Annotated in this window: 44 protein-coding genes and 1 pseudogene; 22 read left to right on the forward strand and 23 right to left on the reverse strand. The window is 40.6% G+C overall.

Going from position 1 to position 57,671, the window contains the following annotated elements; all coding sequences use genetic code 11:
• Window positions 1–19 precede the first annotated feature (19 nt).
• The 15 genes and pseudogenes from AC6H44_RS17950 to AC6H44_RS18020 all read left to right on the forward strand — a co-directional run bounded on the left by AC6H44_RS17950 (window position 20) and on the right by AC6H44_RS18020 (window position 24,493).
• Window positions 20–1,246 carry a threonine/serine exporter family protein gene (locus AC6H44_RS17950; protein WP_500738584.1) on the forward strand — a complete coding sequence of 409 codons (1,227 nt, stop codon included), beginning with the start codon at window positions 20–22 and terminating at the stop codon, window positions 1,244–1,246.
• Between the two features lie 145 nt (window positions 1,247–1,391).
• Complete coding sequence (locus AC6H44_RS17955; RefSeq protein WP_500738586.1) at window positions 1,392–3,440, forward strand: S9 family peptidase; 2,049 nt, start codon at window positions 1,392–1,394, stop codon at window positions 3,438–3,440.
• Window positions 3,441–3,797: 357 nt separating this feature from the next.
• Window positions 3,798–5,015: a TonB-dependent receptor plug domain-containing protein gene (locus tag AC6H44_RS17960; RefSeq protein ID WP_500738587.1), complete on the forward strand. Its 1,218-nt coding sequence runs from the start codon at window positions 3,798–3,800 to the stop codon at window positions 5,013–5,015.
• 74 nt (window positions 5,016–5,089) lie between these two features.
• Complete coding sequence (locus AC6H44_RS17965) at window positions 5,090–6,133, forward strand: TonB-dependent receptor domain-containing protein (protein WP_500738588.1); 1,044 nt, start codon at window positions 5,090–5,092, stop codon at window positions 6,131–6,133.
• Window positions 6,134–6,234: 101 nt separating this feature from the next.
• A complete protein-coding gene (locus AC6H44_RS17970) occupies window positions 6,235–7,908 on the forward strand; it encodes an RluA family pseudouridine synthase (protein ID WP_500738589.1) in 1,674 nt (557 codons plus the stop codon).
• Window positions 7,909–8,108: 200 nt separating this feature from the next.
• Window positions 8,109–10,460 carry a TonB-dependent receptor gene (locus AC6H44_RS17975; protein WP_500738590.1) on the forward strand — a complete coding sequence of 784 codons (2,352 nt, stop codon included), beginning with the start codon at window positions 8,109–8,111 and terminating at the stop codon, window positions 10,458–10,460.
• 17 nt (window positions 10,461–10,477) lie between these two features.
• Complete coding sequence (locus AC6H44_RS17980) at window positions 10,478–12,631, forward strand: dihydrolipoyl dehydrogenase family protein (protein WP_500738591.1); 2,154 nt, start codon at window positions 10,478–10,480, stop codon at window positions 12,629–12,631.
• Window positions 12,632–12,635: 4 nt separating this feature from the next.
• Window positions 12,636–13,448: a DUF547 domain-containing protein gene (locus AC6H44_RS17985; RefSeq protein WP_500738592.1), complete on the forward strand. Its 813-nt coding sequence runs from the start codon at window positions 12,636–12,638 to the stop codon at window positions 13,446–13,448.
• 43 nt (window positions 13,449–13,491) lie between these two features.
• Window positions 13,492–14,696, forward strand: a pseudogene (locus tag AC6H44_RS17990) (ABC transporter substrate-binding protein).
• Complete coding sequence (locus AC6H44_RS17995; protein ID WP_500738594.1) at window positions 14,693–16,411, forward strand: ABC transporter permease; 1,719 nt, start codon at window positions 14,693–14,695, stop codon at window positions 16,409–16,411. Before AC6H44_RS17990 ends, AC6H44_RS17995 begins: the two are co-directional and overlap by 4 nt.
• 24 nt (window positions 16,412–16,435) lie before the next feature.
• A complete protein-coding gene (locus AC6H44_RS18000) occupies window positions 16,436–17,080 on the forward strand; it encodes an ATP-binding cassette domain-containing protein (protein WP_500738596.1) in 645 nt (214 codons plus the stop codon).
• Entirely contained in the window at window positions 17,080–17,727 is a 648-nt protein-coding gene (locus AC6H44_RS18005) for a CDP-alcohol phosphatidyltransferase family protein (protein ID WP_500738597.1), read from the forward strand. Before AC6H44_RS18000 ends, AC6H44_RS18005 begins: the two co-directional genes overlap by 1 nt.
• Window positions 17,717–18,505: a sterol desaturase family protein gene (locus AC6H44_RS18010; RefSeq protein WP_500738599.1), complete on the forward strand. Its 789-nt coding sequence runs from the start codon at window positions 17,717–17,719 to the stop codon at window positions 18,503–18,505. The genes AC6H44_RS18005 and AC6H44_RS18010 overlap by 11 nt, the downstream gene beginning before the upstream one ends.
• A 262-nt stretch (window positions 18,506–18,767) precedes the next feature.
• On the forward strand, window positions 18,768–21,425 hold the full coding sequence (locus AC6H44_RS18015; RefSeq protein WP_500738601.1) for a family 16 glycosylhydrolase: 2,658 nt from the start codon (window positions 18,768–18,770) through the stop codon (window positions 21,423–21,425).
• A 74-nt stretch (window positions 21,426–21,499) separates the two neighbouring features.
• Window positions 21,500–24,493: a TonB-dependent receptor gene (locus AC6H44_RS18020; protein WP_500738602.1), complete on the forward strand. Its 2,994-nt coding sequence runs from the start codon at window positions 21,500–21,502 to the stop codon at window positions 24,491–24,493.
• Window positions 24,494–24,766: 273 nt separating this feature from the next.
• On the opposite strand, the gene AC6H44_RS18025 is transcribed toward AC6H44_RS18020, so the two are convergent.
• Entirely contained in the window at window positions 24,767–25,765 is a 999-nt protein-coding gene (locus AC6H44_RS18025; protein WP_500738604.1) for a patatin-like phospholipase family protein, read from the reverse strand.
• A gap of 403 nt (window positions 25,766–26,168) precedes the next feature.
• On the opposite strand from AC6H44_RS18025, the gene AC6H44_RS18030 reads away from it, so the two are divergent.
• Together AC6H44_RS18030 and AC6H44_RS18035 are read left to right on the forward strand one after the other, a co-directional pair.
• Window positions 26,169–26,582 (forward strand): LexA family protein, encoded by a 414-nt coding sequence (locus AC6H44_RS18030; protein ID WP_500738605.1) that lies wholly within the window; start codon window positions 26,169–26,171, stop codon window positions 26,580–26,582.
• Entirely contained in the window at window positions 26,570–27,826 is a 1,257-nt protein-coding gene (locus AC6H44_RS18035) for a Y-family DNA polymerase (protein ID WP_500738606.1), read from the forward strand. Before AC6H44_RS18030 ends, AC6H44_RS18035 begins: the two co-directional genes overlap by 13 nt.
• Here AC6H44_RS18035 and AC6H44_RS18040 read toward each other — a convergent pair.
• The 5 genes from AC6H44_RS18040 to AC6H44_RS18060 form a co-directional block, all read right to left on the reverse strand.
• Window positions 27,823–28,272 (reverse strand): hypothetical protein, encoded by a 450-nt coding sequence (locus tag AC6H44_RS18040; RefSeq protein ID WP_500738607.1) that lies wholly within the window; start codon window positions 28,270–28,272, stop codon window positions 27,823–27,825. The genes AC6H44_RS18035 and AC6H44_RS18040 overlap by 4 nt on opposite strands.
• A gap of 241 nt (window positions 28,273–28,513) precedes the next feature.
• Window positions 28,514–29,032: a DUF4240 domain-containing protein gene (locus tag AC6H44_RS18045; RefSeq protein WP_500738608.1), complete on the reverse strand. Its 519-nt coding sequence runs from the start codon at window positions 29,030–29,032 to the stop codon at window positions 28,514–28,516.
• Window positions 29,029–29,223, reverse strand: coding sequence for a YwbE family protein (locus AC6H44_RS18050; protein WP_500738610.1), 195 nt, complete (start codon window positions 29,221–29,223; stop codon window positions 29,029–29,031). The genes AC6H44_RS18045 and AC6H44_RS18050 overlap by 4 nt, the downstream gene beginning before the upstream one ends.
• A gap of 121 nt (window positions 29,224–29,344) precedes the next feature.
• Window positions 29,345–29,644 carry a hypothetical protein gene (locus AC6H44_RS18055; protein WP_500738611.1) on the reverse strand — a complete coding sequence of 100 codons (300 nt, stop codon included), beginning with the start codon at window positions 29,642–29,644 and terminating at the stop codon, window positions 29,345–29,347.
• 3 nt (window positions 29,645–29,647) lie between these two features.
• Complete coding sequence (locus AC6H44_RS18060) at window positions 29,648–29,857, reverse strand: hypothetical protein (RefSeq protein ID WP_500738613.1); 210 nt, start codon at window positions 29,855–29,857, stop codon at window positions 29,648–29,650.
• Window positions 29,858–29,956: 99 nt separating this feature from the next.
• Between AC6H44_RS18060 and AC6H44_RS18065 the strand changes: the two genes are divergently transcribed.
• Complete coding sequence (locus AC6H44_RS18065) at window positions 29,957–30,757, forward strand: ion transporter (protein WP_500739140.1); 801 nt, start codon at window positions 29,957–29,959, stop codon at window positions 30,755–30,757.
• Window positions 30,758–30,795: 38 nt separating this feature from the next.
• Here AC6H44_RS18065 and AC6H44_RS18070 read toward each other — a convergent pair whose 3' ends face one another.
• Window positions 30,796–32,754, reverse strand: a complete 1,959-nt coding sequence (locus AC6H44_RS18070; protein ID WP_500738614.1) for a methyl-accepting chemotaxis protein — start codon at window positions 32,752–32,754, stop codon at window positions 30,796–30,798.
• Between the two features lie 168 nt (window positions 32,755–32,922).
• Between AC6H44_RS18070 and AC6H44_RS18075 the strand changes: the two genes are divergently transcribed.
• Complete coding sequence (locus AC6H44_RS18075) at window positions 32,923–33,591, forward strand: class I SAM-dependent methyltransferase (RefSeq protein WP_500738615.1); 669 nt, start codon at window positions 32,923–32,925, stop codon at window positions 33,589–33,591.
• Window positions 33,592–33,600: 9 nt separating this feature from the next.
• Here AC6H44_RS18075 and AC6H44_RS18080 read toward each other — a convergent pair whose 3' ends face one another.
• Both AC6H44_RS18080 and asd read right to left on the reverse strand, forming a co-directional pair.
• On the reverse strand, window positions 33,601–34,506 hold the full coding sequence (locus tag AC6H44_RS18080; RefSeq protein ID WP_500738617.1) for a GGDEF domain-containing protein: 906 nt from the start codon (window positions 34,504–34,506) through the stop codon (window positions 33,601–33,603).
• A 171-nt stretch (window positions 34,507–34,677) separates the two neighbouring features.
• The gene (gene asd, locus AC6H44_RS18085) at window positions 34,678–35,817 is read right to left on the reverse strand and encodes an aspartate-semialdehyde dehydrogenase (RefSeq protein WP_500738619.1); all 1,140 of its coding nucleotides are present in this window, start codon (window positions 35,815–35,817) and stop codon (window positions 34,678–34,680) included.
• Between the two features lie 267 nt (window positions 35,818–36,084).
• On the opposite strand from asd, the gene AC6H44_RS18090 reads away from it, so the two are divergent.
• Window positions 36,085–36,501: a hypothetical protein gene (locus AC6H44_RS18090; protein WP_500738621.1), complete on the forward strand. Its 417-nt coding sequence runs from the start codon at window positions 36,085–36,087 to the stop codon at window positions 36,499–36,501.
• A 239-nt stretch (window positions 36,502–36,740) separates the two neighbouring features.
• On the opposite strand, the gene AC6H44_RS18095 is transcribed toward AC6H44_RS18090, so the two are convergent.
• The 13 genes from AC6H44_RS18095 to AC6H44_RS18155 all read right to left on the reverse strand — a co-directional run bounded on the left by AC6H44_RS18095 (window position 36,741) and on the right by AC6H44_RS18155 (window position 52,951).
• Complete coding sequence (locus tag AC6H44_RS18095) at window positions 36,741–39,422, reverse strand: TonB-dependent receptor plug domain-containing protein (protein WP_500738622.1); 2,682 nt, start codon at window positions 39,420–39,422, stop codon at window positions 36,741–36,743.
• 88 nt (window positions 39,423–39,510) lie between these two features.
• On the reverse strand, window positions 39,511–41,130 hold the full coding sequence (locus AC6H44_RS18100) for a beta-helix domain-containing protein (RefSeq protein ID WP_500738624.1): 1,620 nt from the start codon (window positions 41,128–41,130) through the stop codon (window positions 39,511–39,513).
• A gap of 326 nt (window positions 41,131–41,456) precedes the next feature.
• Window positions 41,457–42,785 carry a tetratricopeptide repeat protein gene (locus tag AC6H44_RS18105; protein WP_500738625.1) on the reverse strand — a complete coding sequence of 443 codons (1,329 nt, stop codon included), beginning with the start codon at window positions 42,783–42,785 and terminating at the stop codon, window positions 41,457–41,459.
• 32 nt (window positions 42,786–42,817) lie between these two features.
• Window positions 42,818–43,423 carry an energy transducer TonB gene (locus AC6H44_RS18110; protein ID WP_500738626.1) on the reverse strand — a complete coding sequence of 202 codons (606 nt, stop codon included), beginning with the start codon at window positions 43,421–43,423 and terminating at the stop codon, window positions 42,818–42,820.
• 5 nt (window positions 43,424–43,428) lie between these two features.
• Entirely contained in the window at window positions 43,429–43,839 is a 411-nt protein-coding gene (locus AC6H44_RS18115) for an ExbD/TolR family protein (protein WP_500738628.1), read from the reverse strand.
• Between the two features lie 52 nt (window positions 43,840–43,891).
• A complete protein-coding gene (locus tag AC6H44_RS18120) occupies window positions 43,892–44,419 on the reverse strand; it encodes a MotA/TolQ/ExbB proton channel family protein (RefSeq protein WP_500738630.1) in 528 nt (175 codons plus the stop codon).
• 3 nt (window positions 44,420–44,422) lie between these two features.
• Window positions 44,423–45,790: a MotA/TolQ/ExbB proton channel family protein gene (locus AC6H44_RS18125; RefSeq protein WP_500738631.1), complete on the reverse strand. Its 1,368-nt coding sequence runs from the start codon at window positions 45,788–45,790 to the stop codon at window positions 44,423–44,425.
• 10 nt (window positions 45,791–45,800) lie between these two features.
• A complete protein-coding gene (locus AC6H44_RS18130; RefSeq protein WP_500738632.1) occupies window positions 45,801–46,553 on the reverse strand; it encodes a DUF3450 domain-containing protein in 753 nt (250 codons plus the stop codon).
• Between the two features lie 291 nt (window positions 46,554–46,844).
• Window positions 46,845–47,951: a GGDEF domain-containing protein gene (locus tag AC6H44_RS18135; protein WP_500738633.1), complete on the reverse strand. Its 1,107-nt coding sequence runs from the start codon at window positions 47,949–47,951 to the stop codon at window positions 46,845–46,847.
• Complete coding sequence (locus AC6H44_RS18140; protein ID WP_500738634.1) at window positions 47,948–49,837, reverse strand: methyl-accepting chemotaxis protein; 1,890 nt, start codon at window positions 49,835–49,837, stop codon at window positions 47,948–47,950. The genes AC6H44_RS18135 and AC6H44_RS18140 overlap by 4 nt, the downstream gene beginning before the upstream one ends.
• A gap of 178 nt (window positions 49,838–50,015) precedes the next feature.
• Window positions 50,016–50,525: an RNA methyltransferase gene (locus AC6H44_RS18145; protein WP_500738635.1), complete on the reverse strand. Its 510-nt coding sequence runs from the start codon at window positions 50,523–50,525 to the stop codon at window positions 50,016–50,018.
• Complete coding sequence (locus tag AC6H44_RS18150) at window positions 50,522–51,037, reverse strand: YcgN family cysteine cluster protein (RefSeq protein WP_500738637.1); 516 nt, start codon at window positions 51,035–51,037, stop codon at window positions 50,522–50,524. The genes AC6H44_RS18145 and AC6H44_RS18150 overlap by 4 nt, the downstream gene beginning before the upstream one ends.
• A gap of 96 nt (window positions 51,038–51,133) precedes the next feature.
• Complete coding sequence (locus AC6H44_RS18155; protein WP_500738638.1) at window positions 51,134–52,951, reverse strand: DUF885 domain-containing protein; 1,818 nt, start codon at window positions 52,949–52,951, stop codon at window positions 51,134–51,136.
• A 394-nt stretch (window positions 52,952–53,345) separates the two neighbouring features.
• Here AC6H44_RS18155 and AC6H44_RS18160 point away from each other — a divergent pair, with 394 nt between their 5' ends.
• The gene (locus AC6H44_RS18160; protein ID WP_500738639.1) at window positions 53,346–55,763 is read left to right on the forward strand and encodes a TonB-dependent receptor; all 2,418 of its coding nucleotides are present in this window, start codon (window positions 53,346–53,348) and stop codon (window positions 55,761–55,763) included.
• 70 nt (window positions 55,764–55,833) lie between these two features.
• Here the strand turns inward: AC6H44_RS18160 and adhP are convergent, their stop codons facing one another.
• Window positions 55,834–56,844: an alcohol dehydrogenase AdhP gene (adhP, locus tag AC6H44_RS18165; RefSeq protein ID WP_500738641.1), complete on the reverse strand. Its 1,011-nt coding sequence runs from the start codon at window positions 56,842–56,844 to the stop codon at window positions 55,834–55,836.
• Between the two features lie 215 nt (window positions 56,845–57,059).
• Between adhP and AC6H44_RS18170 the strand changes: the two genes are divergently transcribed.
• On the forward strand, window positions 57,060–57,605 hold the full coding sequence (locus AC6H44_RS18170; protein ID WP_500738642.1) for a GbsR/MarR family transcriptional regulator: 546 nt from the start codon (window positions 57,060–57,062) through the stop codon (window positions 57,603–57,605).
• The last annotated feature ends 66 nt before the right edge of the window (window positions 57,606–57,671 follow it).

Raw genomic sequence — 57,671 nt, forward strand, 5'->3', positions numbered from 1 at the left:
ATTTTGGTTCAATACACATTTGAAAACCGCAACCTTTACAGAAAAGCGCAAATTTATCGTTAAACTGGGCAAAATGCTTCATAAATACGGCACCCCTGCCTATCGCCTAGAAGCCCACTTAATGGAGGTGGCCACATACCTTGGTCTAAAATCATCGTTTGTTATGTCACCTACATCGGTCACCTTTGTTATTTGGACCGATGGTCATGAAGATGAATACACGCACGTTGCCCGCGTTGACCCGGGCGATCATGACTTAGGTTCGCTTGCAGATACCGATGATTTAGTGAATAAAATGCTTAATGATGAATTAACATTGCAAGACGTGGACCAGCAACTTGATATTATTTTTGACGCACCTAACCCTTATAACAAGATCATAACGGGCCTTGCTTTTGCCACGTCGGGGGGTGCATTTGCAATGCTCATGGGCACCAGCTGGAACGACGTTCTTTGGTCCGCTTTATTAACCTTTATTGTATACTTGTTTGTACTGTGGTCTAGCCTTTCTAGGCGTGTTGCTCACATGCTCGAGCCACTGGTAGCGATTGTATCAGCTATTCTAGCATGCGGTATTAGCGTTTACTTAGACGCGCATATTAATATTCGATTAATTGTTCTCTCTGCTATTATTGTATTTATACCCGGTTTAGCCTTAGCACTTGGCTTAGCCGAATTAGCAGCAAGGCATTTAGTCTCAGGCACAGCACGCGTAATGGACTCTTTTATGTTGCTGTTTAAACTCTACTTTGGCGCATTTATTGGTATTGCTATTGGTTTTGCACTATTCGGCCAAGCCGACTTTGTACAACCTGAGCCTTTACCAAAATGGACCGCATGGTTAGCCATATTTTTACTTTGTAGTAGCTTAATTGTGATTTTTAGAACCAAACTAAAACATGCTACTTGGTCAATTGCCTCTGGATTTATTGCTTATGGCACCAGCATTGGCTCGGCAATGTATTTAGATTACACACTCGGCACTTTTGTAGGCGCATTTTTGGTGGGTGTATTTAGTAACTTATTTAATCGAATAGCGAACGCACCCGCTTCTATTGTGGCTATGCAAGGTTTGATTGTATTAGTCCCTGGTAGCAAAACCTATATTGGTTTAAATTCGTTAATAGAAGGGCAAGACTTTGTGTATGCCGAGCACATTGGTCAACAAACATTCCTAATATTTATGTCACTGGTGGCTGGGTTAATCTTCGCCAACGTCGCACTACCACCGAAAAAGAGTTTATAAATGGATACGCGCTGAGCATGGCGCGTAACCATCACTGCTGTAACTGCTTCATTAAACGCCCTCTTTTGAGGATTAATCGCATTTTTTAGTAAATTGAGTGCACCTTGCTATAATGACCAAAATCTAATAAAGCAAAGGAAAAATCATGCTAAAAACTAGCTTAGCACTGGCTATTGGGCTTTCAAGTTCATTGGCATTTGCGCAATCGGCCATAACCGTTGAAGATATCCCAAAAATCCAATCTGTGATCCAAACCAGCGTTAGTCCAGATGGCGACAACATCGCGTTTACACGATCGTTACCGCGCACATTATATGTTGATGAAAACGGCAGTAATTACAGTGAACTTTATGTTGTAGATGATAAAGGCGTTGAGCGCCCTTTTATCACTGGTTCAGTCAATATTAAAAGCATACAATGGTCAAACGACAGTAAAACAATTTATTTTTTAGCCAAGCTAAAAGACGATAAGTTTACCGCGTTATATCAAATTCCTGTTGATGGCGGTCAAGCACAACATGTTCTTGCTTTAAAAGACACTTCAATTTCAAGCTATAAATTAAGCCCAAACAACAAACAAGTGGCTATTTTAGCCATGCCTGCGGCAGAAAAGTCAGAAAAAGAACTTAAAAAGCTTGGCTTTCAAGCAGAAGTTTATGAGCAAGGCTTAAAAAACAAACAGCTGTTTATTGTTGATTTAGCCAAAGCAGATAAACCACTTACACCAACGCCATTGAATATTGACCACTATGTAAGCGATGTAAATTGGTCAGCTCAAGGGGATAAATTACTGGTTAAAACTCAGCCAAGTGCATTAATTGACGATAAGTACATGAAATCGCAATGGCATTTGTTTGATATTACAAGTAACAAAGTCACTTTATCGTTTAACACCGAAGGGAAGCTTGGCGATGCAGAGCTGTCTCATGATGGTAAATACATTGCTATTTTAGGCGCAGAAGATAAGCATGACCCTGCGACGGGTCGGTTATTTATTGCCGACACTAAAACGGCAGAAATCACTGAATGGTTACCTAACTTTATGGGCCACGTTGCTGATTTTGAATGGTCGCATAAGCGTAATACGCTTAATTTTATTGCCAATGTGGGCACGCAAAGTTTTGTAGCGAGCATTAAAGCAGGCTCTAATAAATACAAAAAAATAGTTAACGAAGGCAAATTCATTGCTTCACAGTTAAGTGTGTCAAACTCAGACAAAACACTTGCAATTCGCGGTAATACAGCAACGCATCCAAACGAAGTATTTATTATACGTAGCAATAAATCGACACGTTTAACTGATTCCAATAGCTGGTTAAACGACAAGCGTTTTGCCAAACAAGAAACAATTACCCTAAAAGCACGCGATGGGGTAGAAATTGATGGCATACTAGTTTACCCGCTTGACTATAAGAAAGGCATACGCTACCCGCTAATTATGTCGGTTCATGGCGGCCCTGAAAGCCATGATAAAGACGGTTGGCTGACTAACTATTCACGCCCTGGTCAAATGGGCGCCGCACGTGGTTATGCGGTATTTTACCCTAACTACCGGGGTTCAACGGGTAAAGGCGTCGATTATTCAAAATTAGGCCAAAACGATTATGCAGGTAAAGAGTTTGACGACTTAATTGACTTTAAACAGCATCTCGTTGATATGGGCCTAGTTGATGCAAAACGTGTAGGTATTACAGGCGGCTCTTACGGCGGTTATGCATCAGCCTGGGGGGCAACAAAATTAACCGAGCACTTTGCAGCAAGTGTTATGTTTGTTGGAATAAGCAACCAACTTTCAAAATTTGGCACCACTGACATTTCAAACGAAATGAACCTAGTTCATGCCCGTTCATACCCATGGGATAAATGGCAATGGTATTTAGAGCGCAGTCCTATTTTTTGGGCCGGTCAATCTAAAACACCGCTGCTTATTATGCACGGTAAAGACGATCCACGTGTTCACCCAGCCCAATCAATGGAGTTATACCGTTACATGAAAGTACAAGGTAAAGATGTACGCCTTGTATACTACCCAGGTGAAGGACATGGTAACCGTAAAGTAGCTGCGCAATACGATTACAGCTTACGCTTAATGCGCTGGATGGATAATTACTTAATAGAAGGTAAAAAAGCCATGCCTGAATTTGAAATTAACCATGCAGAAAAATTAAAAGCGATAAAAGACGCTAATAAATAAAGCACTCATAAACAAACACATTAACTATGAGGCGATCACTTGCCTCATAGTTAAACACATATCACAACGGTGGTGTTTGTATTTGAAGCATAGAGCATTTTGCTTTCACAATGACTTAATTTAAGTAATTTAAAATAACGTTTAAAAACACGCCTCCCTATTTTGCTTACAAAAATAAATGATTCTCTCTTTATTTATGCGTTTAACACCAACTTGCGCATCCATTTAACGAATTAGTACCCTCTGCTGTATAAAAATTACATTAAGCAGACATTAATAATTGTAAATGCAATTGATAATGATTACTATAAGCACCTCTTTAAGTATTACATATAATAGCATTCTAAAGGAAGTAAAATGAAATCACGTCCACTGTATTTGGCTACATTAATCAGCGCAGTTTTGTCGGCTCCATACGTTTTAGCAGACGACGATAATACCACTGCAAATATGGAAGTAATGGTTGTAACCGCCTCTGGGTACGAACAAAAATTAATTGATGCCCCAGCCAGTGTGTCGGTTATTTCACGCGATGAATTAAAAAACAAACCATTTACCAGCCTAGCAGACGCTTTAAGAGATATTGAAGGGATTGACGTAGGCGCAGGACAAGATAAAAACGGCAACATTAGCATTACTATGCGCGGTTTACCGGCAAGTTATACCTTGGTACTTATTGATGGCCGTCGTCAAAGCGACGTTGGTAATATAGGACCAAATAACTTTGGCAACAGCCAGTTTATGTATATGCCGCCACTTGAAGCCATTGACCGTATTGAGGTTGTTCGTGGGCCAATGTCTACTTTATACGGTGCAGATGCCATTGGTGGTGTGATTAACATTATTACCCGTAAAAATCTTGATACGCTTCATGGCAGCGCGACCGTAAGCAGTAATATTCAAACTGATTCACAATACGGTGATGATAATAAGGTCGATTTATATTTAACGGGACCAAGCAGCATAGATAACCTTACTTATGCTTTACGCGGTAGCTTTTATGACCGTGACGAAAGCAAGCCAACCTACAGCGAAAGCCGCGAACTTCCAGATGGTACTATGTGGGTAGATGATGGCAGTTTTGGCGATAAAAAAATTGTTGCCGCACGTAATTACAATGTCGGTGGTACGTTAAACTACCAAGTAAATAAACAAAACGAGTTGAGCTTTGAATACGATGTTGCTAAGCAACGCTATGACAACACAGAAGGTCAAACAGGCACGCTTGATAGCCCTAACAGTCTATGGCGTGCTCGCGGCGGCATAGTGCAGCCACGCGTAGGGTATACGCCTTATCAACGTGTTGAGCGTGAACAGTTTGTCCTCGCCCATGTTGGCCGCTATGACGCTGGCACGCTTACCAGCAGCATTACTCAAAGCAGCAGTGAAAACTTTGGTCGTTCATTGCCTTTAAATGTACAAGAGCGTTTAGGTGTGCAAGCTATTTGGGACCAAGCGGTACAAGAACAAGGCACCGACAAGCCAGAACTAACGGATGCAATTTACGCTCAACTTGATGAGACTTTTTTACCGCGCCCCATGCGTACATTAAAACTTGATAACTTAATAACTTAATTATTAATACTAAGTTTGAATCAAATATAGATAACCACTATTTTGTAGTAGGCGGACAATATTTTGATGCCGAAATGGAAGATGGTGTATTTGGTATGTACGGGGATGGTTTCCGTGAAGGTACGACTCAAAGCCACCGCCAAACCGCTATTTTTGCAGAAGATAATTGGGAATTAACCACAGATATAACTGCAACTTTCGGCGCCCGTTATGATCACCATAATATTTTTGGCTCACAAGTCAGTCCGCGTGCTTATTTAGCGTATTCTCCGACAGATGAATGGACCTTGAAAGGGGGGATCAGTACTGGTTATAAAACACCAGAGCCAAATCAATTATTCCCAGGCATTACCGGCTTTGGTGGCCAAGGTACTCGCCCTTTCGTTGGCACACCTGACTTACAACCTGAGACCAGTGTAAACTACGAAATGGCCGCTTACTTTAATGGTAGTGATGATTTTAGTGGTAACGTAACGGTGTTTTACAATGATTTTAAAGATAAGATCATTAATCAAGATAATTTACCAAATTGTGAAGTTGCCCCAGCAGGTGCGCCATGTGTTGAAATAGGCGATGGTTGGGCCGCTATAGGCATCACTCAGTTTTCACAAGCTGCTAATGTTGATGAATCATCAACACGTGGCCTCGAGTTAGCTGCAAATTGGCACATAACGAATACTTTAACACTAAGAGGTAATTACACGTACACCGACAGTGAAGTTAAAAGTGGCCGCGATGAAGGGTTACCGCTGGTAAATACGCCTAAAGATATGACAAACGTAACCCTTGATTGGCAAGCAATGGAAGATTTAACGGTATCACTCGTTTCTGAAATTCGTAGTGACCGTTTTCGTGGTACTGCCAATGTATCTGGTCCGCAAGGCCCACAAACACAAAAACTTTATTATAAGCCTTATGAGCTGTTTCACTTAGCCGCTAAATATAAAATAAACGACAACTTAGTCCTCAATGCGCGAGTAAACAATTTACTCGATGATGATTTATCTAGCCGAAGCTGTTTGCTCGCTGCATCAGAAGATGAATTTGAATGTACCTCTGATTACAACACCACGCAAAAAGCACGCAGTGTTTGGTTATCAATGAGCTACAGCTTCTAAGGTATTTTATGTAGCTAAAGGCGTGCATTAATGCACGCCTTTAGCTTGTCTATGGTATGATCTGCGACAATTACTTTTTTGTTGTTTTAAGCGCTACTGTTATGCATAACTCTGCTGTGTGTTTTACCCCTTTTAATGAAAATATCAATACGATAGCCCTACCTGAACAGTTTACGTTTCCGTTTTATTATAAGCCTCATCCGCTGGCTGTTATTGCTACTAAGCAATTACAGCAACAGCTTAATACGGCAATACCTTATCAACAAAATGAAACTGTAAGCGATGAGACAATAGGGAAAATGTTTGGCGTACTGATTGTAAAAAATAAAGCCGATCAAATAGGGTTTTTAGCCGCGTATTCAGGACAACACAAGGCGTTGAACACATCAATCTCATTTGTACCTGCCGTGTCAGATATGCAATTGAATGACCCTGTATTTTTAACACAAAATAAAGTCATCAATGAAATCAATAGTGAAATACACATATTAGAAAACAGCAGTGCATACAAAGAAACCAAACAGCAATTAGCCGTTGCGTTAGCATGTTATGAGCAACAGCTTTTAGCTAAACAACAAGCAATGCAATTAACCCGTAAGGAGCGTAAAAAACAACGACAAATGGCCAGCGATCAACTTAACGCCCACGACGTTGAAAAGCTAAAAGCTAAACTTGCAGGACAAAGCATTGCTGAAAAAAAGCAGCTACACGCATTAAAGCAAACGTGGCAAATTAAAATAGCGCAACTTGAGCAATTACTTACGCAACATACTGACCGAGTAAAACAATTAAAAAAGCGGCGTAAAACACTGTCTAAAAACTTACAAAAAAAATTATTTGCCCAATACCAGTTTTTAAATGCAAACGGCGAAGTTACTGACTTAAATGCTATTTTTGCAAAATCACCAGAACATACGCCGCCAGCCGGCGCCGGTGATTGCGCTGCACCTAAATTATTACAATATGCTTACACTCATCATTTAAAGCCACTGGCTATGGCTGAATTTTGGTGGGGCGCCCCCCCTAAATCAGCAATTAGGCACCACTTACATTATTACCCATCGTGTTATAGCAAATGCCAGCCTATTTTGGGGCACATGCTAAAAGGCTTAAATGTTGAAGAAAATCCGTTACTGAACAACCCTGCTAAAGGCAAAGACTTAACTATTATCTATCAAGACGATGATCTATTAGTCGTGAATAAACCCGCTGAATTTTTATCAGTACCGGGGATCAACATTGACGATTCAGTGTATATGCGCATCAAAACACAATTCCCACAAGCCTCAGGCCCGCTTATTGTGCACCGATTAGATATGTCGACCTCAGGGTTATTAATGATTGCATTGAATAAACGTGCGCACAAATCACTACAAAAACAATTTATCGAGCGCAGTGTAGAAAAGCGTTACGTTGCTTTAGTGACTGGCACTATTAGCGAAGATAAAGGCACTGTAGAGCTCCCTTTAACGCTCGATTTTAATGATAAACCACGGCAAATGGTGTGCTATAAAACAGGTAAACCCTCACTGACAACGTGGCAAGTACTGGAGCGTAAAAATAACACCACTCGCTTGGCGCTCTATCCTAAAACAGGCCGTACCCATCAGTTACGCGTTCATTGTGCTCACCACTTAGGATTAAACACGCCTATCGTTGGCGACACCCATTACGGTGAAGAAGCAGAGCGATTACATTTACACGCCGAGTATTTAGCCTTTAGCCACCCTATTACACAAACCCGATTAGAGTTTGAGGTCGCCGCTGATTTTTAAAACTAAACTAAAAATCAATTAAAGTCGTATAGAATGCGCTGTTATCCAGAATAAATTGCACTATAAATCAATTATTTTTTAAATATGCACTACTATTTGCAAGATGACTAAAAGTATAAAAATTTACAATTGACTGAAAGATATTTGTCCCTTTCTTGGTCTGTTGTACTCATCAAACCATAAAAATAGAGAAACACGATTTGAAATACACGTATTTGGCTTTAACACTCGCGCCCCTTTTACACTTGCCTTTAGCTGCTCAAGCTAATGATACAATCGATACTGAAACTATGGAGCGAATTGAGGTGGCAGGCCAAGCGCTTAAATCTAAAAATCTCTCTATAAAAAATACCACAATAAATGGTCCCTTTGGCGACAATCTTAATTTGCAAGATATTGCCCGCTCAATTACGCCAATTTCTAAAGACCTTATTGAACAACTTAACATTACCACCTTGCATGATGTGCTTGCTGTAAGTCCAAATACATATGCAGCCAGTGGCTTTGGGGCTCCCAGCTTACCAACCATACGTGGCCAATTGGGCGAGCTATTTCAAGATGGTACACGCCGCCAAGCCGGTAATAATGGCTTTGGTGTACCCCTGTCGTTTAACGCCATAGCGCAAATCGATGTAGTTAAGGGCGCGCCACCAGTATTGTTTGGTTCAAGCCAACGTAACGGTGGCTTTGTCAACTTACACTCTAAAACAGCGTCAACCGATGAGCGAAAAGGCAATGTAAAACTTGCTGCTGGTAGCTGGGATCAATACACAGCACAGCTTGATTACACCGCCCCCATTGTTGATGATAAAGTAGGCCTACGCATTAGCTACGAACATCTTGACCACGGCAGTTATTATGACTACACAGCCACAAAAAGTGATAGCTTATTTGCAGCATTACGGGTTTTACCGGATGATAAGAGCAGTTGGGATATTAATTTTGAATTATATCAAACAAAATTTACTGATAACGCAGGGATAAATCGCCCCACGCAAGCGCTTATAGATCATAGCCTCTATATTACCGGCCAAGGTGTACAAGCAAATGGCAGCACGATTCCAAGCGCGGGCTCAATTATATCGCCTACAGGGCAAGTGAAAATTAATACCAGCCGCGTACTGACCGATCCAGATAATCTAAACCAAGCCACTACTTACCTATTACACAGTATTTATAATCGTGTGCTTTCAGATACCCTGTCGATAAAAAATATTAGTTACTTTCAACATTTACAGCGTGAAGAAATAGCACAAAATAGCTTTGTTGAAATAATAGATGGCGCCGATACCGCACAAAATCGTACTGAACTAACGTACCAGTGGCGTGATGAGCAGCAAACACTTTTTGCCTTTGATGTGCGCTACAACAAGGTACTTGGCTACAGCCAATTTACTACCGAAGCCGACACCCCTATTGATTTAACCGGCCCGCTTGCCAATCGTCGCATTGTATTAACCGACGCACAAAAAGCGCGTTTAGTTGAACTGCGCCCAGGTGTTTTTGTATCGCCTGGTGGTCAGTACGATATAAACGGCGATGGCAGTGGCGATTTTAACCTATCAGACACCACCGATTCGCGCTCTTGGCAAACAGGGATAGCCATTCAACACGATTCAAAGTGGACTGATAAACTTCGCACGAGTGCAGGTTACCGAGTTGATTTTTATGATGTAGAGGCACGCGATCCAATTGCCCCTCAAGGGCAAATAGCAGCCAGTGATAGTATTAACGATACACTGCAATCAGCGCAGCTAAGTGTTAATTACTCACTCAATAACGATTTAACCACTTACGGCGCAGCAAGTTACAACGAGGCGACTGCAAATAGTATGGCCGGCGGTAATACGCTAGCTGCTGATAACACCATTAGCGCACAAAATTTTGCCACCGAAAATACCTTAGTTGAATTGGGTGTAAAGTATGCACCAGCCCAAAGCAGTTGGTATGCTGATGCCGCATTATTTAGCCAGCGCCGAAGCTTACGTAATCGCGATGGTAGCAATACCGGCATTCGTACCTCTGGATTTGAAAGCCAAGTATTTTATGACGCTTACCCATATTGGTTAAGTGCAGGTTACAGCTACATTGATGCACGCTACGACAACTCTGCTACAGGTCAAGATTCAGCCCAAATAGCCGATGCGTTTGACAACTCGCGTCCCGACATTATTGTTGGCAATGGCATAGGTGCGCCAAGTTACACAGCGTTTGCTCCCTCGAATCGTCAAGTGCAAGGTATTCCGGAGCAATCATTAAGCCTTAATGCTAATTACACAATTACACCTAAGTGGCAAGCCGGATTTTCTGCGATGTACTCTAAAAGCTACCCACTGGACTTTTTGGCAACCGTATATATACGCGATCAACATACCATAAATGTAAATACTAGCTACGCGATTACTGCTGCGACTAAATTAAGGCTGGATGTAAATAATATAACCGATCAGCAAAACTGGCGACCTGTGTTTGAAGGCGGCTATTTTGGGGCTACACTCGCGTTCCCAGAGTTACCTATTAACGCCAAGCTGACACTGACCCACAACTTTTAAATCGTTTGAGAGATAACATGTTAAAAAAATTAGGTTTGTTGTTATTAGTGGCAATTGGTGTCGGCTTATTCTTTTATTATGACCTGAACCAACTTTTAACTCTAGAAGGGTTAAAAGGCTCAATGGCACAGTTTGATGAATACAAAGCCCAATCACCTTTGTTGGTTATTGGCGGATTCTTCATACTTTATATAGTAGTGACTGCGTTATCGCTACCCGGCGCAGCTATTTTAACATTGGCCGCAGGGGCATTATTTGGTTTGGTACACGGAGTGCTCGTTGCCTCATTTGCCTCAAGCATAGGTGCAACGCTTGCATTTTTAGTCTCTCGGTATTTATTACGCGATACCATTAAACAACGCTTTCCTGAACGTTTAGCCGCAATTGATAAAGGTGTAAAAAAAGAAGGCGCATTTTACTTATTTACGCTGCGTTTAGTGCCGGTTTTTCCGTTTTTTTTGATTAACCTACTCATGGGTTTAACCGCCATAAAGGCATGGACTTTTTACTGGGTGAGCCAAATAGGCATGCTCGCGGGTACCTTTGTATTTGTCAATGCGGGTACTCAGTTAATACAAATAGACAGCTTATCAGGTATTTTGTCGTTAGATTTAATCCTATCGTTCGTGTTATTAGGTGTGTTTCCGCTGATTGCAAAAGCAATTATAAAAGTAATTAAAAAACGCCGTGTGTATAACAATTATACCAAACCGAAAAAATTTGACCGCAACATGATTGTTATTGGTGCAGGTGCAGGTGGATTAGTTACCAGTTATATTGCCGCCGCTGTTAAAGCCAAAGTCACCCTGATAGAAGCCGGTGAAATGGGCGGTGATTGCTTAAACACCGGGTGTGTCCCAAGCAAAGCCATTATTAAAAGTGCTAAAGTTGCTCAACAAATGCGCAATGGCGAAAAGTACGGTTTAGAAAACAACACAGTGCAATTCTCATTTAAAAAAATTATGGCACGTGTGCACCACGTTATTGCCGACATTGCCCCGCACGACAGCATAGAGCGTTACACAAATTTAGGCGTAGAAGTAATAAAAGGCTACGCTAAACTCATCGACCCATGGACGGTAGAAATTAAATTGAACGATGGCGGTATACAAACACTTACCGCGCGTACCCTTGTTATTGCCACTGGCGCACGCCCTTTTGTGCCACCATTACCCGGAATTGAACACACAGGCTATGTGACCAGTGATACCGTTTGGAATAAATTTGCAAAGCTCGATGAAGCACCTAAAAAACTCCTCGTTTTAGGTGGCGGCCCTATTGGTTGTGAACTTGCACAAAGCTTTGCCCGCTTAGGGTCAGCGGTAACACAAGTAGAAATGGGCGAACGTATTATGAGCAAAGAAGATGCTGAGGTATCGGCGTTTGCTCATCAATCACTGACCGATAGTGGCGTTAATATTTTAACCTCGCACCAAGCGCTACGCTGTGAAGTTCGGGGTGATAAAAAAGTGCTTGTGGTCAAACACAACGATAACGAAATCGACATTGAGTACGACGAATTACTTTGCGCCGTTGGCCGAAGTGCACGTTTAGAAGGTTATGGTTTAGAAGAGCTTGGGATTGAAACTAACCGCACCGTACTGACCAATGAGTATTTAGAAACCCTCTATCCTAATATTTATGCAGCAGGTGATATTGTTGGCCCGTATCAGTTTACCCATGTAGCGGCGCATCAAGGTTGGTATGCGGCCGTAAATGGGTTATTTGGCCAGTTTAAAAAGTTTAAAGTGGATTACCGCGTTATTCCATGGACCACCTTTATTGACCCTGAAGTAGCACGCGTTGGCATAAATGAGCAAGACGCCATAGAAAAAGGCATTGATTATGAAATCACCCGGTTTGACTTTAAAGAGCTTGACCGCGCTATAACCGAAAGCGCCAATAACGGTTTCATTAAAGTAATTACCCCTAAAGGTAAAGATAAAATACTTGGTGTAACTATCGTCTCTGAACATGCAGGTGATTTAATCGCTGAATTTGTATTAGCAATGAAATACGGTTTAGGGCTTAATAAAATATTAGGCACGATTCATAGCTATCCTACATGGGCAGAGGGTAACAAATATGCCGCTGGCGAATGGAAGCGCGCTCATGCCCCTGAAAAAATACTTAATGTGTTAGAAAAGTACCATGCATGGCGCCGAGGTTAAGCCAATGTTTACTTTATTTAAGCTGATATTTTTAAGCGCATTGTTTAGCTCCTTTTTTAGCAATGCACAAAACCTTCACGATGACTGGAATACTTTATTAAATAAGCATGTAGTTAGTATTAATAATAACCACAGCACGGTAGTTGATTACACAGCAATAAAAACTGAACATTTGCAATTAAAACGTTACTTAGCATCATTGACGGCTGTTTCAAAAAATGAGTTTGATAAATGGATAAAACCAAAGCAACTGGCATTTTTAATTAATGCTTATAACGCTTTTACCGTTGAGCTGATCGTCTCTAACCTGGCAAGTAAAGAGTACCCAGATCTTAAATCAATTAAAGATTTAGGCAGCTTTTTTAGCTCGCCCTGGAGCAAAGAGTTTATTGTATTGCTAGGTAAAACGCGCAGCTTAGATAATATAGAGCATGACTTAATTAGAGGCAGTAGTAACTATAATGAACCCCGTATACATTTTGCGGTTAATTGTGCCAGTATTGGCTGTCCAGCTCTTCGTTCTGAGGCTTACACAGCAGAAAAACTAGAGTATCAATTACACCAGCAAACTGTGCGATTTATATCCGATACTACACGTAACAAAATACAAGGCAATACACTAAAACTGTCCTCTATATTTAAATGGTATAAAAGTGATTTTGAAAAGGGGTTTATGGGAGCAAGTTCACTGTCACAGTTTTTATACCTGTATGCTGATACCCTTAACTTACAGCCTTCGCAGCAAAAAAAACTAAAAAACGATAACATAAAAATAGACTTTTTAGACTACAACTGGGATTTAAATGCGAATTACTAATAGCTTACCTCGTTGTTTTTACATATATTTTATTAGCATCTTTATACTTACAAGCCTAGTAACTAGTTTTAGTGTTTTTGCCAATAAAGCCAACCATGCTGACTGGCAACATACACAAGATCAAGGCAAAAAGCAGAGCGTTTATTTTTATGCCTGGGGCGGCGATGCGCAAATCAATGCCTATATTCAATGGGCTGCAAAACAGCTTAAAGCACACTACACCATTAACTTAGTGCATGTTAAACTCAGTGATACCAGCGAAGCGGTAAGCCGTGTACTTGCAGAGAAATCAGCGGGCAATCACACCCAAGGCAGCGTTGATTTAATTTGGATTAACGGCGCTAATTTTGCCACCATGCGTCAACATAATTTACTTCTTAAAAATTGGGCTAATAAATTACCTAATTTTATTTATACAGACCCTGAAAATAACCCCAGTGTGCTATTTGATTTTGGTTTACCCACTCAAGGAATGGAATCACCTTGGGGGCAAGCTTCACTGACATTTTATTACGATAAATTAGCAACTGCTTCCCCCCTACAACGCTGAGTGAATTACTTAGCTGGAGCGAAGCCAATCCAGGTCGGTTTAGTTACCCTAAACCCCCTGACTTTTTGGGTATTAGTTTTTTAAAATACGCCTTAGTGGTGCTGCACAGCAACAGTGATAGTGAATTAAAAGCACAGCTAAATCAGCCAGCCAACACCGAAAACACGGCACAAGTACTTGCCCCATTGTGGAGGTTTTTAAATAAATTGCATCCTAACTTGTGGCGTAGCGGCAATTATTTTATGCAAAGCGGCCTACAAATGCGCCGTTTAATTGATGATACAGAGCTCAGTATTGGCTTTACTTTTTCAGCCCCCGAAGTACCAGCTGCGGTAATGCGTTACGACTTACCCAAAAGCATTCGCAGTTATGCGATGACGGATGGCAGCCTAAGTAACACTCACTTTGTAGCAATTCCTTATAATGCAAGCCATCCACACAGTGCGCAATTAGTGGCTAACTTTTTATTAAGCCCCGCCGCACAAGCGCAAAAACAAAAACCCACTATATGGGGTGACAAAACAGTATTAATTCAATCAAGCCTAACTGATGAACAACAGGCGTTATTTAAAACGACACAGCCTCACCCTAGCGCGCTACCTCATAATAGTATTAAACGCACACTCAGCGAGCCACACCCAAGCTGGGTGAAAGCAATTAACACCGGTTGGGAAGCACGCTATGGGGTAAAACCGTGAGTAAAACGCACTATTCGCGTGATTTTTTTTCACGGTTAATCAAAATAAGCCCTTACTGTTTACTGGCATGTTTAACTGTACCTGTATTTGGCGGCTTAATGGGCGTGCTTTTACCCGCCTTTGGCTGGGCACCCGCGCTAAATGAAACCAGCATTAGTTTAGCCGGATTTAACGCTTTGTGGCACACACCTGGTCTTACGCAAATGGTGGGGCTGAGCATACGAACTGGGCTTATTAGTACATTAATCGCATTTATATTGATGCTGATGATACTTGCTGCATTTTTTAATAGTGTATGGCTAAAACGAATCGAGTATTTGTTAAGTCCCCTATTAGTGATCCCCCATGCTGCAGCAGCAATTGCTGTCGGGTTTTTAATTGCACCATCTGGGTTATTTACCCGTTTGATCTCCCCTTGGATAACCGGATGGCAATTAGCGCCTGAAGGAATGTTACCCTATGATGCTTTTGGTTGGAGCATTATTATTGGGCTAACACTCAAAGAGCTGCCTTTTTTATTACTCATTGCATTGGCTATTTTGGCGCAGCCTGAACTTGGCAAAAAGCTGCGCAAGCAACATCACATTGCTATGAATTTAGGCTACTACCCTATGGTGGCTTTTTTTAAAGTGGTGCTACCAAACATATACCCTATGCTACGCTTGCCCATTTTTGCAGTACTTGCTTATGCCAGCGCCAGCGTAGAAATGCCGCTAATACTTGGGCCAAACACTCCCCCTACTTTAGCTGTTGCTATTATGCATTGGTTTAACGATGTTGATTTGAACTTACGTATAAAAGCCTCCGCTGGTGCCCTATTACAATTAGCGACCACCGCAGGATTATTATTGATCTGGGTAGCGTTTGAAAAAACGATTGCCACGATTTTTAGCGACGCATTAATTAATGGCCGAAGAAATTATGCGCATCAATGTGTTAGTGCGTTTACTCGCATATCTACGAGTTTTATTTTTGCTTTTATTGCCGCTGCGTTAATTGGTTTAATAATGTGGTCTTTTGCTGGCTATTGGCGCTTTCCAAATGTGGTGCCTTCAAGCTTGGTATTAATACACTTTGAACAGGCATTAACACAGATACACACCCCTTTATTTAATACCTTAATAATAGGACTCGTTAGCACAGTGTTTGCCACCATTATGGTGTTATTGTGTTTAGAAGCTGAACAACTAAGCAAAAAATTGCTATCGAAATGGACACAGTTAATTATTTATTTACCATTATTAGTGCCTAGCATCGCTTTTTTATTGGGCATAGTATGGCTACAACAGCTGCTAAATAGTCAGTATGCCTTCTTTAATGTCATATTTGTGCATATTTTATTTGTTTTACCGTATGTTTTTTTATCTCTTGTTGATAGTTACAGGCGTTTAGACCCTCGATTAACGCGTGTTGCTGCAAGCTTAGGTGCAAGCCCCTGCAAAATATTTTTACAGGTTAAATTACCGCAACTTTTTGCCCCTATTTTAATTGCGATGGCTCTTGGACTGGCAATTAGTTTTGGTCAGTATCTACCAACACTGTTAGCGGGAGGCGGACGAATAGCCACAATAACAACCGAAGCGGTAACTCTTGCCAACGGTGCAAGTAGGCGCACCAGTGCCGTGTATGCAATACTGCAAATGGGGCTGCCCCTACTCGGTTTTATATTTGCATGGAGTTTACCTCGCTATGTCTTTAATAATAAGTACGTTTAACATGAATAAACTAAAGGGCATTTAATGCTGTCATCCTTAAAAATTAAACATTGTCAGTTTTACCGCCAAGATAAATTATTACTAAGCTTGAATGAGCAAGTTAATGGGGGTGAAATCCTCACGATTATGGGGCCGTCGGGAAGTGGAAAGTCCAGCCTATTAAATTGGCTTACTGGGGCATTACCCTCAGAGCTTCATGCAACGGGTGAAGTATGGCTAAATGATATTAATATTAGTCTCATGCCCAGCCACCTGCGCCATGTTGGTGTGTTATACCAAGACCCACTGTTATTTTCGCATTTATCTGTGGGTGGCAATATTAGCTTTGCTATGCCAAAAATGAATAAAGCACAACGACTACAGCAAATAAATGAGGCTCTCGCCCGTGTAGGCTTAGCTGGAATGGCCAAGCGCCACCCAGATAGCTTATCTGGTGGCCAGCAAGCACGTGTTGCTTTATTGCGTTTATTACTTAGTAAGCCCAAAGCAATTTTACTCGACGAGCCCTTTAGTAAACTTGATCAGCAGTTACGTATTGAAACTCGTCAGTTGGTATTTTCACAAATTAGAGAACACCAATTACCTGCAATTATGGTGACCCATGACGAAAATGACGCAATAGCAACCCATGGCAAAGTCATTCACTTAAACGCACAAGGTGAACCTTAATGTTAGATAAGTTTATTACCCCCCTAATACAGCCAGTGCTTACAGCATGCGTAAAACAACTGCATCAAAAAGGAGTCAGCGCCGATCAATTAACCTTAGGAGGCTTTTTAATTGGCTTATTAGCGGTTCCTCTAATTATTTTTGAATACTGGCTCGGCGCGTTAGCGGTTATTTGTATCAATCGAGTGTTTGATGGCCTTGATGGCGCATTAGCACGCTACGCAAATAATAGCTCAAGTGCTGGGGGGTATTTAGACATCACGCTCGACTTTTTATTTTATGCGCTTATTCCTTTTGCGTTTATCTTAACAAACCCAGAGCAAAACTCACTTGCAGGCTCATTGTTGCTCGTTACATTTATTGGCACAGGATCAAGCTTTTTAGCGTTTGCTATTGCCGCTGAAAAGTTTAAACTCGACAAACCGCAGTTTAAATACAAAAGCTTTTATTACTTAAATGGCTTAACCGAAGGCACAGAAACTATCGCACTCTTTGTTGCTTTTTGTATTTGGCCGCAACATTTTTCAATACTGGCCATTTTATTTGCCATTGCCTGCGCGATTACTATTTTCACCCGTATATATGGAGGTTATTGTACGTTAAAAAATCAAGAGAAGGCACTCAATGAGGTAAATAATGAGTTATGAAGTATATTGGAGGCTGGGCTTTTTTTTCGCTGTGCTAGTGATAATGATGCTGCTTGAATGGCAAAAACCGGCACGCAAATCCGTTATTAAAAATAGGGCTCGTTGGTTAGCTAATTTTGGATTAACATTTACCTCTACCCTGCTTGCACGCCTAACAGTTCCCATAGGGTTAACCGCCATTGCTCTTTACTATCAGCAACATAATATAGGCTTATTTAATCAGCTAGCACTTTCGCCGGTGACCACCGTGGTATTGAGTTTGTTGTTGCTTGATTTAATTATTTATTGGCAGCACCGATTATTTCATACCATTCCCATTTTATGGCGTTTACATCGTGTACATCATGCTGATGCACACATTGATACCAGCACAGGGCTTCGTTTTCATCCTCTTGAAATTATACTTAGTATTGTTATTAAGCTCATTGCCGTTACTTTACTCGGTATACCCCCATTGGCAATTTTAATTTTTGAAATAAGTTTAAATGCTTTAGCACTGTTTAATCATGCAAATATTCGCTTGCCGCATTATATTGAAAAGCCACTGCGTTTAGTGTTGATCACTCAAGTGCTGCATCGTATACATCACAGTCAAAACCCCGAGGAAACAAACAGCAATTTTGGATTTAGTGTTACTTGGTGGGACCGACTTTTTTACAGTTACAAACCAATAGCTAAACTACCAGACAATAAGTTAGATATAGGTCTGCAACAATATCCTGATCCAAAACAAAATGCTTCCTTATGGCAGTTGTTAATAATGCCATTTAAAAAATAGCAATGAGGCTTAGGTAAAAAATAACAAAGTGCAGCTGATTGCTCTTTATTCATAACATTATTTAGACCCCATTAACAAAAACAGCCAATTAAAGTAAATCGATTGTAAATTAATTAAACAAATTCTTGACCCAATTAAGATTCCCCCATATCATTTGTAAGCGCTTTCATCATTCGCACACAAAAATGTAAGCGCTTACAAAACATGAAAAATCAACATATAAACACTATTCTGACAATAATCAGTTGAACGGGGTTCAGTTATGAACATTGAAACAACACGCATTACTCGCCTTTTGGCTGCTATTTCGTTAGCGTCATTAGCAGGTTGCGGTGGTGATGCAGCTACCACTAAAACCAATCTTGAAAAAGTAGAACCTGCCCAACCAGTCTCTGACTGGCGTATGGTGTGGAGCGACGAATTTGACGGTACTAGCATTGACACAAACAAGTGGAACTATGTTTTAAATTGTGCCGGTGGGGGTAACAACGAAAAACAATGTTATACCGATAACGAACAAAATGCGTTTGTTAAAGATGGCATATTAAATCTGGTAGCCCTACCTGCCGAAGACGGTGCTGAAAAACCTTACACATCAGCACGCTTAAATACCCGTTACAACGCTGATTTTACTTATGGTCGTTTTGAAATGCGTGCAAAGTTACCTTCAGGGCAAGGTAGCTGGCCTGCATTTTGGATGATGCCCACTGACGAAGAGTATGGTACATGGCCTCGCTCAGGTGAAATAGACATTCTAGAGGCTGTAAATTTAAAAACAGTGGCTGAAGATGGCACCGTTGAAGCAAATATTCATGGCACACTTCATTATGGTCGTGAATGGCCTAACAGCTCAAGTTCTGGTAAAGCGTATACATTTCCTGAAGGCATGAATCCTGCTGACGATTTTCATACTTACGCTATTGAATGGCAACAAGGCGAAATTCGCTGGTACGTAGATGGCTATTTATATGCTACGCAGCGTCGCTCTGAAGTTCGTTACAATTCTAAAGATGAAGCAGTAGGCCTAAAACATAAAGGTTGGTTTGCTGAATACTTTGAACAAGGTAGTGGCGAGCTTACAACGCATTGGGATAATGCCCCGTTTGATAAAGACTTTTACCTTATTTTAAATAACGCTGTTGGCGGTGATTGGCCTGAAAACGTGAATAACTTAGGCGTTGATACAGCAGCATTTGCAGAGGGTCAAAGCTTTGAGATTGATTACGTACGCGTTTATCAATGTGCCGCTAATACTGACACAGGTAAAGGCTGTGAAACAGTGCGCCCAGGTTACGAAAACCTAGCAGATGCACTTGTTGAAGGTAAAGCGCCAGTACCTACTCCACCAAGTGATGGTGTTGCAAAAAACCTTGATATATTTAATGGCAGCTTAAACCCTAACTGGATTGCATGGGATTGTTGTGGCGGCACAACACCAGAAACCATTACCGATGCTGACAAAGGCGATGTTGTTAAATTTAATATCAATGATAATAACGGTACCGTATTAGGCTTTTCTACCCGTGGCGGTCACTTTCCCGATGATTTTACTGGTACTTCATCACCATTTGACGCTTCTTTACTGCTTGATTTAAATGGCCGTGTATCATTTGATATGAAAGTAGTGACTCCGCCAACATCTTCAACTACTTGGTTATTAAAGGCTGAAGCCGGTGATGGTGGACCTAATACGGGTGACGTCCCACTTAGCGATAGTGTTGAAGGCGTAACACCGGTTACTGGCCAATGGCAAACCTATACATTCCCGCTTTCTTTACTACAAGAAAGAGGCTTAGATCTAAGTGCCATTGATGTATTAATGGTATTTCCAGAATGGCAAACAGGTGGTGGTGCAGAGTACTTAATTACCAATGTTGTGATTGAAGGTGATTTACCTCAAAGCCCAGAAGTTGACTTATTTACAGATGGGCAAAACTTAGATTGGCCAATGTGGGATTGTTGTGGTGGCTCTACACCAACAGAAGTATTGGATGACGAACAACATGGTTTAACCGCCGAATTTAGTATTGGCGAAGCACCTACAGTAATGGGCTTTAACACCCGCACATCTGCAAACGGAAGCGGTACTCCATTTGATGCAACCAGCATTTTAGAAAGTGGTGTACTCCAGTTTGACCTAAAAGTAATGTCAAACCCGAATAACCCTGATGCAACTTGGTTAATGAAAATAGAATCTAATGAAGGTGATACCGCAGTAGAAGTACCGCTTACAGATGCTGGTGGTGCGCCAGTAGTAGGTGAATGGCAAACATACACCTTTACGTTCGCTGATTTAGCCGGCGCAGGTTTAGATGTAAGTGCGATTGATGTTGTAATGATATTCCCAGCTTGGGGAACAGGCGAAGGTGCTGTTTACCGTGTTGATAACGCAAAAATGTACGATCCAAATGCATCAGCAGGCGATGAAATTACTATTTTCCAAGACACTGCCACAGATATGTGGGAGATTTGGGACTGTTGCGGCGGCTCTACCCCTACTGAAGAAGTTGACGATGTTGAGCACGGTACTGTAGCAGAGTTTGTAATTGGCTCTGCACCAACTGTGATGGGGTTTATAGCTGACGAGGGTATTTCTTTCGATGCTTCAGCTATTTTAACAAACGGTGTAGTTCAATTTGAAATGAAAGTGGTCACACCGCCTAATAACTTAGACGCTCAATGGTTATTTAAAATTGAGTCAACAGGCACCGCTTCTGCAGTAGAACTTCCACTATCAGATAGTGTCGAGGGCGAAATCCCGGTCACTGGGCAATGGCAAACATATACGTTTACGTTGCAGTCGCTGTTTGATGCTGGTTTAGACATTAGCGATATTAATGTATTAATGATGTTCCCTACTTGGGGCACAGGCGAAGGCGCAGTTTACCGTATTGACAATGTCGTTATCGCAAACCCTTAAACATCTATTAAGTGGCAGGTGCTCAACAATGAGCACCTACATACCGAACCAAATTAAATAAAAAGCAGGCAATTATGAACACATTTAATTTTAAAAAAAGCCAATTAGCGGCTTCTGTGTCACTTATCATCGCTGCAAGCACACTCAATATCGCTCATGCAGCAGAACAAGAAACTGTTGAACCTGAAATCGAAGTAATACAAGTAAAAGGTATTCGCGGTTCTCTTATCCGTTCAATGGATGTAAAACGCGATGCATCAGGGGTCGTCGATGCCATTTCTGCTGAAGAAATGGGTAAATTCCCAGATACCAACTTAGCAGAATCACTACAGCGTATTACTGGTGTATCGGTAAGTCGTGCAAACGGTGAAGGTAGCCAAATCACAGTGCGTGGTTTTGGCCCATCGTTTAACTTAGTAACACTTAATGGCCGTCAAATGGCGGGTACCGGTTTTACACGCTCATTTAACTTTGAAAACTTATCCTCTGAAGGTGTAAGTTCACTTGAAGTTATGAAAACAGCCCGGGCAGATACCCCAACAGGTGGCCTTGGAGCAACGGTTAATATTGTTACCGCTAAACCACTACAAAAACCGGGTGAACGCTTTTCTATAATGGCTAAAGGTATTCACGATACCTCGGTTGAGGAAGGTGATAAAGTTACACCTGAAATTGCCGGTATTTACAGCAACACCTTCGCAGACGACATGTTTGGTTTTTCAGCTAACTTTTCATATCACCGCCGCGATTTCCAGCGCCAAGCTGCCAATGTGCGCTCTTGGTTAGTCAATCCTAACTTATCGCTTGATGCTGAAAATATTATCGACAACCGCCCAATGGATGCCGATGGCAACCCCGCTAAACAGTTTTTTGATCCAAATGCCGGTGAAAATGGCGAGTACGTATCAGCGGCATTTTTCCCACAAGAAATCAGTTTTTCAAAAGACGATATTCAGCGCGAACGTTTAAATGCCCAAGCTACATTTCAATATGCACCAACAGACAATTTAACCTTTACACTTGATCACACCATTACACAAGCAACTACGGGTAATAACTCCTTATCGTGGGGTATTTGGAACGGTTCGTTTGGTGGCAATGCTAATGCCTATGAGCTTGATGAAAATGGCACAGCAATTTACTACAACTCAGCAGGCGATGATGCATCATTCACTGCATTTCGTGAAACCTCAGAAGTAGACTCAAAAGCAACCGGTATTAATGTTGAATGGTTAGCAACAGAAAATTTGAGCTTTAATTTTGATGCCCATACCTCAAAAACAAGTACTGATAACGGCAAAGATCCAGGGTTAAACGCTAATGCCCGTATTATTTTGGGCTCAGCAGATCTCTCGACTAAAGAATACTTTTTCCGTGAAGGAGATGTACCAGGTTTCAATATAAATTGGAATAACGGCACCCAAGAAGTTAGCCCCAATCAAATTGGTTCAAATTTCAGTATTTTTACTAGAACACCTGCTGAGTCAGAAGTATCGCAAGTACAATTAGACGGTAAATTATTTACTTACACAAATATTGGCCTTGAAACGATTAAATTTGGTGCAGCGTATACCAGGCAAACGTTAAGTGGCTGGGGTGGCGCTAATAATGCTAATGCACCCGGTTTTAACAATGGTACTTTCGCTGAAATTTTTCCAGATGCTATGTTTGAAAGGGTAGACTTGAGCGGGTTTCTTGATGAGTTTTCATTTGGTCCAAATGGCGTAGCCCCTGGTTATGCTTACACTTATGACCTTGATGAAGCGTTTGCTCGTCAAAGTACTTATTTAACTGAAGACGTAGTTGGCAGTGATGTATATCAAATTGGTAACTTTGACAACTTCCCAACTAACAAAGTTGAAGAAGAAACCATTAGCGTTTATCTTTCTAGCAACTGGGCGTTTAACGTTAGCGACTACGACGTGTTTGTAAACTTAGGCCTTCGCTATGAAGAAACTGATATTGTAAGCCCAGCTAAAAGCCGAGTGGCTGAACAAGTTTACTGGGCTGGTGGTGCAGAATGGATAACCCAGTTTGCTAGCGGTGGGGACTTTGTTGAAGTTGACTATGAAGGCCAATACGACTTACTACTCCCTATGATTGATATTAAAGTTGATCTTACTGATGACTTAGTGACTCGCGCCTCATGGGGTCAAACAATCACCAGACCAACACTCGGTGATATGCTTGGAAATTTAAGCTTAACCCCATCACCTAAATTAAACGCAAGAAGCGGTAGCCGTGGTAATCCGAATTTAAAGCCATTTAAATCAACTAATCTAGATTTAAGCCTTGAGTATTACTACAGCGAAGGCAGCTATGCTGCAATTGGCTTATTCTGGAAAGATGTGGATGACTGGATCGATAAAACTAATATAAAAACCACCTTTGAAGGCTTACACGATGTGTATTTAGGCCAGCGTTGGAACAACGCCGTAGCTGCTATCGAAGGCCGTGGTGAGCAAGCAACGGATATTGCAATTCGTGATGAAATTGTAGCTAATGGTGTAGGTATTGGTGAAAACGACCGTATCTTACCAGATCCAGCGACTGATCCGTTGATTGAATGGACTATCGAGTCACCTGAAAACGTCGGAAAACGTAAAGTAAACGGTTTTGAATTTGCTGTTCAGCACTTGTTCGGCGACTCGGGCTTTGGTGCAGGCTTTAATGCTACTGTTGTTGACGGTGATGTTGAATACGATAACTATTACCTTGCCTCTCAAGCCGTATTGGCAGGCCTAAGTGATTCTGCAAACATACAAGGCTTTTACGAAAAAGATGGCCTATCGGTGAAAATAACAGGCGCTTGGCGTGATCAGTACTTAATTGCGCAAGGTTTACCTGATTCAGGTGCTACGGCACCTCCACAATACGCGAAAGAGTACTTGCAGTGGGACATTAGTGTGAACTACGAAGTTAACGAAAGCACCACGGTATTCTTTGAAGGTGTAAACTTAACTAACGAAACTGAGCGCTCATTTAGCCGTTTCGAAAGTCAGTTCTTGAGCGCCGCTCAATACGGCCCTCGATATGCATTTGGTGTTAGATACGCAATGGGCAATTAATATCTTGTGTAAACAAAATTTTTGATCACCCTATAGTTGAAAAGTCAAAGCCGCTTATTGAGCGGCTTTTTTATAAGAGTTGAATTTAACGCAACAGGTTACTTAGACGTTTGTTCAATTTAAGTTTCTAATCGTGTTATGCGGGCATTGAGTTTGCTAGAAGTATACTGTGAATAAAAATAGATTAAAAAAAGCAGCAAAAACTAACATTTATTTCCGCTAACTTGAAAACGCTTTACTTATCTAAACTTGGTACTAATTTTAATGGCGTTACTACATTGCGCGTTGCGGCTCACTAAAACAATTTAACGCAGTATGATGGGTTTTTAAATAATCACGCCCTGCTTTTAAGCCTAATTTATAATCAAATCGTAAATCATTATTTGAGCTTCCTAGTAACTTACTCTGAAGCTTTTGATTTGCAAAAATTTGGATTATTTCGACATCTTGTGGCGGGTTAGCAATAAAGGCTAACTCATCTTCGTAGGCTTGTTCATGTTGTAATAAATAATCGATTGTTTTTGGACAATAGCCAGATACTTCAACAAATAACTTCAATTTACTTACCCACGCTGATTGCGCCTGAAATGCTTGATCAACGGTGCGTATAACCACAATTTTACGTGCACCCCGATTATAAGCCTCGCGCACAGGCAAAGGGGCAGCAAGACCACCGTCTAAGTAAAAATCTGATTCTGATTGTATCTCACTCTTACCTAATTCATTTGCGGCCAATGCGTTTAACCATGGCGTCAGTTTTACGCCTTGTTTATATAAAAATGGCAGCGCACTTGACGCTTTTAATAGCTCTCGCCATTGTTGGCCCTCTCCTGTCGGAGATAAAAAATAGGGTTTACGATCACGTGCATTGGTTGCGGTAATTAATAACTCACGGTCACCTAAACTGGCTTTTGCCGTTTTAAAATCAAGCGCCCTGTTCACTTCGGTGGTTTTATCAAAATACCAGTCTAGGTCAACAATATGCTTACCCATTAAGCCACGACCTAATTGAAAAAAACGTTTATGGCGCGAAAGCCCTCTTATTAAGCGTTTAGCATAGCCTTTTTGACGTGCTAAATAACTGGTTAAGTTTTGAGAGCCTGCAGATGTGCCAATAAATAAGTCAAACGGATCATACTCTTGCTCTAACCAAGCATCGAGTACGCCGGCGGTAAATATCCCTCGTTGTCCGCCACCTTCTGCTATCAGCGCTATTTTTTTCGGCACTGAGTTGTTGCATGAATGGCGTATCGTCCTGTTTTGAGCTGTCACGCTTTACCTTCTTATTTATTTAGATGAGTTGTTTTATACGCTTATTATAGTAATCATTTAATATTCATAATTAAAATTGATTGTTTAAATCAGTTCTATTGAAAAAATAGAACGAGCTAGATTATCATCGCTTTTAGAATAATGCAAAGAAGTCATTGCTCAGAGGTCACTACTCAATTGACTTTAATTTAATGAATAGCATAACAGGCGTAGAGTGTACGCTTGCTTAATATACAGCTTAATGCTTTATTTCCATTAAAACTCCTTACAAATCAATGACTTTTTACATACAGCTCAAAAAATGATTAAAAATATGAATTGATCTGCTATTGATTACTTGGCATAACTAAAATAAAACGCATATACTGTACACTTATACAGTATGCATATTTTAGGTTATGTCATGTTTGTTATTCCCATTTATATAGAAGCCGGTGTATGCGGGTTTGAATCCCCTGCAGCGCAATATAGTGAGCTAGGCGTATCGCTTGACGAGCTATTAATAAAACACCCCGATGCCACGTTTATTGGGATAGCGTCTGGGTGCTCCATGCAAGAAATTGGTATTTTTGAGGGCGACTTACTGTTAGTTGACCGTGCTGAAATACCAAAAGACGGCGATGTTATTGTGGCTAACTTAAATGGTTTATTTGTATGTAAGCTGCTTGATAAGAGTAACGCGCGGCTACTATCGGCCTCTTCGGTTTATAAACCAGTACAGTTAACGGAATCTGATGAGTTTCAGCTTGAAGGCGTGGTTACGCGCTCTATTAGGCTGCATCGACAAAGCCCTGAGTTACTTTCATGTATGCCTTAGTTGATGCGGTTGCTTTTTACGCCAGCGCAGAAAAAGTATTCGACCCAGCAATTCGCTCAAAATCTGTGGTGGTGCTTACCAATAACGATGGCTGTATATGTGCAATGTGCCCTATTGCGCGTCAGCTTAATATTCCTAAATTTAGCCCCTACTTTAAGGTAAAGCATTTATTAGCACAGCATCAGGTGGTGGTGCGCTCATCTAACTATGAACTTTACGCTAATTTAAGCGATAGAATGATGAATGTGATTGCTCGTTTTTGTGATACGCAGCATATTTACAGCATAGACGAATCGTTTTTGCACTTTAAAGGTTATCAATCATTAATTAACGATTGGCAAGCATACGGGCAACTAATTAGGCGTACTGTTTGGCGAGAAACCAAGCTCCCTGTTGGGGTTGGTTTTGGGTCAACTCCTACCTTAGCTAAAGCCGCTAATCATGCAGCTAAAAAGTTAAGTGGTTTTAATGGCGTTGCAGTGATTAATGATGAAGCAAGCCGCCAAGCTATTTTACAGCGTATGCACTGCCAAGATGTGTGGGGAGTAGGTAAACGTTTAGCTAAAAAGCTGGCACTAATGAATATTCATACTGCATGGCAATTAGCTCAGCAAAGTCCAAAAACAATCCGTCGCCAATTTAGTGTGGTGCTTGAACGTACAATTAACGAGCTCAATGGTATTACCTGTTTAAACTGGGATGATGTACGCCAAGATAAACACGCTATTTTTTCAACGCGTAGTTTTGGTCAGCGCCTTTGCGACTCAAATGCAGTTAAAACCGCCTTAATAAATCATGTGAGTGTGGTAGCACAAAAATTAAGGGCGCAACAGTCACTAACTCATCGCCTTTATATTTTTGCTGCTAGCTCCTCACATGAGCAAACTTTTTTAAAAAAATCGGTTATGCATCAATTTGATCCACCCACTAACGACACGCGAGTTATGGCCAACGCGGTATCGAAAAGTTTTGAGCAGATTTATCAATCAGGTATTCGATTTTATAAATGTGGTGTAGGTGCGTTAGAGCTAAGCCCGCAGAGGTTTCAGCAGCATTCTTTATTTGAGAAGCAAACCGATAACCCAGCGCTTATGGGCTGTTTAGATGCAATTAATCATAAATTTGGTAAAGGAATGCTTAATGTGGCAAGCAGCCAACTAGATAAACGCTGGCATATGAACAGGGCTTTTTTGTCACCGCGCTACACTACGTGTTGGCGTGATATACCTAAAATTCAATGTTAGTCAGCTACTTTAATAAATTCGCATTCTACACTCGGGTTGTCCAATGTATATTTAAGGGTGTTATCAGTTAAAAAAGTAATACTTTGCTTAAAGCTCCTCTCATGAATCGGGTTATCACAACGGCTCATACGTAAGCTATTTTCTAAACCATCCGTTTTGTATTTAAATGAGCTGGTAATAAAACAATAATCGGGTTTTTCAAGGGTACGGGTGCCATTATGAAGCGAGTTAAATAAAATTTGTTCACCTAAGCTAAAGCCTTGCTCAGGGTCGTTAGCGACATTAAACTGCAGGCGACTATTAACACACAATCCAGAATTACTTGAAGTGACTTCGTAATTCCCCAGCTTTGTTTTTAACAGCGGGATAAAACGAGATTTGCTACTTAAGCCAGCCACTGCATAACAGCTAAAAAGGGTAAGTAAAACCAGTGTAAACAATTTCATTATACGCTTTTTCCTCGTGTATCAAATGCGCTTAAGCATTTGACTATGCTTAGCTCTGTCGCTTTGTATAATATTAACTATAACAGAGATTTACTATAAAAGATGCGCAGTTGTCACGTTATAGGTAAGTTTAAAATACTCTATAAAAATACGCAGCTAACAGCAAATACGATTACATTTAAAACTGTTAGCTTTTTAAATTAAGGCCTTAGCAATGCATTAATTTGAACAGCAAAATGAATTATTGCCAATACTTGGCAAATAACTGCGGGTAACTTTGTTTTAAAAATTTTGGCTTGTCTTTAAAACGCTTGCCTTTTGGCTGTTCGAGCCCTGAGGGGATAAACGGTAATTCATCTTCATTGCGTTCTTCATATAACAAGCCTGCAATTAAGTCGTACTCATCTAAATACGGATACGGTTGCTCATTTAAATAATATAATGGCGTACAATTGGCAAGGCTATCGGGGTTTTCTAGCGCCGCTTTAAAGGTGGCTTCGCCACGAGAAATAAGCCAACAACGAAACTCAGAAAACCCATATTCGTCATTACAACCAGCCATTACAAATGCAGCACCAAATAAATCCCAAGTATAACTTTGACGCATGCAAATACTGAACTGTTTATCAAATTCAATAAGTTGCTCGTCGGTTAAATCACTCAATGCTGACTTAAGTGATTGGCATACAGACGCAGGCTCTGCCGTTCTATCATTTACAGTTACTAGTTGCCAAAAGTCGGTTAAGGTTAGTTCGCTCATGCAAGGATCTCTTTTACCCGACCTACTTGGCCATCCTCTAATTGTACTTTAATACCGTGTGGATGATTTGGCGACTTTGTAAGCAATCGTTCTACAATGCCATTAGTTAAAGTACCACTGCGTTGATCTTGTTTAAGCACAATATTAACTTGTGTGCCTGGCGTTATTTGTGAGCGTGTTGGAACAGCCATATTTAATCTCTTTTGCTATTTTTGGGAATTATAGCCTGCTTAGGAATGACTAACCATACTCAAATTTTTCAACGTGATACTTATACTTTTAATAACATGAAGATAATTAGTAAATCCTTTTTTAAACTGCATGTTGCTGCTTAAAAAATGTAATAGCATTGCTTTTAATATGAATATTTAAACCCCCTATTACATTACAAATAAGCTGCTCAATGTAATCTAGCTGATTCATTTGTTTAGCCTGCTCGAGTGCACTATCATCAGTAAAATAACAGCTTACTTTAAACTGAGCAGGTAATTTTTTTAAATCAGCCGAATGAGTAAGAAAGCTAAAGCCCTCAACGTTATCTTTTATTTGCTCACAAGCAAGTGTTAACTGCTGACGAATACGTTTATCTAGCTGCTTTTGAGTTTTGGTCATCGTTTATTGCTTCTCGGCGGCTTGTTGTTTTTTAAATTCTTTGTAACTGTCTTGCTGTTGTTTAACACATTCATGGTATTGCTTGTCGGCCATGTGACTGCATTCACCTAACCGCGCCGATTGAATTTCATGATAGCGGCTATTACTGCTACATCCTGCTAACAGCAGTATAACAAATAACAATGATAGATATTTTAACTTATTATTCAACATTTAAAATTCCTTATATTTAACGGGAAAACTACTGATTTTCGTTATTTTTGCTGTATATTGCACAGGTTTTGTAATTATAACCGTTAAGGACACATTATGATGTTGTCGCAGTTACAAGAGCTGTTTCAGCGTATCGATAAAAGTAAATTATTTCAATCATTTGTTATTGCAGTTATTGTGATCTCGGCATTAACTGTAGGCGCACATACCTATTCATTGCATCCAACGGCTGAGCTAGCTTTGTATTGGATGGATGTTAGCATCACCGTATTTTTTTTAGTCGAACTCATTATTCGTTATTTTGCTGGTAAAGGATTTAAAGATTTTTTTTCTAAAGGGTGGAATATATTCGACTTTATTATTGTAGTAGGTAGCTTATACCCTGCTGCAGGCTCAAGTATTTTTATTGCTCGCCTATTGCGTATATTTCGCGTGCTGCGACTTGTTTCTATGATCCCCGAATTGCGTTTATTAGTAAACTCACTGATAAAAGCCATTCCGCAAATGGGCTACATTGCGCTACTTATGTTTGTGATATTTTATATTTATGCCGCCACAGGTAGCATGTTATTTGCTGATATAAACCCTGTTCTTTGGGGTGATGTGTCTATTTCTATGTTGACTCTGTTTAGAATTGCCACCTTTGAAGATTGGACAGATGTGATGTACGAAACCATGGCGGTGTATAAGCTAAGTTGGATTTACTACTTAACATTTATCTTTTTAACGGCGTTTATATTTTTAAATATGATGGTAGGTGCCATTTTAGAAGTTATGTCGCAAGAACATCGCAATGCACGCGAAGAGCAGACCAATGCTGATGATTTACCCGCAACCCAAGGCCAAGTAGACGAGTTAAAAGCCCAATTAGCTGAATTAACGCAATTACTTATAAAGTAGAGTTGTTATCTAGGGCAAGTGCTTACTTGCCCTGTTGTTTACACTTTAAATTTACCCACTAAATCAGTTAATATCGATGAAAGACGGTTCATTTCATGGCCGTTTTCACTGGTAGTAACAGCAATAATACTCACCTCATCAGCTACATTTTTAATCTCGGTTACATTACGATTTATATCTTCGGCTACGTGCTGTTGCTCTTCAGCTGCAGTGGCTATTTGCGTATTTAAATCGCTAATATTAACGATAGACGCGGTAATTTCACTAAATTGTTGCTGCGCCGAATGCGCAAGCTCAACTGTTTCATTTGTGGTTTCTATACTACGCTTCATATCTTGGGAGACCTTTGATGACATAATGCGTAATTTATCAAGCTGCGACGCAACCTCTTCGGTGGACTCAGCAGTACGCTGTGATAAACCGCGAACTTCATCAGCGACCACCGCAAAACCTCGTCCATGCTCGCCAGCACGCGCCGCTTCAATTGCTGCATTTAAAGCCAGTAAATTAGTTTGTTCAGAAATGCCGCGTATAACACTTAAAATCGACATAATATTTTCACTTTCAGCATCTAGCTGAGCGATATCAGTTGAGGCATTATTTATAACATCACATAACTTAACCACACTCTCTACAGTATCAGTAATAACAGATTGCCCCAAGTCAGATGCTTGTTGTGTTTGAGCAGCCAAATCCGCTGCATTTGCACAACTGCTAGACACTTCGTTCGCGGTGGCAGCCATTTCATTAATCGCCGTTGCCGCCATTTCTAAAGCTTGCTGTTGTTGACTGGTAGAGCTTGTTAATTGCGCTGCTTGCGATGAAGTTTGTGAAGACGTTTTACTGACATTTTGTGCACAGTCATTAATTTGCTTAACAAGCTCGCTAATCAAGTCTAAAAATAAATTAAAGCTGGTAGCCAGTTTAGCCGTTTCATCTTTAGTTTTGATTGCTAAACGCTGGGTTAAATCCCCTCCTCCTTGTGATATTTCAGTTAAGCCGTCGCTCACTTCAACAATAGGAGCGGATATCAGTTTAGAAATATAACTCGCTATGGCAACAAACACCCCAATAAGCACCGCGCTAATAATCAAAATGGTGTATGCCATTGCATTGGCGGCGCTCATAACTTCGGCTTTTTCTACTAACCCAATGAACTTCCATTCTAAGCTAGAGGACGTGTAAATATTGGCCATATATTGCTTACCATCAATCTGTATTTCAAACAGTCCTTGGGTATTTTTAGCTAGGTTACTATATTTGCCGCCCTCAACATCTGCCAAATTTTTAAATCGATTATCTGGATGTTTTGCATCAACAAGTACATTACCACTGTCTTCAACCAACATTAAATAACCAGTTTTGCCTAATTTAATATCGGCGATAATATCAGTCAAGCCACCCAATGATACATCCATCCCTTGGGCACCAATTAATTCTCCATTATCAATAATGGCTTTAACGGTGGATACAATCACTAAATCATCTTCAGCCCAGTAATAGGCGTTAGTGCGAGTGGTTTTACCATTGACCGCTTTTGCAGTCATATACCATGGACGCTGACGCGGGTCGTAATTAGCGTTCACATTGCCCATGGGCCATTGAACATAGCCACCTTGCTCGTTCCCCATGTAAATATAAGCAAGCCCTGGATGAGTATCACCAAAGTGATTAAATAAGCTATAGGCGGCTTGCTCTGTGGGGCTTTGATTGGGGTGATCAAGCATTATCTTAGTGCTGGTATCCATATGTGTTTTTATGTTTTTACGGGCATTTTTAATTGTTTCATGGGAGGCTAAATAGTCTACATTTTTGGCAATTTCTGCAAAAAACATCGTAATCGCATTATCAACTTGGCGGGCTTCTCGTTCACTTAATTGAGCAAAATTATCTAATGCCTGATTGCGTGTTTGAGTTATTACCAAAGCAGCAATGAATAATAGTGGAAGTGCAATTGCTGATGCAAAAGAAAGCTTTAATTTTTTTGATATATTCATTTTATTAGCCTGAGTTAATATTTTTAAATATAGGGCGAGATAAAATATTACGCAAGCAATTAGAAAAAACTAAGTAACCGTTTAACTTGAAAAATTAATAAGCCCTATTAACATGTAAGCTTTTTAGGTAAAATCCAAAAATGTCAATAAATCATGTTGAAATAAACAATGAGTATTACTGAGCACAAAAAAACACATAACTGTCCTGTTTGTAAAAATGAAATAACGCGGCGTTTTAAATACCTCGAGAACAAACAATACTGGCGCTGTGATTGTTGCTATGCAACATTTATTGACAATGCACAATTGCCTATCGCAACAGAAGAACTTGAGCAATACACACTTCACCAAAACGACATATACGATGCAGGTTATCGGCGCTTTTTAGCAAACATTGCCACACCGTTGATAGCTAAATTGCCCGCTGAACAAAATGGCCTTGATTATGGCTGTGGGCCAGGCCCAGCGTTAGCCACTATGTTCACAGAAGCGGGCCATAATATGGCAGTGTACGATCCCTTTTTTTATCAACAAGACGATGTGTTAAACAAGCAGTACGACTTTATAACCTGCACTGAAGTCGCTGAACATTTTCATCAACCAGCGGATGAAATTACCAAACTAAATACATTGCTAAAACCAGGTGGCTGGCTGGGTATTATGACTCAATTTCAAACCGATGATGACGCATTTGAACATTGGCATTACCGACACGACCCAACCCATGTGGTATTTTATAAACAGCAAACATTTATCTATCTGGCAGCGCAACTTGGTTGGTACTGCGAAATACCGCGTAAAAATGTTGTTTTATTGCAAAAACCAATTAGCGACTAATTCATCCATTTAATCTAAGTCCTGCTGCCAAAAAACCACTTTATTTCTGCCCGTTTCTTTAGCGTGATATAGGGCATCATCCGCCCGCTCAATCGCTGCATCGGGGTCTTCGTCAGAGTCAATAACAGCTAAACCCACTGACACTGTTTGTGTGATACTCACAGTGCCATCACAGAACTCCTGACTGGCGATGTTTTTTCGCAAACGCGTCATCACCTTATTTGCTTGCTCTGCGTTAGTATCTGGTAATAAAATCAAAAATTCTTCGCCACCGTAACGATACACTTGATCACGTGGACGAGTGCTGTCTTCAAAGCGATCGGCTAATTCTTCAAGTACATAGTCGCCAAAACCATGGCCATAATTATCATTAACTTGTTTAAAATGATCAGCGTCTATTAAAGCAATGCATAAGGTTTTATTGGTACGTTTGGCATGTGCTTGTTCTTTTTTAAAATCACGTTCTAGTGCTGTTCGATTTAATAGCCCGGTTAATTCGTCAATATCAGTCAGCGAAGCGGTTAATCCTGTATCAAAACGATTAACAATAAAATCAAACCGTTTCATGGTATCAATAAGATCTCGCAAAAGATTTTCATCAGCATCTTGTTGATGTTGATTAATGCCTATATTGGTCACTTTATTTAGTAGCTTAGTTTGCTGGTTGCGTATTTGCACCACTAATGGATGCGATAAAACAGCGCTCGGCGCTGCCCTTTCTAACGTGCTGAGTATATCCATGCCCTCTACGAGCTGTTCAATACTAGATGGTTTTATTTTGCCGCGCATTATCTGTAATTGAAAAAACAATTCAAGTCGGTTGGCATGATGTTTAGCGATGGCTTTACGAAATACGGAATGTACAAATAGCAGTATATCGGCTTCTTCTTCACGAAACAAAGGCGTAGATGACATGATAATAACCTAATCTGAGTATGGCTTAAAATGACAACATTGGCCGTCACAATGAATTTGTAGTTATTGCACCACTTTATCAGTAAAATGGTGCAATACGCTACTGCTCAATAATAAGGTAACAATAGTCTATTTTACGACTGCAAAAAACTATTCGAATGCAAATATTGATTAATCGCTATTAACAATAATCCGCAGCATTCTTCGCAGTGGCTCAGCAGCTCCCCATAAGAGTTGATCGCCCACGGTAAAAGCACTGATATATTCAGGGCCCATGGCTAATTTGCGAATACGGCCAATAGGAATACTTAGCGTACCGGTGACTTTAACCGGGGTTAAATCGGTGGCAGTGATATCCCGCTCATTAGGAATAACTTTAACCCACTGATTGTGCGACGCTAAAATCTGCTCTATTTTTTCAACGCTAATATCTTCACGTAATTTAATGGTCATTGCTTGACTGTGACAACGCATTGCGCCAATGCGTACACACAAACCGTCAATTGGTACAGGTTGCTTAGATGAACCTAAAATTTTATTTGCTTCAACTTGTGCTTTCCACTCTTCTTTTGATTGCCCGCTTGGCATAGGCACATCAATCCATGGGATTAAGCTACCCGCTAACGGCACACCAAATTGATCTTGTGGTAAATCGCTTGAGGCAATTTGCTGTGTGACTAGTTTATCAATTTCTAAAATAGCAGCGTGTGGGTCGGCTAATTTATCAGCCACACTTGCATGAATAGCGCCCATTTGTGCGATCAGCTCTTTCATATTACGGGCACCGGCACCCGATGCCGCTTGATAGGTCATAGGGCTTACCCACTCAATCAAGTCTTGCTCAAATAATCCGCCTAAAGCGAGTAACATCAAGGATACTGTGCAGTTACCCCCCACATAGGTTTTAACACTTTGCGCTAAACCTTGCTCAATGACATCTTTATTGACCGGATCAAGTACAATAATACTGTCGTCGCTCATACGCAGTGCTGATGCGGCATCAATCCAAAACCCGCTCCAACCCGCTTCACGTAATTGCGGATATACCGCTTTGGTATAATCACCGCCTTGGCAAGTAATTATGATGTCCATTTTTGCCAGTGATTCAACATTCATTGCATCAAGTAAGGGTTTTGCAGGCCCCGCTAAATCAGGGCCAAGTTGGCCAGTTTGTGAGGTGGTAAAAAAAGTAGTGTCAATGTTGGCAAAATCATTTTCTTGTTGCATACGTTCTAATAATACAGAGCCAACCATGCCCCGCCACCCGACCAATCCTACTTTTTTCATTGTTTTTTCCACTGTTTGAGTCATAAGAAATACCTAATACGTTAAAAATTAAAATTCATTGCGTGAGATTTAATTTTTACCGTTCTAAACTAACACCAGCAGCAGGCTAAAACTAGTCAATAAACTGTAACTTAAATATTTTTCATAATGTAAAACTGTGCAATAACATACAGCGCTTATTTTAAACTTTAATAAAAGCTTAACCTTGTTGAAACCTATATTTACCAAGCTTAGTAAGCACATTAGATAAAGATGTTTTGTGTAATTCTACATTCAACTAAGGAAAAGATAATGAAGACACTTACTTTCGCTCTACTTGCTTTAGCATCACTTAATGTATTTGCAGATACAACACTTTCAGCGAGCACAATGACGCTAAAAGAAAATGAAAAAGTATCTTTTGAGCGCGCAGAAATAAATATGGAAGAACAACAAGGCGTATTAATCAATACTGCAACAACCTATTACAGTCCAAAGGTGTGGATAAATGGACGCTTAGAGCTATTTTTTGTTGGCTCTACAAATGGAAATCAATTTTGTGATGAGCGTGGTCACAACCAAGAAATCTCTGGAAGCACAATTACCTGCGGAGAAGATGAAAGCGCCTATGAAGACTTTGATTGGTATAACCAAACATGGGGAATGAAAAGCACTGGTAGTAAAAATCAATGTTACCCATTATACGCTAGCATTAAGTGCGGTAACTAGAAGCCGCAAAAGAACCCAGAACTTTCTGGGTTCTTATAAAGTTCAGTTTTATCTGTAACTTAAAATATTGCCTCCTTATATCTTCCTTTCTACAATGTCTTAACCTGCTTTCAAAGCAAGACTGCCATTTACTAGCTGAAAGTAAATATGTGTAATGGTTTCCAACAACAAAAAAAGCCCTACGCAACGGTAGGGCTGATCATAGTTAAGTTTTTATATTCGCCTTCCTAGGCTAACTTTTAGAATTCATAGCTATACGATAAGCTAAATTTCATACCTTCTTCGCGTGAATTAACGATAATATCTGACTGAGTCACTTCTTTATCTTCATTTAATAAATTTTGTACTTTAAATTTAACGTTAGAGTTAAAATCTGGATACCAAGTGTAAATCAAATCCAATGAGTGAAAGGGTTGTTCATAAGCGTCATCAGGGCCACCAACACCAGCCGCAAGTATGCGTTCGCCGAACACATTATACACTAATGAACTACTGTGCTGACCATCCATTGAATCGTAGTTTAGCTGTAAATTAACAACGTACTCTGAGTGTCCGGTCATTCGCTTCGTTGGATTAGTCAAGTTACCCGCAAGTGCAGGATCAATACTTGCTTCTGAGTCACTAACAGTGATGTTACCACTGGTAAATAACCCCTCAGTTAACATGGTTAAGTCTTTTAACCATTCAAATTCAACACCATACACTTCTGCTGTTTCACCGTTAACAAATGAAGCTGAATAAGAATTATCACCCACTTGCAATACTGTCTCTATCGGTTTATCTATGTCTTTGTAAAACGCCGCCACTGAGAACGAATCGCCAGTGTCACCATAGTACTCATAGCGTAAATCATAGTTTTTAATCGGGCTACTTTTAAGGCCACTGCGACCAAAGGTACGAATATCGGTCAATGGATCAAAATACGCCACGGGTACCACTTCACGTAAATCGGGGCGAACAACCGTTTCGCCATAGCCTAATCGTACTTGGTAATTTTCACCGCCTAAATAAGTCAGTGATAGCGCCGTGAAAAAATCATCTTCAATAATACTACCCGCCGTTATTTTATCAGCTGAGTAGAAGTTATTGAGATCATTAGCCGTAAAAATTAAGCTTGAGGTACCAATTGAAGTTTGCTTAAACTCTTCATAACGTACCCCACCACTGACACGAATAAAATTGTCGTAAATAATATCAAATGAGCCATAACCCGCCTCAATTTTTTGCCCTGCTAAATAGTCATCAGCACTGGGTGCTGAAGGTTCATTAAAGTCGACTAAAATACGCTGCCCGTCAATAAACGCATCACTAAGGTAACTGCTTGCTTGTAATGGGTTTTCACTGACTGTTAAGGCTAACCCCGTGCCGTTATTAACGGCAAAACTAGAGGTCGTATAAATACGTGCACGATCAGACACATCAAAGCCCGCTTTTAGTTCGACTTCGGCGAGTGAAAAATTCAACGGCAGGGTTAAATTACCGCCATAAGAGTTTACCCTGTCTTCCATGTCAATAAATGAAAACACCGCGCGGTTGTCATCACCGGTAATTTGTGAATTAACATAATTGCCATTTTCATCGTAGTTATCACGGAACTCAAACTCTGCACTACCAGGAATGTTGGTTTTCGCTTTCGAACGTGTATATTGCCAGTCAGCACCAATCCCCCAATAATCTAAAAACGTATGCTGACCAAGCAGTTGGTTAACCGTCAAAGTACGTTCTTCAAGTCTAAATTCATGGGTACGATCGGCAATTTGGTTATTCGCGATAGTAAATATGGTGCTGCCTGCCGGGCTTTGTGAGGTGGCCACTTCGGTTTCGTCTTCGTTGTCGCGTAAGTATAAACTCATAAACGACAAACTATGAGTATCAAGCTGATAACCTAAATTAAAAGTACCGTTATAACGCTGATTTTCTGTGGTCACAACCGAATCTTTTACCGTGTTAAAACACGATGCACTAACATCTTCTGGCGTATCTAAGGTTGATGAGCAGTTCTCAACCGCTTGCTGAGCAATGACACCAGAGCGTCTTTTTGATGCATCCCATTCTTTATCGTATTCCCCAGACAGTAAAAAGCCAATTTTACCGCCAAGCCAGGGCTCATCAAAACTATTACCCACATGCCCTTTGATATCCCAATTTGGATCCAGTGATTCATTTTTAATGGCGTAGTCACGGGGTAACGATTTCAATAATTGGTTATTAATGGCAATGGCTTGCTCTGAACGTGTGGCTGATTCAGTATCAACCAAGTTATCCCTACTAATGAGATTACTAACGCTAAAATTACCACGATATTGTACAATCGCATCGTTAAGAATTTGCGGTATATCACTATCGTAACTGTTATAAGTAAACCCTTTATCCGCTGAGGTATCCTTAGCAAGTCCAACAGCAAAACCCGCGGTAAAATCAGCCGGCACCGATTTAGTACGAATATCAATATTACCCCCACCAAATGCCGCTGGCATATCCGGCGAGTAAGATTTTTGCACCGCCATACTTTCAATAATACTCGCTGGGAAGATATCTAACGGTATGACATTGCGCGTTAAGTCAGGACTGGGGATATTAGCTCCGTTTAAGCGTGCACTTGAATAGCGCTCACCTAGGCCGCGTACATAAATAAACTTGCCATCAACTAAGGTTAGTCCAGTAACACGACGCAGCGCAGAAGCGGCATCACTGTCACCAGTGCGAGAAAGCTGCTCGGCACCTAATATATCGGCCACAAAGGCTTGGTTTTTACGCTCTTCGACTACCGCCGCCGCACTGCCTTGCAAGCGAGTACCTACGGCCACCACTTCTTCTATTTCACTTTGCTCTAATTCAGCTGCGTTCAGGTTAACTGAACTGGCTATAAGACCAACACCTATTGCCAACGATAACTTATGCAGTCTATGTTGATTTAACATCTTTACAGATCCCTAATCAGTTAAAAAACGGGCGCCTAAAATGCAATTGCAAATGGCGCCCAGAATATTAGATACAGTATTCGGTGACCTAGTCTTGAGACGCTGCTGTCACAGCCGCTTCTACCCACTTGTACCACGCTGAACTTGTATCTTGATCAGAAACCGCACCAATATACGGGGCAGCATCAAAGAAGCTGGCATCTAAACTGCTTAAATCATTTGCTGTAATGGTAATATCAGTAGATGAGGTATTTGATGCAAAGCCGTTATCAGCCAGTACATCGGCGCCTTCACCAATGCGTTGATTAGCACCGTCTTTATCAAACCATGCTGTTAAGGTTGTTGCCGTTAAAGCCCCAGGTTCGCTGCCACTGTTAAACGTGCCATCAGCATCGGCAAACTCAGACGCACAGGTCATCACAGAGCTATTAAATACGATTTTATCGGCTTGTTTTTCACCGTCACTGGTAAAACTAATACAGCTTGTTTGCGTGGCTACATTTTTAGTCATTAATACGTTGTATAAGTTAGCCGTATACGAGTCATCGAATTTAAATGCAGTAGATGGTGCATCGTCTCGGGCGGATTTACCATCGGTGGTAATTACCGTCACATTCGCAATGGTTGGGTTTGATGTTGGCGCTTGCTCGGTTGCTTCGCCTTTAATACCATCAGACTCAAAACCAGCATTACCCATAAATACAGTATCGCCGTCACGAGTTGTTACTGTGCCATGGCTAATATATAAAAACTGCGCGTTACCTTGCCAACCTGAATCAAAGTCAAACGAATCATCTTGTACATCAGTAGCAACAATATGCTTGATGTTAGTTGCGCCACCAAAGATTTCGATACCATCATCAAACCCTTGATGAATATGAATATATTCAAACGATGAACCTGAACCAACTGCACCCAGTGCTAGTGAGTTTAAGTCATCACCAGGGCCACCCACTTTAGGACCAGAACCTGCATACCAAATTTTGGCATATTTCATATCGCCACTAGAGTCGCTGTTATCATTCCCACCATAATAACTGACAATCCCTTCTGTTGGTCGGTTACAGGTTGCTGCTGCTCGCTCTGCATCGGTACAACCGTTAGTAATGCCTTTACCATTAATTAAAATACCACCCCAGTCAGCATAAAGCGGTCCTTTACCTTCAGCATCTAAGCGTGGAAACGCTTTAGCAGAGGTAAAAACTACTGGTTTTTCAGCTGTGCCTATCGCTTGAATTTTCGCACCACGGGCAATACGTAAAATCGCTTCACCTGATTTAAAAGCCATTGTCGCGCCTGGCTTTACTGTGATTGTTGGGCCATTTTCAGGGATAACAAACCCTTCTGCAGTATTACCGTCAACACCTATCAGCAACGCTTCATCAAAAACGTGAACACCGCCATTAGGCAATTCATTAAACGTTAAATTGGCAGTTATTTGGATATTCTTGCTCGCAAATGAATCACTATATAAGCAATCTAAGCCATCATAAGTGCCTTCAATGGTGCCTGCATCTGTTTCATAACTTGTACACTCAACGTCAGAGCCAGTGTTACCACCGCTGCTATTGTTTGAATTATTAACACTGTTATCGGTGCTGGTACTGTTATCGTTAACTGTAGGGGTAATTTCGATATCACCACCACAACCTGCAAGTGTCATTGCTGTTGCTACAAGACTAACTTTGAATAAGCCAGATAATTTCATTGTTCACTCCGTTAAGGTAGATAGTTTTTTTATTAGCCAATTAAGTAAAAACTTAAGTCACGTTAAAGCACGATTCTCATGCATCAGGTACTCATGCATTAAGGTCACTTGAGTTATCGAATACGAAATACAATACGGGAGTGTTATGACAATCTAGTTACACTTTAATAAACATAACATGACAATATCAATTAAAAAGAAATCAGCAAGTTGTCTAATAAAAAGCAAAAAAAAACCACACCAACTGATGTTAGTGTGGTTTGCTTAGTGCAATTATGAACTGGTTTTATTGTGCGTTAATTAAAGCTTAATTTTCACACAAGAAATTAAAGAAGCGCCGTTTTTAATGTTTGCGCATACACTTTTTCACGCTTAACATATTTAATCCACTGCTGGGCTAAGCGCTGCGATTTTTTATGTGTTTGTGCTTGTTCGAATGCTGAGATAGAGGCATCAAACTTTTGTAAATTAAATTGCGCCATTCCTAGGGCAACATAGGCATTAGATTCAAAATCAAGCGAGCCTTTATCAAGTGCTTTACGTGCAGCGTCAGCTGCATCTTCGTATTTTTCAAGGTTGACATACACTTCTGCCAAACGTTGTTCGTACTTACCATGGCTTGAAAGCTCAGCTGCCTTTGCAAAATAACTAACTGATTTTTCATCTTCTTTTGCTTGGATCATGGCTTCGGCGATAAATGCGTAATTCTTCGCTGATTTTTCAGCAACGCCAGTATCAATCGCTTTACTCATCACATCGGCCGCTTTAAAGGCTAAACCATTGTATAAGTACACTTGGGCAAGTTGGCGTAAATCTGATTTAGAGGTTAAAAAACCTTGTTGATAAGCAGCCTCTAAAACACTCAACTGCTGTTTTTCTTGCCCAGTCTCGCCGTACATGCCCGCTAATTGCACCCAATACTCAGGTTTATTGTACAGTTTTACCATGCGCTCAAGTACTGCAACCACTTTATCGGTTTGATTGAGTGAGTAGTGCATAGCACGTTGCAGTACTAACCAATTTTCTTTTGGGGTTTTGCCTTCACTATCACTTAAATTAATAACTTGGGTGATGTAGTTAAGCCCTTGTTGATAATCTTTCAGCTGATAATACGTTTGCGCTCTTAATAAATAATAAGCGTCAGTTTTCGGTTTAGTATTAATGTTGTCCCACTTGTCTAAAAATGCAATCACCTTTTTATAATCACTGTTAGCCATCGCCAGTTGTGCCAAGCTAAAAGCAGTGCTTAAACGCAAGGTCTCTGGAATGCCATCTTCGGCAATTACTTTTTCAAATGAAGCAATCGCTTTTACAAGGTCATTTTCGTTGTAATAAATAAACCCATAAAAGTTATGCATCATTGCAATTTCGTATGAGTTCATACTCGATGAACGTGCCTTGATGCTATCAAGCGCCGCAAGGCCACCTTGAACATCACCGTCATCAGCAAGCTTTTGCGCGCGAGCAAGTTGACTGTAGACCTTTTCGCGAAGTGCGGGCACTCGGGTTGTTTTTTGCTCATCAGCAGCATGCGCTGTTGCAATTTTTACACCCGGTAAAACACTCAATGCACTCGTTGTAACAATACTGACACTAATTGCAACACTGCACAGCATACTAAGCCTGACTAGCTTGGTTGTTAATTTTAATTTCATAATTGCCTCACTCTTTGTCCAATCAACAAATTCTAACCATTAATTTGGAAAGAAATTTTATTTTGCACACCCGCCACTTCAACAGCTTCGCCATTAACAACACGCGGTTTATATTTAAATTTGAGCGCCGCATCCATAGCTGCTCTATCAAACAATGATTCTGGCTCAGCCATAATCACTTGTGGGTCCTTTACTGTGCCTTGTTTTGTGACTGTAAATTCCACAATCACATACCCTTCAATACCTCGAGATAACGCTCTGCGTGGGTAAACAGGGGCCACTTTTACTATTGGCAAATACTCCCCATCACTGGTTTCAAGTGCTAACCCCCCTGCTAGGTTCACATCAGCCTCGACATTGGCAGCAAAATCAAAGTTGTTGCTTGCTGCGTTGTTATCGCTTTTTTGCATTTGTGGCGATTCCATTGGCGGTGGCGGCTCTTTAGGTGTGGGCGGCTTTTGTGGTTTACGTTCTTTTTTTTGCACTGTTTCTTCTTTTTTCAAACGCACAAAATCAAGTACACTGCCTTTGGCCGGTTCGCTCATTACCCCTTCACCGCCGGTAATCAGTGCCTGCATGCCCAAAAAAAGCATAAAGGTCACTATTGCGGCTATAATTAACGCTAGTACATAACGCATCACGGTTATCCTTCTTGAGCCGCGATTGACACATCAAATACACCTGCTGCGCGTGATGCATCCATAACTTTAATCAAGGTTTCTGTGGTGGATTTTTTATCAGCTTGGATCACCACACTGCCTTGTGGATTTTCAGCTTTTAAGCGTTCAATATTGGCTTGCACAGCACGCACATCAATTTGTCGTTTATTGATCCAAATTTCACCTTTATCTGAGATGGCAACCAAGATATTAGCGCGTTCTTTTTTAACAGCGGTTGCTGCCTCTGGGCGATTAACATCAATACCTGCTTCTTTTACAAATGAGGCGGTAACAATGAAGAAAATCAACATGATAAACACAACATCTAACATAGGAGTCATGTTTATTTCTTCTGCTTCGTCTTCTTGGAATAAATTACCTAATGGGGCTCTCATTTTATCTCTCCTAAAACAGCGGTGCTCGTTTACACCGCTTTAAAATAATTATTTAGTGGTCTAACACCATGCTATCTTGCAGTAATTCAACTTCACGCTTGGCTTTACGTTGTAAATACGTTGAGGCAAACACCCCAGATAACGCACCCACCATGCCCGCCATTGTGGGTATAGTTGCTTTTGACACGCCCGATGCCATAGAGCGGGCACTACCAGTACCGGTGATCGCCATAACATCAAATACTTCAATCATACCTGTAACCGTACCGAGTAAACCAAGTAATGGACAAAGCGCAACCATCACATTAATAAGCGGTAAGTTAGCATTTAAACGCATGCTGGCACGTGAAACTTGCGCTTGGCGAATTTGCTCGGCATGCCAACTATTACGTTCACTACGATTTGCCCAATGTGCTTTTACAGTGCGTTTATAAATACGATATCCATTAAAAAAGTACATAAATCGCTCGAGTATCAATAACCACATCGCGAAAATTAACACCCCAATGACCAAGAGGACTTGGCCACCGGTGTCGAGAAAATCACGGATAGCATTGATTGAATCAATCAATAGCACCATGGTTTACGCTCCTTTCTCGCTTCGCTCGGCAATAATACCTGCGCTTTGTTCTTGTAAAATAAGCAGTAAACCTTTTGAGCGGGTATTGAGTATGGTGTAAATAAATACCGTTGGGATAGCAACCACGAGCCCTAAAACGGTAGTGACAAGCGCTTGCGAAATGCCCCCTGCCATTAGTTTAGGGTCGCCAGTACCAAATAAGGTAATTGCTTGGAATGTGTTGATCATCCCAGTCACCGTGCCAAGTAAACCGAGTAGCGGCGCAACCACTGAAATAATTTTAATGAGCGTTAAGTTGCGGGTGATTTTGGGCATTTCACGTAAAATTGCTTCACTTAATTTAAGTTCAAGCGTGTCGTAAGCTACATTTGGGTATTGATCTTTTACTTTCATTACACGCCCTAACGGGTTGTCATCACGGGCTGTATCATCTTTAAGTTGACGGCGAATTTTCCCACTGACGAGTGTCAGTGATACAAAACGTTCCAAAGCAATAAGTAACGCCAGTAAACCTACGCCTAAAATAACGTAACCTACGGCACCGCCTTGATGAACTTGCTCGCTAGTGTCTGGTGCTTGAACCAATAGGCCTAAAATTGAGCCACCTGTTGGGTCCAGTGCAAACGGCACAACGCCTGAGCTTGCTTGCTGCAAATCAGCTGCTGTCGCTGTAAAGCGGCTACTTGGTTGACGAGTCAGCTGACTAATTGTATTGGTAGCCGGTGTGTACTCTAAATATTGACCATCGCTTATTAAGTTAAATGCGCCAACACGTACCACTTCTTTTTGTACTTTATTGCCCCCATCAACAATGACGTCGGTTGTAAAGCGACTTACTTTTCCTTGCTCGGTCATTTCACGTTGAAGCTCAAACCACACTTTTTCAATATCTTCAATCGAAGCTAGTTTTGACGTTGAACCCATTTTTTGCGCCAGCTCATCCATAAAGGTGCTACGCCCTGGTAATTGTGCCGATACCACCGAAGTGGCAAACTTATTACTTGAGTCCCCTGCCACTTGTTGTAATACACCAAATAACTCTTTTAGTGAGCCCATACGTTTAGATAACGTATCGGTTAAATTGGCTAGTTTAATTTCATTTTCTTCAAATTGAGTTTCTAAACGCTCAGACTCACTAAGCATTTGATTACGCTCGGCTTGGGTGTTCTTAAGTGTTTGTACTTGTTCATTTTCACGCGCAATAAATGCTTGTTCGCGCTGTTTATTTTGCGCTGACTGCGCTGATTTACCTTGCTCTAAGGTTTTTAAAAGTGCATCTAAGTCTATTGGTTCAGCTGCATAGCTAGTGCCTACAAAGCTTAAGCTGGCTGCAAACACTGCCATTTTTGACATTTTAGTTAATAATTTCATGGTAAGCCTCTTATTCTGCAGCGTGAATCGGTAGTGTTAACATATCAGGGGCAAGTTGTTTGCGAGCAATGCGCAGCCCTTTATTTATTTGGCTAATGGTTGAGTCAGGCAGTGCAACAAACGACTGACTATCGCTATTCCAACTACCAGCTTGTTTACCATCGCGGGTTAGGTAAATCAGCTCTAAGCGACCTATGCGTAAAAAGTCAACTTCACGCTCTTTTCCATCAACATCTAACAGAGCGGTGTACGCTTCGATGGTGCGTCCGTAATCAACTTCAACTTGGTAAGCTTCTAAAACACGGCGGAATTTTTCGCTTGAATTAATATCAGCGCGGTTCATCATATCCTTTAAAGACGCGAGACGTTTTGAACGTTCTTCTTTTAAAAACGGCACGTCTAAGGCAACAAATTGCTCAAGTCCGGTGATCATGCGCAGCATTAATGGGGTAATTTGACGTTCAATAATCGATACTTGATCCATCGATAGATTAATCGACTCCATTTCTTCTATTTGATTGTTTAACTGCTTAGTAAGCTGAGCGTTATAGACGGATAAGCCATCTATTTCTTTGTTCAAGGTTTTAAATTGCTGTAAACGCCCCTGCATTGAATCTGCAATCTTGTCTATTTTTGTTTGTGATTGCGCAGCTAACTTATTTATTTCGCTGCTTTTATCAATTACCGTGTTTAAATCATTGGCATGGACTGTTGCACTTGCGGCTACAATACCAGCTAGAATTAATGGTTTAACGCCTTTCATCGTATGCACCTTTGCTCGTTTATTAGCGGATTTGCTAGTGTTTTTTTAGTCGCTTTTAACTACTTTATAAAAACAGTTAAAGGCCAACTAACCTCAATAAAGCAAATTGTATAGGTGTAAAATGACAAGCGTGTTGCGTAAAAAAGTCACTTTTATGACTATGGTAATAAATTCGACTATTTAGCGTGCTTTTTTATATTTACACTTAAATGGAAGTCGTTGTGGGGTTGGTTTAATTACAAGCAGAGTTAAACTTTAAACAAGATGGTTAAAGGCCAAAGGTAAATAATCTTACTGGCTGGCATGTTGACCCTGGGCAAATATGACTTTGTTACGACCTAGTGATTTAGCCTGGTATAAATACTCGTCGGCTTGTTTTAATGCATTGTTGTAGTCATCAACATGATTAGCTTGAGCTATGCCAATACTACACGTTACCGACACGCGCTGCTGTTTATCGGTAAACACCACATGCTGCTGCACACATTCTCTGAACCGATTAGCCAAAATACTGGCTTCAATAGCGGTTAATTGCGGTAAAATTACCACAAATTCTTCACCACCATAGCGAGCTTTAAGCGCTGTTGCAGAAAATTGCGACTCTAATAATTTAGTAAACTCGATTAAAACTGTATCACCAAAATCATGGCCGTAGCTGTCGTTTAATTCTTTAAAGTTATCTAAATCAATAAGCAAAATAGACAAGGGTAAATACTGTGCTGGCCGTGAAGCGGCAAGTTTTAAAAAATGCGAGGTAATGAAGCGACGATTAGGGGCACCTGTGAGCTGATCGGTGTACGCATGCTGTTTTTGCTCTAAGGTAATATCTGCAATTGCTACATGGCTACGGTGACGAAAATACTCCCCTATAAAAGAAAATACCAGTACTAATGAAAACGAAGCCACAAAACGAGTTTTTTCAACTTCCCCATAGTGCACCTGCCCAATCTCTGGCCCATACAACATAAAAATACAGCCTATTAAAATACCTGTACTTAACCAAACACCACCTTTTACGCCAATAATTGCAAACGCGGCCACCGGGTAAAACATTAGCCAATACAAAGCAGTATTCTCTTTACCCCCGGTGTATACCAAAGCCAAACACATTAAAAATACAATCACCAGTGTGATCAGCGCAATAGCGTTGAGCTGTTTGGTTTTTATAAAATAAATAATACATCCAATAATCGTGACATTTACCGTAATTAACGCAACAGTAAGCATCGGCGCATACACCTGATGATTTGCAATCAACAGATACGTGATCAACACCAAAGCAATCGCTATCATGGTAAATAATGAAAATACTTGGCGCTGTTTATCATAGCTATAAACGCTGTCAATATTGATTAAATTGAGCCAATTGGGTTTATTTATTTTTGCTTTTTTTATCATACTTTAAATTTTTTAACCATACGCTCTAAATCGCTAAATTGGTGCTTGAGCTTTGTGCACTCCTCTAAAGTAAGATTCAGATTTGACTGGCCTTGCACTGAGAGGTCGCTAATTACATGAATATCGCTGTGTAATGATTTAACCACTTGGTTTTGTTCATCTGTGGCATTGGCCACACTGTGATTAGCGTCAGTTATTTGCTTGATTGCACTGATGATTTGCTTCATTACATCACCCACTGCATCCGCTTGCTGAACACTTTTTTCACTTTCTGCTAAACTGATTTTCATCAGCTCTACAGCAGAGCTTGAACCTTTTTGTAATTCAATCACGGTGTTTTCTATTTCTTGGGTTGATTGCTGAGTGCGCTGTGCTAATTGCCTTACTTCATCAGCAACAACCGCAAACCCTCTACCCGCTTCACCTGCACGTGCGGCCTCTATCGCCGCATTTAGAGCAAGTAAGTTGGTTTGCTCACTCACACCTTTTATTACCGCAAGGACATTACCAATGTTAGCGGTGTGGGAGTCTAAGCTATTAATGGTTTCTTGTGCTTGCTCTATTTTTTGTGAAAGCTGATGAATACTCGACACATTGTTGGTGAGAGTCTGCTGGTTTTTGGCACAATATTGATCGGCATCTTTAGCAAGTTTAGCAGCATTACTGGCACTGGTTGAGATTTCTGTCGCGGTGGCAGAAAACTGATTAATTGCCGATGCTACGCTATTGGTACGCTCACTTTGGCTGTCATACATAGTTAATGTTGAATCTGTTTGCGTAACCAATTTAGCGACTACCGTTTCTAGTAATTGTGTTGAAGATTTAACTTGAACAATTGAGTGTTGAATTTTTTCTATAAAAATATTAAATGAATTACTTAATTGGCCAAATTCATCGTCATTTTCCACACTTAAACGACAAGTTAAGTCCCCTTCACCTTGAGCTATATTTTTAATGGCATCATTTAACTGGTACATAGGGCGCATTAGGTAACGCAATAAAAGCTGTAACGCAAAAATAATCACTAACGTGCCCACAATTAAGTAAATTAATGCTTTTTGACCAAAAGCCGACACAATTTCAAATGCGGTTTCCTTGTTAACAATGGCGCCTAAATACCAATCAACATTTTTTATACCTTGAATTTTAGTGAATGACACTAAATGAGTTTCACCAGCAATTTGATGCTCAGTGAAAGTATCCGTCAGTTCAATGTCTTTACCAAACAGTTCAGTAATCGCTTTTGAATTTAGGTTACTGTTTGGATGGCTTAAAATCTGCCCATTATGATCGAGTAAAAAACCGTAACCGAGCCCTAAAAAGTCAATATTATTGATAATGTCGGCTATGGTGTGCATATCGATATCCGCGCCTGCAACGCCTTTAAACTGCCCATTAATATTAATTGGTGCAACAGCAGAAATAGTGAGCTCGTTAGTGGTCACATCAATATAAGGAGTGGTAAACGCCGTATTGGTTTTATTTGCTACCAACTGATACCAAGGACGGCTTGTGGCATCAAAATCGCTGGGGAGCACAACACTTTGATCATTTAAAATAAAAGCGCCTGAGGATTCACCTATATACGTATTTTTAAAATCCCCCGCCATCTCTGCGGTGTTTAATTGCGAGAGCGTAAGTGTTTTTGCATCATCAACTTGATAGGTTTTTGCCAGCGATATAACAATGGCTAATTTATTGTTGAGCCAGCTTGCTATGTTCTGAGAAACCGACTCAGAGTTTTGCTTTAATACTAAAGATAACTGCGCTTGAGTTTGATGGCGCATTGAAAAATAATTGTTTATGGTGAAAACACCTAACACTAAGACTAAAACTAATGACGCAGCAATGGTGATCTTAGAGGTGAATTTTAGCGAGCTAAACATGAGTACCTTAAGTATTAATTATTATTATCCCTGTCTTTTTAACAAATTTTTAACTGAATGTCTTAGCAAATATCGTTCAAAGGAAATTAATAATTAAAAATAATAATAAATACTGAGCTACCAAATTCAAAAAAGCGGCGATTGGTTAAATTTTAGCTTTGTAACAAGCTAAATAACGTTACTTTTGCCATTTCATTTTATTGTTCGTATCACGAGAGGTAATAATGGTTTGGTCACTGCTTTGAATGCCACCGAGCTTTGCGAGTCTATCGTATAAAACGACATTACACGTCGCCGCTAAGTTCATGCAACCAATAGTGGGGATGTACACTACTTCGTCGCACCACTTTAAAACGTCTTTTGGCACTGAGCCGTCTTCTGGGCCAAACACATAAAAGGCGTTTTCAGGGTGAGTAAACTCAGGCAAGGGAGTCGCCCCTTCAATCAGTTCTATTATCACGACTTTGGCACCATCAGGTTTACTTAACGCTAAATTGTCGGTAGCGGTCAATGGAATACGTTGCACCACGTTTTTAGTGTCTGTATGAAATTTTTGTGCGTTTAAATAACGATTACCGGTAAAAAATACCTGCTTTGCATCATAACAGCCTGCAGCGCGTAATACGCCACCAACATTGGTTGGGCTTTTGGGGTTAATTAAACCAATACTTGCTTGTAATTTACTCACTCGTTGCAGTCCTTGGTTGGCCACTGTGCGATGTACAGGTCAAAATCTTCAAGCGTTACATCACAATCTTTTACGGTTTTGTCTTTTACCGAAATATCCAGTTGATGCATTTTAGATTTATCGCCGTTATTGAGTAACGGGTGCCATGTTGCCAGGCCTCGTCCTTCATGAAGGCGGCGATAACTACAGCTTTGCGGCATAAAGAAAATATCTTTGAGGTTTTCTTTGGTTAGTTTAACGCATGAGGGGACTAAGGTTTGGCGGTTTTCGTATTCACTACAGCCACAGGTGGTGTTATCAAGGTATTGACAAACAATGTTGGTAAATATGAGTTGCTCGCCCTCTCTGAGGCTATCGGTTGCAACAAAATCATCGTCATCGTCGCTGTCAATAAAGGTATTTAAACAACACTTTCCACATCCGTCACAAATGGCTTCCCATTCTTGCTGGTTCATTTCAAAGAGGCTCTTACTAAGCCAAAATTGGGTATTTGCTAATTGTTGATCAAACATGGTGTTCTCGCGCCTTTTAAGAGCGCGCATTCTAACGTATTGCAGCAAAGCGCGCAAAGCCAATCCCTGTTCAAATAATGACTTTGCGCGATTATGTTACTGCTGGGATTTAACCCAACGTTTAATTTTTTGCTCTAAGATAGGCATAGGCAATGCGCCATCTATTAATATTTGTGTATGAAAGGCTTTAATATCAAATTGCTCACCTAACTGCTGGTGGGCGTAATCTCTAAGCTCTTTAATTTTAAACTCACCTAATTTATACGATAACGCTTGCCCAGGCCATGCAATATAACGCTCAACTTCTGCAATTACGTCACTTTGTGCCATAGAAGAATTTGCTAACATATAGTCAATTCCTTGTTGACGTGTCCAGCCTTTGGCATGAAACCCCGTATCAAGTACTAATCGCATCGCTCTTAGCTGTTCATCGCTTAAACGCCCATACCACATATACGGGTCGGTAAATAAGCCCAATTCTTTACCAAGACTCTCTGCGTATAATGCCCAGCCCTCAGCAAACACCGTGTAGCCGCCAAATTTACGAAAATCCGGTAAGCTTTCCACTTCTTGTTGCAGTGCAATTTGAAAATGATGCCCGGGCGCTGCTTCATGAATAGACAACGTTTCAAGTAAAAACTTAGGCTGTGCTTTTAAGTTATACGTATTGATATAAAAAATACCCGGACGAGAGCCATCTGGAGCAGGCCCTGCATACGACGCACCGGCTGCCGATTGGGCACGGTACGCTTCAACGGCTTTAACAACATAAGGCGCTTTAGGCTCTATATTAAACAAGCGCGGTAAACGCGCATCTATTTTTAGTTTAATATCTTCATAGGCGGCAATTAACTCATCAGCGGTTTTATAATAAAACTCATCAGAGTCACGTAAGTAGTCAAAAAACGATGCTAAATCACCTTTAAATCCCACCGTGTTTTTAACCGTTTTCATTTCACTTAAAATTCGCGCCACTTCTTTTAAGCCAATCTCATGAATTTCATCCGCTGATAAACTCAACGTGGTGTTTTTCTTAATTTGGTATTCGTACCACGCTTTACCATTAGGTAAATCGGCATAACCGACAGAGTCGCGAGTATAAGGAATATAATCGTTGAGTAAAAACTCGCTCATACGTTGATAAGCAGGCACTAGTTTATCTAAAATCAGCATTTTATACTGCGCTGTTAGCTGTTGCTTTTCATCATCAGAAAATGAGTCGGGCATGGCTTTTATTGGCGAGTAAAATAGTGAATCTTCTGCGTTATTTACTATGTGCACTTTAAACTGAGGCAATAATTTTTTAGCCAATGGCATTGGCAGTACCACACCTTGTTTAACACCTTGCGCCATTGATTGTTCAACACTGGTTAACCATTTCACAAAACCATCAGCACGTTTAATGAATTTTTCGTAGTCGGCAACGGTATTAAAAGGCTGAGCACTTTGCCCTGAACCAAATCCGGCAAAGGTATTATGCGCACCCGACATTTGGTTAATCGGTAACAAATAATCTTTATATTGCATGCCTTCAAGTTTGAGGGCTAAATCAGCCGATAACACTTCACAGTTAAGTAACGCCTGCCCTGTTAGTTGTGACTCATCGATTAGGGTTAAACGTTGTTGATACTGCTTATAAAATGCGGCTTTTTTATCACGATTAGTCTGTGAAATTTCCGGCAAAAATTGATCATCGAATTCATGGCGGCCGTTATAAGTGGCACTTAATGGGTTAAACGTTAATGACTCATCGTAGTACTGTGCAACCAGTACATCTAATTGCTGCTGTGCTGATAATTCGCTTATTACAGACGCGACTGGCTGATTGGTGTTTAATTGTGAGCTGATGCTCATACATCCACTTAAGGCAAACATAACGCTACTGGCAACCAGTGCTATTTTAATAACTTTCATAAAGATCCTTGTTAGTTTTTACCCGCCAATTATGCGGTTTTAAATGGCTTAAATAAAGCAATTACGATGAGTGAAATTCGTCGCTACTCAATAGCTAATAATTACGAAAGCGTGTTGAATGTTATAGATTAAGATTTTTTCATTTAGGGGTAATTTGTCACACCAAGTACTTTACTAAGCAGCTCACACACCTATTCATTTCACTAACGCTTAGCTAAAACAAATAGCTTCAGCTGGCTGTTGCAACCTTAATGGTGGTTGTTTTTAAATCGCATTGGATAACAATCAAGCAAACAGACCAACTATAACAAAAAAAAATGAACTTTTTATTTAAATTTAAAATGATAACCATTACCATTCGCGCAATTCAACAAATGCGAATAGTTATCACTTTATGAAAAGATTTCAATACTCACTACTTACACTTGCGTGTTTAAATGCACACATGGCATTAGCAAGTAATAAAGCACATTCAGATATTGAACGCATTAGCGTTTATGAGCAACAAAACCGAGTTGTCATGCGCTCTGGCCTTGCAACAAAATCTGATATGTCGTTAATGGAAACACCCGCTCCAGTCGTCGTGGTTGACCAAGAACTGATAAACTCGCAAGGTGTAGATAACTTACAAGATTTAGCACGTAATATTAGTGGTGTAACGCAAGCCGGTAATAACTACGGCATTGGCGACAACTTAGTGATCCGTGGTCTTGGTGCAAATTATACTTATGATGGTATGTATGGCGGTGCGGGCCTAGGTAACACATTTAATCCAACTCGCTCGCTAACCAATGTGGAGGCCGTAGAAGTGCTCAAAGGCCCTGCAACCGGTTTATATGGCATGGGCAGCGCAGGTGGCGTTATTAACTTGATTGAAAAAAAGCCACAGTTTACAGAGCAGCACAACCTACAAGCTGAAATTGGTCAATGGAATACCTATTCATTATCAATTGATAGCACCAATGCCATTACCGAAAATCTAGCATACAGAGTTAATGCAAAAACAGCACGCAGTGATGGTTACCGTGATTTAAAAGATGACCGTGATGAAATTTACGGCGCATTAAAATATATCTTCAATGACCGCCAAAATATTATGATCTCAGCCGCTTATATTAAAGATGCGATTGCCGTTGATTCAATTGGCCACCCTATCCGTATTTATAATGCAGAATCGGTCAATGGCAAAACCGCCGGCCAAGTGACTGCGGATGATTTAGTCAATGATCCAACCTCTGCAGGGCTGCAATTATCTGATGCACAGCGCCAACAATTAGCTAATTCACTTGCAGCGTCTGATGGTTTAACACCGTATAAATTTGGTCACCACGGTATTATTTCACCGATGGCAAAAGATAATGAAGGTGAAGAACTGCGCTTTAAACTCACTCATAATTATTACTTAACGGATGATTTATTTTTAAATCAACAGTTACAGTACCGTAATTATGAGTCAAGTTTTGCACGTCAAACAGGCGCCTATAATTATGTGTATTGGCAACGCAACAATGTGATCAATGCTGATCCTCGTGCGCCTTTGGTTGTAGATGATGTACTTTACCCATTTGCTGCACGCCGCCAAGAATATCGCCAAGTTGAGGCTGATGAAAAGTCATGGCAGTACTTTGCAGATTTACGCTATGACTTTAGTTTAGGTGGTATAGAAAACGAGTTTTTGGTCAATGCCAATTATGAAGACCGCGATATACGCTTCACGCAGTATTCAATTTGGGATAAAGACTACACCCTAAAAGATAAAAATGGCGGCATTCGCTATCAAGGCTCTTTACCTTATATTTTAGATATCCGTAAACCAAATTGGAGTGAAGGCCAGTTTAGTGATTATGACCCGCTAAAAACCAGCAACTACAATAAAAAAGTGCAAGCATGGGGGGTAGGGCTGCAACATGTTGCTTATATCCACGACACCTTCACGACCCGTATTGGTGTTGCATACAACGAAATTACGCAAAAATATGAACATTTAGGTGTTGATGCGCGTTATCGCGCTAGTGCGGCGGCAGCAACGCCAGAAGCCAGTACCTCAGATAATGGCTTAACCTATAATTTAGGGGCAACCTATCAGCCAACAGAAAACCTATCGTTCTTTATTAACCATTCGAAAGGCCGCACTGCGTATAGCGTATTAGGCTCTGTTGCAGGCAATGAAGCTGATCGTGATGATGCCGAGTCAATCAGTACTGATTTAGGTATTAGAATGAGAGGCTTTGACGATCAATTACTCGCCTCACTAGTCGTATTCGATACCGCGCGAACTAACTTAGAGTATGCAAACCCTGCCTTTGATGACACGAAACCTGATCCATCAATTCCTGAAAGCTTTTTTGATGGTGAAGAAAAAACCCGCGGTGTAGAGCTTGATTTAAATGCCTATTTAAATGATCAATGGAAAGTGAATATCAATGGTGTGTACCAAGATGCACGTGAGCAGAAAAATCCAAATGTGAGCACACTTGCTGCGCGTCAAAAAGGGGTACCTTATGTAACAGCCAGCACATGGTTAACATACAGTGCTCAGTGGTTTGAACTAGCTCAACCACTAAAATTAAGTGCCGGTGTTAAATATGTGGATGATCGCAGTACTAACTCATCATCATTTGGCATTCCTGATGGTTATGTACCAAGCTATACCATTTATGATGCTGCGTTAAGTTATAACACGGATAAATGGGGCTTACAGCTAAACTTAAACAATTTGTTTAATAAAAGCTATTACTCAAAAGCGATGTTCTTAGGCGGCATGCCAGGCGAAGAACGCAATGCGAAATTAACTATGAGCTATAAGTTATAAGTTATAAGTTATAAGCTATCAAAAGTATATTATTAAAGCGCACAAGCCTTTTGTGCGCTTTTTAATAAAACTAAATCGTGACGACTATGCGGCCGTTAATTTCGCCTTTGAGCATATCGTCAAAAATGTCATTAATATCTTCGAGTTTTTTCTCTTCAATAATAGCTTTAACTTTGCCTTGTGCGGCAAATTCAAGGCATTCTTGTAAGTCTTTACGTGTACCTACAATAGAACCTACTACTGAAACACCATTTAGCACAGTATCAAAAATTGGCAGTGGCATATCTTCTGGCGGTAAGCCAACTAATACACATTTACCACCGCGGCGAACACTTTTATACGCTTGTTCAAATCCCGCTTTAGACACAGCAGTACACACAACGGCATGGGCGCCGCCTACTTGCTCAAAAATAGCCTCACTAGGCACGCATTCTTTAAAATCAAGGGTGATATCTGCGCCTAGCTCTGTTGCTAAAGCAAGCTTCTCCTTACCTGTATCTACGGCAATCACATTTAAGCCCATGGCTTTTGCATATTGCACCGCTAAATGACCTAGCCCACCTACGCCCACAATGGCAACCCACTGCCCAGGTTTAGCTCCCGACACTTTCAATGCTTTATACGTAGTTACACCGGCGCAAAATAACGGCGCGGCTTCAGCAAAACCAAGACCCTCAGGAATTTTAACCACATAATCACCATGCGCTAAACAATATTCTGCATAACCACCGTCAATTGAGTAACCGGTATTATGTTGAGATAAACACAGGGTTTCGCGTCCATCTAAACAAAATTCACAGTGACCACATGCGCTGTATAACCAAGGCACGCCTACTCTGTCGCCTACGGCTAAATGCGTAATATTACTCCCTAATTTTTCTATTACGCCCACGCCTTCATGGCCAGGCACTAAAGGCATTTTTGGCTTTACTGGCCAGTCACCATGACACGCATGTAAATCTGTGTGACACACACCGCATGCGGCTATTTTTACCAACACATCGTTAGGGCCTACATCTGGGATTGGTAAATCAGTAATTGTTAATTTACCTTTATATTCAGTATTGATTGCTGCTTTCATAGTCATTCCATCGTTTATAAAATTTATGTTATTTAACCAACGCGTTAAATAACAAGATGATGTTGCATATCCTCAACATAACCTACTATAGGTGCTTAAATGTTAATCTATATCAATCATTAGTCGTAAAATCGTGTTTTTTATCCTCGCTAAAGCCTTGCCATACTAAACCAGCGTGCTAGCATAGATTTCATTTATTTTTGAAACTTCTAACAATGACATTATCAGAAAAAAACTTTGCCTTTGTAATGCATTGTGGCGAGATGGGCAGCCGCTGGGGATTTAATCGTACAATCGGCCAAATGTGCGGATTACTTATTATTACCAAAGATCCAATGACGGCAAACCAAATAGCCGATGCGCTGAGTATTTCACGTGGTAACGTGAGCATGGGGATAAAAGAATTACACTCTTGGCAGCTGATCAAAGTGATGCATATTCCGGGAGATAGAAAAGAATACTACGCCCCCGCAGGCGATATTTGGGATATGGCTAATCGTGTATTTGAAGAGCGTAAAAAGCGCGAGGTAGAGCCTACACTGAGCTTACTTAGAGATAATTTATTAGATGAAGCAAGTAACGACGATGAAATCTACGCACAAAAGCAAATGGGGGAAATTCATAACTTGCTGGAAACAGTCACTAAGTGGTCGTCAGAATTACAACGTTTAACCCCAGAGCAGCTTAACAAACTAATGAAGCTAGGATCAGGCATTGGCAAAGTTATTGACTTTAAAGACAAGATATTGAAGAAATCGTAGCAGTGATTTTACATCGCGACTGAATTTTAAGGTTCAAGGTTCAAGGTTCAAGGTTCAAGGTTCAAG

The organism is Pseudoalteromonas sp. TAP-3C, from assembly GCF_059888565.1.

What these genes read in the sequence shown, in the direction of transcription:
- AC6H44_RS18015 (WP_500738601.1), top strand. Translation starts at nt 18,768, where the DNA reads ATGAACATTGAAACAACACGCATTACTCGCCTTTTGGCTGCTATTTCG.
- AC6H44_RS17980 (WP_500738591.1), top strand. Translation starts at nt 10,478, where the DNA reads ATGTTAAAAAAATTAGGTTTGTTGTTATTAGTGGCAATTGGTGTCGGC.
- AC6H44_RS18020 (WP_500738602.1), top strand. Translation starts at nt 21,500, where the DNA reads ATGAACACATTTAATTTTAAAAAAAGCCAATTAGCGGCTTCTGTGTCA.
- AC6H44_RS17960 (WP_500738587.1), top strand. Translation starts at nt 3,798, where the DNA reads ATGAAATCACGTCCACTGTATTTGGCTACATTAATCAGCGCAGTTTTG.
- AC6H44_RS18120 (WP_500738630.1), bottom strand. Translation starts at nt 44,419, where the DNA reads ATGGTGCTATTGATTGATTCAATCAATGCTATCCGTGATTTTCTCGAC.
- AC6H44_RS17965 (WP_500738588.1), top strand. Translation starts at nt 5,090, where the DNA reads ATGGAAGATGGTGTATTTGGTATGTACGGGGATGGTTTCCGTGAAGGT.
- AC6H44_RS18070 (WP_500738614.1), bottom strand. Translation starts at nt 32,754, where the DNA reads ATGAATATATCAAAAAAATTAAAGCTTTCTTTTGCATCAGCAATTGCA.
- AC6H44_RS18130 (WP_500738632.1), bottom strand. Translation starts at nt 46,553, where the DNA reads ATGAAAGGCGTTAAACCATTAATTCTAGCTGGTATTGTAGCCGCAAGT.
- AC6H44_RS18160 (WP_500738639.1), top strand. Translation starts at nt 53,346, where the DNA reads ATGAAAAGATTTCAATACTCACTACTTACACTTGCGTGTTTAAATGCA.
- AC6H44_RS18050 (WP_500738610.1), bottom strand. Translation starts at nt 29,223, where the DNA reads ATGGCTGTTCCAACACGCTCACAAATAACGCCAGGCACACAAGTTAAT.
- AC6H44_RS18105 (WP_500738625.1), bottom strand. Translation starts at nt 42,785, where the DNA reads ATGAAATTAAAATTAACAACCAAGCTAGTCAGGCTTAGTATGCTGTGC.
- AC6H44_RS18030 (WP_500738605.1), top strand. Translation starts at nt 26,169, where the DNA reads ATGTTTGTTATTCCCATTTATATAGAAGCCGGTGTATGCGGGTTTGAA.
- AC6H44_RS18040 (WP_500738607.1), bottom strand. Translation starts at nt 28,272, where the DNA reads ATGAAATTGTTTACACTGGTTTTACTTACCCTTTTTAGCTGTTATGCA.
- AC6H44_RS18065 (WP_500739140.1), top strand. Translation starts at nt 29,957, where the DNA reads ATGTTGTCGCAGTTACAAGAGCTGTTTCAGCGTATCGATAAAAGTAAA.
- AC6H44_RS18000 (WP_500738596.1), top strand. Translation starts at nt 16,436, where the DNA reads ATGCTGTCATCCTTAAAAATTAAACATTGTCAGTTTTACCGCCAAGAT.
- AC6H44_RS17955 (WP_500738586.1), top strand. Translation starts at nt 1,392, where the DNA reads ATGCTAAAAACTAGCTTAGCACTGGCTATTGGGCTTTCAAGTTCATTG.
- AC6H44_RS18005 (WP_500738597.1), top strand. Translation starts at nt 17,080, where the DNA reads ATGTTAGATAAGTTTATTACCCCCCTAATACAGCCAGTGCTTACAGCA.
- AC6H44_RS18170 (WP_500738642.1), top strand. Translation starts at nt 57,060, where the DNA reads ATGACATTATCAGAAAAAAACTTTGCCTTTGTAATGCATTGTGGCGAG.
- AC6H44_RS18125 (WP_500738631.1), bottom strand. Translation starts at nt 45,790, where the DNA reads ATGAAATTATTAACTAAAATGTCAAAAATGGCAGTGTTTGCAGCCAGC.
- AC6H44_RS18075 (WP_500738615.1), top strand. Translation starts at nt 32,923, where the DNA reads ATGAGTATTACTGAGCACAAAAAAACACATAACTGTCCTGTTTGTAAA.
- AC6H44_RS18010 (WP_500738599.1), top strand. Translation starts at nt 17,717, where the DNA reads ATGAGTTATGAAGTATATTGGAGGCTGGGCTTTTTTTTCGCTGTGCTA.
- AC6H44_RS18055 (WP_500738611.1), bottom strand. Translation starts at nt 29,644, where the DNA reads ATGACCAAAACTCAAAAGCAGCTAGATAAACGTATTCGTCAGCAGTTA.
- AC6H44_RS18095 (WP_500738622.1), bottom strand. Translation starts at nt 39,422, where the DNA reads ATGTTAAATCAACATAGACTGCATAAGTTATCGTTGGCAATAGGTGTT.
- AC6H44_RS18045 (WP_500738608.1), bottom strand. Translation starts at nt 29,032, where the DNA reads ATGAGCGAACTAACCTTAACCGACTTTTGGCAACTAGTAACTGTAAAT.
- AC6H44_RS18080 (WP_500738617.1), bottom strand. Translation starts at nt 34,506, where the DNA reads ATGTCATCTACGCCTTTGTTTCGTGAAGAAGAAGCCGATATACTGCTA.
- AC6H44_RS17970 (WP_500738589.1), top strand. Translation starts at nt 6,235, where the DNA reads ATGCATAACTCTGCTGTGTGTTTTACCCCTTTTAATGAAAATATCAAT.
- AC6H44_RS18115 (WP_500738628.1), bottom strand. Translation starts at nt 43,839, where the DNA reads ATGAGAGCCCCATTAGGTAATTTATTCCAAGAAGACGAAGCAGAAGAA.
- AC6H44_RS18060 (WP_500738613.1), bottom strand. Translation starts at nt 29,857, where the DNA reads ATGTTGAATAATAAGTTAAAATATCTATCATTGTTATTTGTTATACTG.
- asd (WP_500738619.1), bottom strand. Translation starts at nt 35,817, where the DNA reads ATGACTCAAACAGTGGAAAAAACAATGAAAAAAGTAGGATTGGTCGGG.
- AC6H44_RS18035 (WP_500738606.1), top strand. Translation starts at nt 26,570, where the DNA reads ATGTATGCCTTAGTTGATGCGGTTGCTTTTTACGCCAGCGCAGAAAAA.
- AC6H44_RS18140 (WP_500738634.1), bottom strand. Translation starts at nt 49,837, where the DNA reads ATGTTTAGCTCGCTAAAATTCACCTCTAAGATCACCATTGCTGCGTCA.
- AC6H44_RS18090 (WP_500738621.1), top strand. Translation starts at nt 36,085, where the DNA reads ATGAAGACACTTACTTTCGCTCTACTTGCTTTAGCATCACTTAATGTA.
- AC6H44_RS18135 (WP_500738633.1), bottom strand. Translation starts at nt 47,951, where the DNA reads ATGATAAAAAAAGCAAAAATAAATAAACCCAATTGGCTCAATTTAATC.
- adhP (WP_500738641.1), bottom strand. Translation starts at nt 56,844, where the DNA reads ATGAAAGCAGCAATCAATACTGAATATAAAGGTAAATTAACAATTACT.
- AC6H44_RS18100 (WP_500738624.1), bottom strand. Translation starts at nt 41,130, where the DNA reads ATGAAATTATCTGGCTTATTCAAAGTTAGTCTTGTAGCAACAGCAATG.
- AC6H44_RS18155 (WP_500738638.1), bottom strand. Translation starts at nt 52,951, where the DNA reads ATGAAAGTTATTAAAATAGCACTGGTTGCCAGTAGCGTTATGTTTGCC.
- AC6H44_RS18150 (WP_500738637.1), bottom strand. Translation starts at nt 51,037, where the DNA reads ATGTTTGATCAACAATTAGCAAATACCCAATTTTGGCTTAGTAAGAGC.
- AC6H44_RS17985 (WP_500738592.1), top strand. Translation starts at nt 12,636, where the DNA reads ATGTTTACTTTATTTAAGCTGATATTTTTAAGCGCATTGTTTAGCTCC.
- AC6H44_RS18110 (WP_500738626.1), bottom strand. Translation starts at nt 43,423, where the DNA reads ATGCGTTATGTACTAGCGTTAATTATAGCCGCAATAGTGACCTTTATG.